Raw genomic sequence first — 57,671 nt, 5'->3', positions numbered from 1 at the left:
CGAGGGCGACGGCGAGGGCCTGACGCACGGTCGGCCACGGAGCCGGGCGCCCTGGCCTGAGGTCTGCACGTCCTCAGCCCAGCAGCCCCAGCCTGACGAGCTCGAGACGCAGTGCCTCGGCCGAGGTGAAGTGCACGGCGTGCAGCCCGACGCTCCGAGCGGCCTCGACGTTGCGAGGTGAGTCGTCGACGAACACCGTGCGTGCCGGGTCGAGCGCGAACCTGTCGATCGTCAGCCGGAAGATCTCAGGGTCCGGCTTGGCCAGCCCGACCTCGCCGGACACGACGATCCCCTCGAGCCGGCCGATCGACGGAGCCGCGGGGACGGCGTGGTGGAAGAGCTCGGCCGACCAGTTGGTGAGGCCGTAGAGCCTGGTCCCCGCCGCGAGGAGCTCGTCGACGATCTCGGCCGACCCTGGGACCGGACCGGTGAGGCTCGCCGCGAAGCCGTCCACGTACCTGTCGACGAGGTGGGCGTGCTGCGGCCAGCTCTCCTGGACGAGGGCCCTGAGCTCGGCCCACGGTCGACCAGCGTCCTGCTCGTGGTTGCGAGCCAAGAAGTCGGTCTCGGCGAAGAACGCGTCGACCTCGTCGTGGGAGAGCCCCTCGAAGGGACCGTAGGGGTCCCACCCGACCAGGACGTTGCCCAGGTCGTAGAGGACGGTGTCGACGACGGGGGTCAGGTCGACCACAGGCGTCTGGTCGGACTCCGTGGTGCTCTCGGCGGTGGTCACAGCATCTCCTTGGGGTCGAGGACGACAGTGATGAGCCCAGCCTCTCGGCGGGCGCTCGCGACGGCGAGTGCCGCCGCGAGGTGGCGGGCGAGATCACGCCCTCGGGCGACCGGGACACGCAGGATGGCACGGACCTCGGCCTCGAGGCCTCCCCCGGCGCGCGACCGCGCGGTCCCGCTGCCGGGCTGGACAGCACGGCTGACCGCGGGTCGACCGGTGCGGCCGACCGACGGCGCGCGCTCGGGCTGGGCGGCCACGACGGGCTCGGGGAGGTCGACGGGGCCGAGGACGGACCCACCCTCGGGGAGGGTCACCCTGGAGAGGAAGAGCGCCACGGCGTGCCGGTCCCCCGTGACCGACGCGATCCGGACGGCCGGGGGCATGCTCAGCTCAGCCCGCTCGTCGAGCTCGCGACCGGCCAGGCCCGCGGGGTCCCAGCGGACCAGGGCGTTGGTGGGGGTCGGGGCTGCGTCGCCGACGAGCAGCAGCCGCCCGCCGAGCCTGCTCGGTCGCACGAGCGCCCCGGCGGTGATCCAGCGGTGCAGAGCCTCTTGGTCGGTGTAGAGACCGACGTGGCTGGTCGAGACCGCTGCGTCGAGCAGCACCCCGACGGAGTAGCCCGAGGGGGCGACAGGTTCGGCGCCGGGCGTCGAGACCACGAGTGCCGGCTTGTCGGGCACCTCGGAGAGGATCCCGGAGGCGGACCGGGCGCCCGAGACCCGCACGGTGGCCCCCGGGAAGGCCTTGCCGAGCTCTTCAGCGGTGCGGTCGCTGCCGACCCGGACCGACCGGAGGCCTGTCGCGGAGCACTCGGGGCACCGCCAGCCGCCCGCGAGAGCGCCGCACCACGAGCACTGCGGGACCGCGTGCGCTCCGTGGAGGGCGAGCGGGCCGTTGCAGGCCGTGCAACGGGCAGCTGTCCTGCAGCGGACGCAGGCGACGACGGGCAGGTACCCAGCGCGCGGGACCTGGACCAGGACCGGGCCGTCGAGCAACCCCTTGGTGATGGCCTGCCACGCGGCTCCAGGCAGGCGTGCAGCCCCGGCTGGTCCCTCGCGGGCGACCTCGACCGAGGTGAGCGCCTCGACGCGAGGGGTCTCGGTGCGCACGGTCTGGCGGTCGGCGACGATCTCGCGCGCCCACCCGCTGCGGACGAGGGCCTCGGCGTGGATCGACCGGCTGAGTCCGCCGACGAGCACAGCGCAGCCTGTCTGCTCGGCCCGCAGCGCGAGGACCTCTCGCACGTGCGGGTACGGCGCGCGACGCTCCTGGTGCATGGCGTCGACGTCGTCCCAGCACACGGCGAGCCCGAGGTCGGCCACGGGGGCGAAGGCTGCGGCCCGGGTGCCGATGACGATCTGCGCCTCGCCACGCAGCGCGGCGAGGAAGTTGCGGTAGCGCGGCGTCGGGCCGAGGTCGGCGGTCAGCGGGACGAAGCAGGGTGCCTCCGGCTGCTCGGCAGCGTGCTGGGGCGACCATCCGGGCACGCCAGCCTCCACGAGGGCCTGGGCGAGCCTGTCGACGTCGTGGGCGTCCGGGAGGACGACGACGGTGCCCCGGCCGCCGGACGCTGTCGCGAGAGCCGCCTGGGCCAGCGCCGCGGGCCACCCGGCCGTCCGGCCCTGGCCGGGGAGCGCGGTCCAGACGGCGCGCGGAGAGTCCCCTGCCCGCAGGCGCCCGAGGAAGGCGTCACCGCCGCGGTAGACGGACCATGCCGTCACACTGCTGGCGGTCGTAGCGGTCGGGACCGGGGCGGTCAGGTCCGGGGCGGTCAGGTCCGGCTCCGCGCCAGCCGCTCCGGTCTCACCTATCTCCCCAGACGCGGCCCGCGTCTCGAGGGCTGTCGGCTCTTTCTCGACACGGGCGAGCCGCGGCGGCACAGCCAGCCGCAGGACGTCGCTCAGCGAGCCCGCGTAGTAGTCCGCGACCCGGCGCGCGAGGTCGGCGACCTCAGGGGTGAGCACAGGCTGCGGCGAGACGACCTTGCGGATCGCGACCAGGTTGCCGGTGTGCGTGGTGCTCGCGGCGCGCTCCATGACGTAGCCGTCGACGTCTTGAGCGCCGAAGCGCACCTTGACCCGGACCCCGGGCTGGGCGTCGTCCGACAGCGCCGCCGGGACCGTGTAGTCGAAGAGCCTGTCCAGGTGGGCAGGTGCGACGTCGACGCACAGCCGGGCGATCGGCAGGTCGGTGGCGAGCGCGAGACCGGTCTCCGACCTCGACGGGACCGGCCTGGGCGCAGAGAGGCCCGGCAGCATCTGCTGCTCGCTCTCGGGCTGCGCGGTCACCCGTCTCCTTCGTCTCGTCTACGGCTTCCCGGGCACGTCGTGACGACGGCCTCGAGAACCAGGTCTCTTCCTACCCTAGGAGACCGGACCGACAGCCTCGTCCAGCGCGTGGGGCCTGTGCACGGAGACCGCCGAGACCGCGCTGTGGACGAGCAGGTGTCCTGCTGCGCCCCTGGAGACGAGTGTCAGACCGCGGACTGGAGGTCGGCGACCCTGTCGGTCCGCTCCCAGGTGAAGTCGGGCAGCTCACGGCCGAAGTGACCGTAGGCGGCGGTCTGCGCGTAGATGGGGCGCAAGAGGTCGAGGTCGCGGACGATCGCGCCGGGACGCAGGTCGAAGACCTCCTTGATCGCCGCTTCGAGCCGTGCGCTCGGGACGGTCTCGGTGCCGAAGGTCTCGACGTAGAGGCCCACGGGGTGTGCCTTGCCGATCGCGTAGGCCACCTGGACCTCGCAGCGTCGGGCGAGCCCTGCGGCCACGACGTTCTTCGCGACCCAGCGCGTGGCGTAGGCGGCGGAACGGTCGACCTTCGACGGGTCCTTGCCGGAGAACGCACCGCCGCCGTGGCGTGCCATGCCGCCGTAGGTGTCGACGATGATCTTGCGGCCGGTCAGGCCGGCGTCACCCTTGGGTCCGCCGACGACGAAGGTCCCGGTGGGGTTGACGATCAGCCGGTGGTCGGCGGAAGAGAGGTCGAGCTCGGCCAGGACCGGGGCGACGACGAGCTCAGCGACAGCTGCGCGCAGCTCGTCCTGCCGGACGTCGGGGTCGTGCTGGGTCGACAGGACGACGGTGTCGATCGCGACAGCCCGCTGACCGTCGTAGGCGACGGTCACCTGGGTCTTGCCGTCGGGGCGCAGACCGGCGAGCGTGCCGTCCTTGCGCACCTGCGCGAGGCGCTCGGCGAGACGGTGGGCGGCGAAGATCGGCAGCGGGAGCAGCGTGGCGGTCTCGTCGGTCGCATAGCCGAACATGAGGCCCTGGTCACCGGCACCCTGGGCGTCGAGGGGGTCGACCTCACCGCTGTCGACACGCATCTCGAGAGCCTTGTCGACACCCTGCGCGATGTCCGGCGACTGCTGGCCGATCGACACAGACACACCGCAGGAGTCCCCGTCGAAGCCGATCGAGGACGACGTGTAGCCGATCTGCTTGACGACCTGACGGACGATCTGCGGGATCTCGACGTAGGCCTCGGTGGTCACCTCTCCGGCGACGTGCACGAGGCCCGTGGTCACGAGGGTCTCGACCGCGACACGGGAGGACGGGTCCTGCTCAAGGAGGGCGTCCAGGATGGAGTCGGAGATCTGATCGCACACCTTGTCCGGGTGTCCTTCGGTCACGGACTCGGACGTGAACAGGCGCAGAGACTCAGTCATGCCGAACAGGATACGGGGAAGCTGGCCGGGCTCGTGAAGCAGGTCAGTCGTGTGAGACAGAAGTGCCTGCGGTACCGCGCACCGTGACCACCTGGTCGAGGACCGCAGCCGCGACCTCGCGCTTGCTGCCCTCGGCGGACCCGAGGGTCTCCCCGTCGGCCGTGAGGATCGTCACCGCGTTCGTCGGGGCGCCGAAGCCGAGGTCGTGACCGACCTCGTTGAGCACGAGCAGGTCTGCCTTCTTGCGACGCGCCTTGGCGCGCCCGTGGAACAGCACGTCCCCGTCGGCGTCGCCCGTCTCGGCGGCGAACCCGACGATCGTCTGGTGCGGCGCACGCCTCTCGACCAGCCCCGCGAGGATGTCGGGGTTGACGACCAGCTGGATGGGGGCCACCACGCCGTCGGACGTCTTCTTGGTCTTGTGGTCGCCCACGCTCGCCGGACGGAAGTCGGCGACAGCCGCGCTCATGACGATCACGTCTGCCGTGAGCCTGTGCTCGTCCACGGCCTCGGCGAGCTGGGCCGTGGTCTCGACGTGGACGACGCTCACTCCCTCAGGGTCGGGGAGGATCACGTTGGCGGCGACGAGGACGACCTCGGCCCCGCGGTCGCGGGCTTCTGCGGCGAGGGCGTAGCCCTGCATCCCGGTGCTGCGGTTCCCGAGGAACCTCACGGGGTCGATGGGCTCGCGCGTCCCGCCGGCGGTCACGACGACCCGGGTGCCCGCGAGGTCGCCGTTCTCCCCCGCTGTGGCGGGCGTCGGCTGGCCGTCAGCGGCGCCGCTCTCGGCGGCCTCCAGGCGCGACGACGTGCTGCTGGTCGGTGTCTCGACGAGAGCGAGTGCGGCCTCGGCGATCACCTGAGGTTCGGGAAGGCGGCCCGGTCCGGTGTCGGCGCCGGTCAGGCGCCCCGACGCAGGCTCCAGCACGTGCACGCCACGCTCGCGCAGCGTGGCGACGTTGGCGACGGTCGCCGGGTGCAGCCACATCTCGGTGTGCATCGCCGGGGCGACCAGCACCGGGCAGCGTGCTGTGAGGAGGGTGGCGGTGAGGAGGTCGTCAGACCGGCCTGTCGCCATCCTGGAGAGCAGGTCCGCGGTCGCCGGTGCCACGACGACGAGGTCGGCCTGCTGCCCGAGCGAGACGTGCGGCACGTGCGGGACGTCCGCGAAGACCTCGGTCGAGACAGCGCGGCCTGAGAGTGCCTCCCAGGTGGGAGCCCCCACGAAGCGGAGAGCCGCGGCTGTCGGCACGACGGTGACGTCGTGCCCAGCCTCGGTGAAGGTGCGGAGCAGCAGGACGGCCTTGTAGGCCGCGACCCCGCCGCTCACGCCGAGGACGATACGCATGCGCTCGGGCACCCTCTCAGCTCTTCGCGAGTGTCTAGCGGTCCGTCAGGACGCGTCCGCGTCGGCGGCCGGCTGCTCGATCGGGTTGATCGTGAGGAGGCCGGCGTTGATCTCGCGCATGGCGATGGAGAGCGGCTTCTCCTGGTTGCGGGTCTCGACGAGCGGGCCGACGAACTCGAGGAGCCCCTCGTGCAGCTGCGAGTAGTACGCGTTGATCTGACGGGCGCGCTTGGCCGAGTAGATCACCAGGGCGTACTTGGAGTCAGCGCGGTCGAGCAGGTCGTCGATGGGCGGGTCGGTGATGCCCACAGGGGCGGCAACGGTTCCAGACACGGGTCAACTCCGAGGGTGGTGAGGATGGATCAATGGACCAGTCTACTCGGTCGCGGGCGCGCCGAGGCCTGCCGCGTGGCCGCACCGTCGTGTGACGTGCGACCCCGCGGCGGGACGGCGCTCAGCGCCCGACGACCGGGTGCGGGGTGAGCCCCATGACCGAGACGAGCTCGTCGGCCGCGCGCTGGACGTCGTCGTTGACGATCACGTGGTCGAACTCGGAGGCTGCGGCCATCTCGACCTTGGCCGTCGCCAGGCGGCGCTCCCGCTCTTCGGGTCCCTCGGTGCCACGCCCGACCAGGCGGCGCTCGAGCTCTTCCCAGCTGGGCGGGGCGAGGAACACGAAGCGGGCCTCGGGCATGGAGGCACGGACCTGACGAGCCCCCTGGAGGTCGATCTCCAGGAGGGTCGCCACGCCCGCGTCGAGCTTGTCCTGCACGGGCCCCCGCGGGGTCCCGTAGCTGTTGCGACCGTGCACCACGGCCCACTCGAGGAGGTCGCCGTGAGCCACCATGTCGGCGAACTTGTCAGGTCCGACGAAGAGGTAGTGGACGCCGTCGACCTCGCCGGGGCGAGGCTGGCGTGTCGTCGCGGAGACAGACAGCCAGATGTCGGGGTAGCGCGCGCGGATGTCAGCAGAGACCGTGCCCTTGCCGACAGCCGTGGGTCCGGCGAGGACCGTCAGGCGCGACGACGTGGGTGCGGGGGGCGTTGCAGGAATGATCAGCCGAACCTTTCGACGAGCGCCGCTGCCTGGTGCGGTCCGAGCCCACGGACACGTCGGGACTCGGCGATGCCGACCTCCGACATGATGGCGCGGGCCTTGACCTTGCCGACTCCCGGCAGGGACTCGAGCAGCGACACGACTTTCAACTTCCCGATGACGTCATCGGTGCGTCCTTGCTCGATGACTTCGGAGAGGACCCCTGAAGAGTACTTCAGACGGTTCTTCACCTCAGCACGCGCCCGCCGGGCGGCGGCCGCCTTGTCGAGCGCAGCGGCGCGCTGCTCTGGGGTCAGTTCAGGTAATGGCACTCCGGTCACCTTCTTCGGACGAGCGGAAACGTACTTGCGAAACTAGCCACGTTTGGGCTGGTCGGCAACGGGAACGTGGCCTGGGCCACACTCGACGTGCCGGTAGGTCGCGATTGAGGCGAAACGTGACGACGCCGGGGCCTCGTGCGTGAGGTCCCGGCGTCGTCGTCTGTGCTGGGTGCGGTCCCGTTCAGCGGGTCGCGAGGGCTCCACGAGCCTCGTCGGCCGCGGTCTTGGCCGCGGTGCGCAGGGCTGCGACATCAGGTCCGGCGGCGAGGACGCCGCGCGAGGACGAGGCGAGGACCTGCGACCTCGCGTCGCCGAACACCGCGGCGAGCTCGTCGGCACCGGCGCCCTGGGCACCGACACCGGGTGCCAGCAGAGGACCGCGCACGGCTGCCAGGTCGACTCCGGCACTGCGGGGAGCGTCGCCGATCGTCGCACCGACGACCAGGCCGATCGACCCGAGGCCACCGCTCCCCCGGTCGGCTGCGCTCTCTGACGCCGATGAGCCGGGCGCCCCGAGGTCGACTGTGCCGAGCTCGACGGCGCCGAGCTCAGCAGCGTTGAGCTCGGCGGCGAACCGCGCCACCTGCGCGGCCACGCTCTCCCCACCCGCGGAACGCGCGTGCTGCACCTCGTGCCCCTCGGGGTTGGAGGTGAGGCACAGGACGAACAGCCCACGTCCTGTCGCCAGGGCGAGCTCGACGGCAGGCGTGAGCGACCCGGCTCCGAGGAAGGGCGAGACGGTGAGGGCGTCACCTGCGAGGGGCGACCCGTCGGCGAGGTACGCCTGGGCGTACCCGGCCATCGTCGAGCCGATGTCACCGCGCTTGGCATCGACGACGGTCAGTGTCCCGACCTCGCGCGCCGCGGCGATCACCTCTTCGAGGACCGCGACACCCTTCGACCCGTGCCGCTCGAAGAGTGCCGACTGCGGCTTGAGCGCAGCGACCCGTCCGCCGAGGGCATCGACGACGGTCAGTGCGAAGGTCCGCAGGCCTGCTGCGTCGTCGGTCAGACCCCAGGCGTCGAGCAGGCCGGGGTGCGGGTCGATCCCTGCGCAGAGCGGGCCGTGCTCGGCCATGGCCGCGGCGAGCCGCGCCCCGAAGGGGGCGCGGCTGCCGGCTGGTCCTGCGGTCGGGGTGCCCGTCACCGGGCGCCCTGCACGGTGACGTACTCCTGGAGGCTGCGGACCGTGAAGGGCCCGGCCAGGACGGCCTCGATGCCCTGGACGGCTGCTGCCAGCTGGGAGACCGTCGTGATGATCGGCTTGTCGGCGGCTGTCGTCGCTGCGCGGATCTCGTAGCCGTCGGCGCGTGCGCCCTGGCCCGAGGGGGTGTTGACGACCATGTCGACCTCGCCGTCGGTGATGAGGTCGACGATGGTGGGCTCGCCGTTCTCGCCGCGTCCGGCTGAGTGCTTGCGCACGACTGTCGAGGCGATGCCGTTGCGGCGCAGGACCGTCGCGGTGCCCTCGGTCGCGAGGATCTCGAAGCCGAGCTCCGCGAGGCGCTTGACCGGGAAGACGATCGAGCGCTTGTCGCGGTCGGCGACCGACACGAAGACCGACCCGCTGGTCGGCAGGCCGCCGAAGGCCGCCGCCTGGGACTTCGCGAAGGCTGTCGGGAAGTCGTCGTCGAAGCCCATGACCTCACCCGTCGAGCGCATCTCCGGGCCGAGCACGGTGTCGACGGCCACGCCGTCGGCGGTGCGGAAGCGCTTGAAGGGCAGCACGGCCTCCTTGACGGCGATGGGCGCGTCGAGGTCGAGCGTGGCCCCGTCGCCCTCGGCGGGCAGGACGCCCGAGGCGCGCATGTCGGCGATCGAGTGGCCGACCATGAGCAGCGCCGCGGCCTTGGCGAGCGGGACGCCGGTGGCCTTGGACACGAAGGGCACCGTGCGCGAGGCGCGCGGGTTGGCCTCGAGGACGTAGAGCACGTCGGAGACGAGGGCGAACTGCACGTTGAGCAGACCGCGCACGCCGACGCCCTTGGCGATGGCCTCGGTCGAGCGGCGGATGCGCGCGATCTCGGCCTCGCTGAGCGAGACGGGGGGCAGCACGCAGGCGGAGTCGCCCGAGTGGATGCCGGCCTCTTCGATGTGCTCCATGACCCCGCCGAGGAACATCTCCTCGCCGTCGTAGAGGGCGTCGACGTCGATCTCCATCGCGTCGTCGAGGAAGCGGTCGATGAGGATCGGCGCGAGGTGTCCCCCGGCCTTGGCGACCTCGCCGAGGGCGCGCTCGACGTAGCCTGTGAGCTGCTCCTCGGAGTAGACGATCTCCATGCCGCGTCCGCCGAGCACGTAGGACGGGCGCACGAGGACCGGGTAGCCGATGCCGTCGGCGATCTCGCAGGCCTGCGCGAGCGTCGTCGCGGTGCCGAAGGCGGGGGCCGGCAGGCCGGCCTCACCGAGGACCCGGCCGAAGACCTCGCGGTCCTCCGCGGAGTCGATGGCCTCGGGCGAGGTGCCGAGGATCGGCAGGCCGGCGTCGGCGAGGCGCTGGGCGAGGCTCAGCGGCGTCTGGCCGCCGAGCTGCACGATGATCCCCTTGATGGGGCCGGCGGCGAGCTCGGCCTCGTAGACCTCGAGGACGTCTTCGAAGGTCAGCGGCTCGAAGTAGAGGCGGTCGGCCGTGTCGTAGTCGGTCGAGACTGTCTCGGGGTTGCAGTTGACCATGACGGTCTCGTAGTCGCCCTTGAGGGCGAGGGCTGCGTGCACGCAGGAGTAGTCGAACTCGATGCCCTGGCCGATGCGGTTCGGGCCCGAACCGAGGATGATCACGGCCTCGCGCTCGCGCGGCTTGACCTCGGTCTCGGCGTCGTAGGACGAGTAGTAGTACGGGGTCTCGGCCTTGAACTCCGCGGCGCAGGTGTCGACGGTCTTGAAGACCGGGCGCACCCCGAGGGCCTTGCGGACCTCGCGGACCGTCGCCTCGCCTGCGGAGCGGCTGCCGCCGATGCCGCGCAGCGACGCGATCTGCGCGTCGGAGAGCCCGTGGCGCTTGGCACGGTCGAGGACCACGCGGGTGAGCGCGGGTGCGGCGGCCACCTCGGCGGCGATCTCGTTGACGAGCTGGATCTGGTCGAGGTACCACGGGTCGATCTTCGTGGCGTCGAAGACCTGCTCGATGCTCGCACCGGCACGCAGGGCCTGCTGGGTCTGCACGAGGCGGGACTCGGTCGGCCGGGCGATCTCGACGAGCAGCGCGTCGAGGTCGGCGCCCGTGGGCACCTCCCCGTCCCAGTGGAAGGTCGCGCCGGACTTGTCGATCGAGCGCAGCGCCTTGCCGAGGGCCTCGGTGAAGTTGCGGCCCATGGCCATCGCCTCGCCGACGGACTTCATGGTCGTGGTGAGGGTGTCGTCGGCCGCCGGGAACTTCTCGAAGGCGAAGCGCGGCACCTTGACGACCACGTAGTCGAGCGAAGGCTCGAAGGACGCCGGGGTCGACCCGGTGATGTCGTTGGGGATCTCGTCGAGGGTGTACCCGACGGCGAGCTTCGCGGCGATCTTCGCGATCGGGAAGCCCGTGGCCTTCGACGCGAGGGCCGAGGAGCGCGAGACGCGCGGGTTCATCTCGATGACGACCACGCGGCCGGTCTCGGGGTGCACGGCGTACTGGATGTTGCAGCCACCGGTGTCGACGCCGACCTCGCGGATCACGGCGATGCCGATGTCGCGCAGGTTCTGGTACTCGCGGTCGGTGAGGGTGAGCGCCGGGGCGACCGTCACCGAGTCACCGGTGTGCACGCCGACGGGGTCGACGTTCTCGATCGAGCAGATGACGACGACGTTGTCCGCCTTGTCGCGCATGAGCTCGAGCTCGTACTCCTTCCAGCCGAGGATCGACTCCTCGAGGAGCACCTCGGTGGTCGGCGAGTAGTGCAGGCCCTGGCCGACGATGCGGCGCAGGTCCTTCTCGTCGTAGGCGATGCCCGAGCCCAGGCCACCCATCGTGAAGGACGGGCGCACGACCATCGGGTATCCCAGGTCGTCGGCGGCCGCGAGGGCCTCCTCGACGGCGTGGATGATGACCGAGCGGGCGGACTCGCCGCCGCACTTCTCGACGACCTCCTTGAACTGCAGGCGGTCTTCGCCCTTCTGGATCGCGGCGATGTTCGCGCCGATGAGCTCGACGTCGTACTTCGCGAGCACACCTGCCTCGTCGAGGGCGATCGCGGCGTTGAGAGCCGTCTGCCCGCCGAGGGTCGCCAGGACCGCGTCAGGACGCTCCTTGGCGATGATCGAGGTGAGGACCTCGGTCGTGATCGGCTCGATGTACGTGGCGTCGGCGAACTCGGGGTCCGTCATGATCGTCGCCGGGTTGGAGTTCACCAGGACGACACGGATGCCCTCCTCCTTGAGCACCCGGCACGCCTGGGTGCCCGAGTAGTCGAACTCGCACGCCTGGCCGATGACGATCGGCCCGGAGCCGATGACCAGGACGGAGTTGATGTCTGTTCTGCGAGGCACTGGTCAGTTCTCCTTCTGCGACGTGGCGGTCTGGGTCCCCGCGGCCGAGAGGCCTGCGGCGGACGACGCACCGGACGTCATGAGGTCGAGGAAGCGGTCGAAGAGGTACGAGGCGTCGTGCGGGCCTGCGGCTGCCTCCGGGTGGTACTGGACGGAGAAGGCCGGGATGTCGAGGCACTCGAGACCTTCGACCACCTGGTCGTTGAGGCCGATGTGCGACACGATCACGCGCCCGTAGCGGTCGGTGTGCGGCGCGACGGTCTCGGCACCCACCGGGGCGTCGACGGCGAAGCCGTGGTTCTGCGACGTGATCTCGACCTTGCGGGTCGCGAGGTCCATGACCGGCTGGTTGATGCCTCGGTGGCCGTAGGCCAGCTTGTAGGTGCCGAAGCCGAGGGCCCGCCCGAGGATCTGGTTGCCGAAGCAGATGCCGAAGTACGGCAGACCGGCGTCGAGGACCTCACGGAGCAGCTCGACCTCGTGGGTCGCCGCACCCGGGTCGCCGGGGCCGTTCGAGAAGAACACGCCGTCGGGCGAGAGCGCCACGACGTCCTCGATCGTCGAGGACGAGGGCAGCACGTGCACGCGGATGCCGCGCTCGGCGAGGCGCTGGGGCGTCATGGCCTTGATGCCGAGGTCGATCGCGACCACGGTCTTCAGCGGAGCCTTCCCGGCGAAGTCGCCGAGGGGTTCGATGACGTAGGCCTCGTCGGTGCTGACCTCGCCGGCCAGGTCGGCGCCCTTCATCGACGGGGCCGCGAGGACCTCCGCGACGAGGTCGTCGATCGACCGCGGGTAGCCGCCGACGAGCAGAGCGTCGCCGGAGAACACGGCACCGCGCATCACACCGCGCTCGCGCAGGTGACGGGTCAGCGCGCGGGTGTCGATGTCGGAGATGCCGACGACACCCTGACGGACCAGCTCGTCCTCGAGGGTGCCCACGGCACGCCAGTTCGACGGACGTCGGGCGGGGTCGCGCACCACGTAGCCGCTCACCCAGATCTTGCCGGACTCCGGGTCGTCGTCGTTCACACCCGTGTTGCCGATGTGCGGCGCCGTCATCACGACGATCTGCCGGTGGTACGAGGGGTCGGTCAGCGTCTCCTGGTAGCCGGTCATGCCGGTGTTGAAGACGATCTCGCCGACGGTGGTGCCGTGCGCGCCGTAGGCACGGCCGGAGAAGGTGCGACCGTCTTCCAGGACGAGGAGCGCTGCGTCGGAGACGTCGGTCTCGGGGGTCTTGGTCGCGTGGAGCTGCGTAGTCACTCGGACTCCTTGATGTCGGTACGAGAGTCGGGGGAAGAAGGAGACGACGACGCGAGCGCGCTCACGGCGTCGAGGAGGAGGGGGCGGTCGGCCTTGCGCTGGGTCCGCACGCCGGTCTCGAGGGCCGTGCGCTCACCCGTCGGCGACAGCGTCGACCAGGCGATGACCACGAGGCCCTCGCCGCCGACGTACTTGCCGGCCATGCCCGAGGTGCGCGATGCGCCCGTGAGGTCGGCGACAGGCACGAAGAGGTCCGTGGCACCCGCACGGGCGACCACGACACCCGCGTCGAAGACCTGCACGACGGCCTTGGCCCTGTACCCGAGATCGCGCGCAGCGACCCTGTCGAGCCAGTCGCCAGCCGTCGTCGTCGACACGTACGTGCCGTCGATCGGCGCCGTGCGTGCGGCACCGAGCTCTGCCTCGGCAGGGATCTCGGCGAGCGTCGACACCTTGGTCGCGCTGCGCGCCTGGAGCGAGCGCCAGCCGCGCCACATGATCACCAGCAGCAGGGCACCGACAGAGAGCATGATCGCCACGGCGACAGGGAGGGGCAGGTTCATCGAGCCACCTCGGCCCGCTCGACCGGACGGCCCTCGAAGACCGTCGCCCGGCCCCGCAAGAAGGTCGCCACGACAGCGCCAGGCAGCTCGTGACCGCCGAAGGGCGAGTTCGCGCTCGCGGTCGCCTGCTCGGCGGGCACGACGACGCGGGTCGCGGACGGGTCGACCAGGACGACGTTGGCGGGCTCGCCGACCTCGAGGGGACGACCCTGCGGGCGGGCGCCCTCGTCGATGCGGCCGATGCGCGCCGGAGCCGTCGAGAGCACACGGGCCACGTCGGCCCAGGTCATGCGACCGGTGTCGACCATGGTCTGCTGGACGACGCTGAGCGCCGTCTCGAGACCGGTCATGCCGAAGGCAGCCGCAGCCCACTCGCAGTCCTTGTCCTCACGGGTGTGCGGGGCGTGGTCCGTCGCGACGATGTCGATCGTCCCGTCGGCAAGCCCCTCGCGGACGGCCTCGACGTCCGCGGCCGTGCGCAGCGGAGGGTTGACCTTGAAGAGCGGGTCGTACCCGCGGGCGAGCTCGTCGGTGAGGATCAGGTGGTGCGGGGTGACCTCGGCGGTCACGTTGATGCCCCGGGCCTTGGCCCAGCGGATGAGGTCGACCGACCCGGCTGTCGACAGGTGGCACACGTGCAGGCGCGAGCCGACGTGCTCGGCGAGCAGCACGTCGCGGGCGATGATCGCCTCTTCGGCGACAGCTGGCCAGCCGGCCAGCCCGATCTCGGCCGAGACGACACCCTCGTTCATCTGGGCGCCCTCGGTGAGGCGAGGCTCCTGGGCGTGCTGGGCGATGACACCGTCGAAGGACTTCACGTACTCGAGCGCGCGGCGCATGAGGACCGGGTCCCACACGCACCTGCCGTCGTCCGAGAACACCCGGACCTGGGCGGCCGACGAGGCCATCGAGCCGAGCTCGGCGAGGTGCTCCCCCGCCAGCCCGACCGTCACGGCACCGACGGGGTGGACGTCCGCCCAGCCCGCCTCCGTGCCGATGCGCCAGACCTGCTCGACCACGCCGGCCGTGTCCTGGACGGGGGTCGTGTTGGCCATCGCGTGGACGGCCGTGAACCCGCCGACGGCTGCGGCGCGCGTCCCGGAGGAGATCGTCTCGGAGTCTTCCCGGCCCGGCTCCCGCAGGTGGGTGTGGAGGTCCACGAGACCCGGGAGGGCGACCAGGCCGGAGCAGTCGACGACCACGGTCTCGTCGGAGCCGTCCGCGCTGAGCGTGCCTGCCGGGGCGACAGCCTCGATCACACCGTCGGCGAGGACCATGTCGACACTGTCGCCACCGAGTGGCGACGCGTGGGAGAGGAGATACCTGGTGCTCATGACTGTCCTGCTTCCTTCGGGGAGACACCGTTCTTGTCAGAGGCACCGTGCTTGTCGGACGCCTCGTGCGTCACGTCTCCTGCGAGCAGGAGGTAGAGGACGGCCATGCGGACCGCGACACCGTTGGCGACCTGCTCGACGATCACCGCGCGCGGCGAGTCGGCTGCCTCCGCCGAGATCTCGAGCCCGCGGTTCATCGGGCCGGGGTGCATGACGATCGTGTGGTCCTCGAGCAGCCGCAGGCGGCGCGCGTCGAGACCGTAGTTGCGGGTGTACTCGAGCGGGCTCGGGAAGAACCCGCCACCCGAGCTGCTCATGCGCTCGCGCTGCACGCGCAGCATCATCACCGCGTCAGGCTTGCCGTCACCGAGGACGCCGTCGAGGTCGTACGAGACGTCGCAGGGCCACGCCTCGACACCGACAGGCACGAGGGTGGGCGGCGCGACGAGCGTGACACGGGCCCCGAGGGTGGTGAGCAGCTGGACGTTCGAGCGTGCCACGCGCGAGTGCAGGACGTCGCCCACGACCGCGACGTGCAGACCGGAGAGGTCCTGACCTGTCCCGGCACCGAGCAGCGGTGCGTTCGCGGGGTCCCGTGCGTCGCGGCGCTCCCCTGTGAGGTGGCGGCGGATCGTGTACGCGTCGAGCAGCGCCTGCGTGGGGTGCTGGTGCATGCCGTCGCCCGCGTTGATGACGGCTGAGTCCACCCAGCCAGCGTTCGCGAGGGTGTGCGGGGCACCCGAGGCCTGGTGGCGGATCACCACGGCGTCGGCGCCCATCGCCTGGAGGGTGAGCGCGGTGTCCTTGAGGGACTCGCCCTTGGAGACGCTCGAGCCCTTGGCGGAGAAGTTGATGACGTCGGCCGAGAGGCGCTTGGCGGCGGTCTCGAAGGAGATGCGGGTGCGGGTCGAGTCTTCGAAGAAGAGGTTGACCACGGTGCGCCCGCGCAGCGTCGGGAGCTTCTTGATCTCCCGCGACTGCGTGGCGGCCATCTGGCCGGCGGTGTCGAGGATGCGGATCGCCTCGGCGCGCGAGAGGTCCGCCGTGGTGAGGAGGTGCTTCACAGCCCTGCCTCCTCTGCCTGCGTCCCGGCTGCCGCCGGGGCCTGGCTGATGAGGACGGCGTCGTCTCCGTCGATCTCGGCGACCCGCACGTGGACGCGCTCGGACACCGAGGTCGGCAGGTTCTTGCCGACGTAGTCCGGGCGGATCGGCAGCTCGCGGTGACCGCGGTCGACCAGCGCGGCGAGCTGGACGGCGCGCGGGCGTCCGATGTCGCTGATCGCGTCGAGGGCCGCGCGGATGGTGCGGCCGGAGTACAGGACGTCGTCGACGAGGACGACCACCTTTCCGTCGGTCCCGCCTGCGGGCAGCGTGGTCGTGCCGATCGCCCGCGGGGGCTGACGGTGCAGGTCGTCGCGGTGCATGGTCACGTCGAGGGTGCCGACGAGGCTCGAGGCGTCGAGGCCGGGCTCGACCTCCGCGAGGCGCAGCGCGAGCCGCTCGGCGAGCGGGACACCCCGGGTCGGGATGCCGAGCAGGACCACGTCGGCGCCGCCCTTGTTGCGCTCGAGGATCTCGTGCGCGATGCGGGTCAGCGCCCGGGCGATCTCGGGGGCTCCGAGGACCTCCGTCGGCGCTGGGGGCACGACGGGTGAGGACTCGAGGGGGGACGACGCAGGAGCGTCGTGGGGCACAGCAGGGCCAGATGTCATCTGGCGACCTCCTTCTCCGCCTCTCTGGACGGCTCTTAAAGGATGTCTTGCAGGACGTCACCCACCTTACAGCGACCCCGGGCTCGGCCCGCGCGGGATGGCGCATCGTGAGACGACCTGTCCCTGCTGCGGGTCGTCAGGCTGCGGCCGGGCGCTCTGGCGCCGTGATCGGCGGGCGTCCCGGGGGTACCGTCACGCGGCTGCTGAGCGTTGTGTCCCAGCTGTCCTCGGGGCGTCCCGGACGCCGAGCCAGCTCACCACGCCGCCGAGAGCGAGCAGCACGGCTGTGAGCACCAGGGCCCTGTGGAATCCTGCGAGGTCGAGGGTCGGGCCCAGGACCACCCCGGCGCAGGCGATGACCACCAGCCCGGCCACCCGCGAGACAGCGTTGTTGACCGCGGACCCGATGCCGGCGTCCGCGGGCGGGACCGCCGCGAGGATCGACGCCGTCAGGGGCGCGACCGTCGCGCTCAGGCCGAGACCGAAGAGCAGCACCCCCGGGAGCAGCTGGGTGAGGTAGTCCGCGTCCTGCGTGGTCGTCAGCATGAGCAGGTACCCGGCGGCGGCGAGCAGCGGGCCTGCGGTCATGAAGACGCGGGCGCCGTACCGACCTGCCAGTGCCCCGGCGCGGGACGACAGCACGAGCATGAGGAGCGTGACGGGCAGCATCGCCAGACCGGCCGCCGTCGCGCTGTAGCCGGCGACCTGCTGCAGGAACAGGACGACGACGAAGCCGCCGAAGGCGAGCGCCCCGTAGACGAAGGCCGTCGTGAGGTTGCCGGCCGAGAAGTTGCGCACGGCGAAGAGCCGCAGCGGCAGCACAGGGTCGGCCACCCGTCGTTCCCAGAGCACGAAGACGACGAGCGCCGCGACGCCGACGACCAGCGGTCCCCAGACCAGCGGGTCGCCCCAGCCGAGCCGTCCTTGCTCGATGAGCGCGAAGACCGCGCCGGCCAGACCCAGCGCGACGAGGGCCGCGCCTGCGACGTCGACACGTCGCGACCTGTCCCGCTCACCTCTGTCGGTGCCCCGCAGCAGCCAGGCTGTCACCGCGACGGGGAGCACGTTGACCGCGAAGACCCAGCGCCACGACGACGTGTCGACGAGGATCCCGCCGAGCAGCGGCCCGGCGATCATCGCCGTCCCCGTCCACGCCGTCCAGGTGCCGATGGCTCGCCCCTGCGCCTCGCCGCGGAAGGTCGCCACGATCATCGCGAGGGAGCTGGGGACCAAGAGCGCCCCGGCAGCCCCTTGGACGGCACGCGCGACCACGAGGACGACGCCCGTCGGGGCGACTGCGCAGGCGAGCGACGCGAGACCAAAACCGACCAGCCCCCACGAGAGGACGCGCCGTCGGCCGAGGACGTCGGAGAGCGATCCGGCCACGAGGATCAGCGCACCGAGGGTCACGAGATAGGCGTCGACGACCCACTGCTGGAGGGCGAGCCCGTCGAGCACTCCCCCGTCGAGGTCCCCTGCGATCGCGGGGAGGGCGACGTTGACGACCGACCCGTCGAGGAACACGACGAAGGACGCAAGGATCGCGACCACGAGGACACGGCGTTCGGCAGGCTTCACAGGCTCACGCTAGACCCCGGGGGCTGTGCATGCGGCTCCTCGCCGCTGCCGCCTGGCGACGGCGTCCGTCAGGTCCCCGAGATCACCCTGTCACGCACGACCCTGCGCAGGACCTTGCCGATCTGCGACCTGGGCAGGTCCTTCATGATGACCAGCTGCTTGGGCAGCGCGTAGCGGGCGACGTTCTTCTCGCACCAGGCCCGGACGGCCTCGAGGTCGACACCCGTGGCGTCGCGTGCCAGCACGAGGGCCGCGACGACCTTCTCCCCCAGGTCACCGCCCGGCAGACCGACCACCGCGACGTCCTCGACACCAGGCATGGTCCGCAGGCAGTCTTCGACCTGCGACGGGAAGACCTTGAACCCTCCGGTGATGATCATCTCCTTGATGCGGTCCACGGCCTGGACGAACCCGCCGTCGTGCATGACGACTACGTCACCGGTCCGCACCCAGATCTTGCCCTGGAGCTCGACGAGCGACTCGGCAGTGTCCTCCGGGCGCTCCCAGTAGCCCGCGAAGACCTGCGGTCCGCTGATGAGCAGCTCGCCGCGCTCCCCGGACCCGAGGATCTTCGTCGGGTCGTCCTGGTCGACCACGAGGATGTCGGTCGAGGGGAAGGGCAGACCGAGCATGCCCGGCCGACGCTGGTCGGAGAGGGGGCTGCCGAGGGCGACCGGGGAGGTCTCGGTCATGCCGTACCCCTCGATCGCGAGGCCGCCGGTCACCTCTTCCCAGGCCTCCGCCGTCGCGAGCGGGATCGGCATCGCACCGCAGATGGCGTACCGGAAGCTCGTGAGGTCGGCGCCGGACTCCTTCGCCGCAGCCGACAGCCTGTCGAGCATCGGGGGCACCGCGGGCAAGAACGACCCGGGCAGCCGCTTCTGGGTCGCCAGGACGGACGCCACGTTGAACTTGGGGAACAGCACGAGCGTCGCGCCGATCCGCATCGCGTAGGTGAGGCAGAGCATGAGGCCGAAGGCGTGGAAGAACGGGAGCACGCCGTAGACGACCTCGTGGCCGTCCTCCTCGACAGACTCACGCTCAGCCCCGGTCCACTCGGTGCCCTGCACGACGTTGGCCACGAGGTTGCGGTGGGTGAGCATCGCACCCTTCGGGGTCCCGGTCGTGCCCCCTGTGTACTGCAGGAGAGCGAGGTCTTCGGGCTCCGGGTACGGGTGGTCGGCGGGCAGCGGCGACGCCTTCGAGACCAGCTCGTGCCAGTAGGTCGTGCCCGAGGGCAGGGCGGCACGCATCGTCGCCCGGAGGGCCTTGGCCTTGCTGATCGGGAGGGAGAGCGCCAGGCGCTTGAGCGTGGGCAGGTCGCGAGACATGTCGACGGCGATCACCGTCCGGACCGGCGTCTGCGCCTGGACCTCGAGGACCCGGACCGCTGTGTGCTCCCAGCAGATCGCGACCACGGCGCCAGAGTCCGTGAGCTGGTGCGCGAGCTCGCCTGCGGTGTACGTCGGGTTGTGCTCGACGACGACAGCACCGATCCGCAACGTCGCGTAGAAGGCGACCACGTGCGAGGCGAGGTTCGGGAGCGCGATCGCGACCCTGTCACCCGGGCCGACACCGAGGTCGAGCAGGGCGCTCGCAGCGCGGCGGACCTGGTCGAGAAGCTCGGCGTAGGTGGTCGTCGAGCCCATGAAGTCGAGGGCAGGTCTGTCGGGGAAACGCTCGGCGGCGCGCTCGAGCGAGGCTGTCAGCGGTTCGTCGGGCACGGTGATGTCGTGCGCGACTCCGGGCGCGTAGGAGGACAGCCACGGGCGGTGTTCGATCGACGAGGTCACCCGTCGAGAATAACTTACGGACCCGTAACCTACGGGGCCGTAGGTCCCGAGAGGCCCGACGGTCGCAGAACCTCCCCACCTGCTACGACTCCTCGCCACACGACGCACGCAGGCCCGGACCGTGGGCGGTCCGGGCCTGCGTGCGGTGGCGTCTCCCTCGAGGACGAGGGGTCAGGCCAGGATGGTCGGCTTCAGCTCGAGGATGCGGCCGAGGAGCCCGTTGACGAAGACTGGCGAGTCGTCGGTCGAGAGCGACCTGGACAGCTCGACGGCCTCGTCGATCGCGACGGCGTCGGGGACGTCGTCGTTGAAGAGGATCTCCCAGGTGCCGATGCGCAGCAGCGCACGGTCCACGGCGGGCATGCGGTCGAGCGACCACTCGTGCGAATAGGTCTCGAGGAGCTCGTCGATCCGGTCGAGGCGGTCGATGACCCCTTCGACGATGTCGGCGGAGTACTGCGGCAGGGCTGCCTCGGTCCCCGGCTCGGCCACCCGGTCCGCGAGGAGGGTGATCGGGTCGAGGTGACGCTGCTCGGCCTCGAAGAGCACGTCGAGCGCGCGCTTGCGGGCCTTGGTCCTGGCTCCCACGTCAGTCGTTCACTCGGCCGAGGTAGCTCGAGTCGCGGGTGTCGACCTTGACCTTGGTGCCCTGCTCGAGGAACAGCGGGACCTGGATCACGTGACCGGTCTCGAGGGTGGCCGGCTTGGTGCCACCGGTCGAGCGGTCGCCCTGCAGGCCCGGCTCGCTGTAGGTGATCTCGAGGACGACCGACGGCGGCAGCTCGATGTAGAGAACTGTGCCCTCGTTGGTCGCGACGTTGACGACCTGGCTCTCGAGGAGGAAGTTGGCGGCGTCGCCGACGACCACCTCGGGAATGTTGATCTGGTCGTACGTGGTCTGGTCCATGAACACGTAGTCCGTGCCGTCCTTGTAGAGATACTGCATGTCGCTCTTGTCGACGGTCGCAGTCTCGATCTTCAGGCCGGCGTTGAAGGTCTTGTCGACCGTCTTGCCCGAGGTCACGTTCTTCATCTTGGTGCGGACGAACGCGCCACCCTTGCCGGGCTTGACGTGCTGGAAGTCGATGACGGTCCAGAGCTGGCCGTCGAGCTTGAGCACAGTGCCGTTCTTGATGTCGTTGGTGGTAGCCACGGTGGTCTTCCTGTCGAGTGTTCAAGGATCAGGCACCCGACGACCGGACGACGAGCCCCGGCACCGGCGAGGTGCAGGGCTGATCAGGGAGCGGACCGCACGAGAGCGTGGGCCAGTCTACCTCAGCCGATCCACCACAGACCGAGGACCCCGAGACCAGCAGCCCAGACGATCGAGGCGAGCGTCCCGACGACGAAACGCTCCGAGGCACCCGGGTTGTCCTTGAGCTCGGGGTACCTGCCCAGCCCCTTGATCGCCACGAGGATCGCGATGCCACCCGGATAGCCGACGAGGATCAGACCCGTCACCGCGAGACGCTCGAGGATGCCGATCCAGGTGCCGCCGCGCAGGGCGGCGACGGCGGTGGGGCCGGTCGGGCCGGGATCGGCGGGGCCCGGGGCGGCACCCGCCTGCTGTCCGGAGCCGGTCGGGTCTGCGGCACCGGGAGCAGAGGTGCCCGTCGGCGGACCGGCGGTCGAGGTGGCTGGGCTCGCGGGATCACTGGCGGCACCTCCCCCGGCTCCGCTGGCCGACTCGGCAGCACCTGTGCGCGCGGCCAGGTGCAGCACGCCACGTGTGACGTAGTAACCACCGACGATGCTCAGCACGATCAGCCCGGCGGCGATCGCCAGGGCGATCCCGGTGCTCGTCTGGCCGTGGACCGGTGGGTGCCCGTCGGGCAGGTAGGGCTGGACCTCTGCGACGAGGGTGGCGAGGTTCCCGGTGCCGAGCACCGCGCCGTTCATCAGACCCATCAAGACATCTCCCCTGCAGTCGACTGAGCCGCACGCTACACGCAGGGTCCGTCACAGGGAACGCTGCGACGGGTGGGACTGCGCGTCGCGCTCAGATGGTGTCGAGCTCGCCGAGGAGCCTTGCGGCAACGGGCAGGGCGGCTCGCTCTTCGGCCCAGAGTGCGGCGCGCACGCGCTGGCTCACGGCCTGCTCGCTCACCCCGAGCCTCCGCGCGACCTCGCGCTGGGTCGCGTCAGCACCAGACCTCTCGAGGTCGACCAGGAGGTCGACGACCTCCCAGCCAGCAGTAGACCGGCGCTCGACCACCGCGCCGAGCAGGTGGACGACCGCCTCGACGTCGGCTGACGCCGGGCCGTCCGCACCCTGGATCGCGACGGGGACAGCCGAGGAGCGCCGCTTGGCACGGTCGATCGCGGCGCGGGCCCTGACGAAGGCGGGTCCGGAAGCCTCGCGGCTGTGCTCCGGGAGCGGGTCCTGCACCTCCCCCACGCCGACGCCGGCCCGCCATCCGCCGAGACGGACGATCTCCAGCACGAGTGCGAGAGCCGTCGAGGGCGACGCCACGACAGCCTGGACCTCGTCCCCGACGGTCCGCTCGAAGGGCAGCTCGATGCCGTCGAGGCGCGCGCCCCAGACCTCCGCGCGGGCCAAGAAGTCGGGGACCTTGTCCCCGCGGGTCGTGCTGCGCTGCTGGTCTACCGTGAGGACGATCATGGCTCAAGGCTAAGCGCTTGATCCCTGGTGTTCAAGGATGTGTTCCCGACTGTGGGTGCTCTCCTCGAGCTGCTACAGGCGCGCGCACGCGCTTGGCACACTATTTTTGAGAGATGTCAGAGGCGGTCTCTCAGGTCGACTCCGGACCTCAGCCCAGCGGTTCAGCCGGCGAGAGCGAGCAGCGCCAGCCTGTACGAGTCGAAGCCGAACCCCGCGACGGTCCCCGTGGCGACAGGCCCGACGACCGAGAGGTGACGGAACTCCTCCCGGGCGTACGGGTTGGAGATGTGCACCTCGACCAGGCGCAGTCCCCCCTTGGTCACCTGCGCGGCCGCGTCGCGGAGCGCGTAGGAGTAGTGCGTGAACGCAGCCGGGTTGAGCACCACGTCGCTGCGCGTGTCGACAGCCTCGTGGAGCCAGTGCACCAGCTCGGACTCGTCGTCGGTCTGGCGGACCTCGACCTCGAGGCCGAGCTCGCTCCCCCACCGGGCGCCGGACTCGACGAGGTCGGCGAAGGACAGAGAGCCGTAGACCTCAGGCTCTCGTACGCCGAGTCGTCCGAGGTTGGGGCCGTTGAGGAGAAGCACACGTGTCATGCCCGGGAGCCTAGTACGCGGGTCCCCCGACAGGAGACCTGTGCCCACGGACACCGGGTGTGCGGCGGCGCGTCAGGTCGCCGCAGTCTGAGCCTCGACGATCGGAGGGCGACGCTCGGCCGACTCGACGGCGTTGCCCGCCCACCACTCGCGGCGCCCGTCGCTCGACCGGACCCGCACCGGGCCGCCGATGCCACGGCCGCGGCCCGTGCGGCGGAAGATCTCCACGGTCACCGGACCGGTGATGTCCCCGTGCTCAGCACCACCCGGGAGCGTGAGGTGCAGGTACGGCAGACCCTGCGCATCGCGGTCGTCCCAGGCGACCACCTGGCGTCCCTGGCTGTTCCCGCTGCCGAGGCCGCGGGCGCTGCGCACCTCGACGGGGATGCCGCGGGCAGCGACCGCCCAGCTCCGGCGGTCCGAGACCGCCATGAGCAGCACCCCGACGGCGAAGGCCGCCAGGAGCAGCACGAAGAAGGCGCACGCCCACCCCGCAGTCTCGCCCCACAACGTCACGGCGCCCACGACGACTCCCGCGGTCGCGGCCCAGAGCAGTGCCACCCCGATCCACAGGCTCGAGGAGAGCGAGGAGCGTGCGGCCCGGAACGAGGCGTCCGCGGTGAGTGGAGAGGTCATGCCGTCATGCTGCACGGCCGGACGCCCGAGCGCACCCTGCCGCGGTGGGGAGTCCTGCCCTGCGCCCAGAGCACGGACCTCTTCACCCCGACTCTCTCGACGAGCCGCCGGGCACAGCGCGCTCGTCTGCGACGACGACCGTGGCTGGCCGACGGCACACCGCTCTTCGACTAGAGCGGCAGCACGTCAGCGGCGGCGGGTCGGCTAGAGCGAGATGGCCCTGCTGGTCGGGGCGTCCGCGCTGATCTCGGCGTAGGCGGCGGCGAGCAGCGTCGGGTCGGGGCCTTCGAGGCGGGTCGGCTTGCCGATGCCGTCGAGCACGACGAAGCGCAGCAGGTCGCCACGGGACTTCTTGTCGCGGCGCATCACGGCGAGCAGCTGCTCCCAGCGGTCGCCGCGGTACGTCAGCGGGAGACCGACCGACGCGAGGATCGACCTGTGGCGGTCGACGACCTCGTCGTCGAGGCGACCAGCAAGACGCGCGAGCTCGGCCGCGAAGACCATGCCCACGGACACGGCAGCGCCGTGACGCCAGGCGTAGCGCTCGACCTGCTCGATCGCGTGGGCGAGGGTGTGGCCGTAGTTGAGGATCTCGCGGAGCGAGGCCTCCTTGAGGTCTTCGCTGACGACGCGCGCCTTGACGGCCACGCTGCGCTCGACGAGCTCACGGACGACGTCCCAGAGATGGTCGTCGATGCTCGCGGGCCAGGTGCCGAGGGCCTCGGCGTTGGCCTCGACGAGGTCGAGGATCACCGGGTCGGCGATGAACCCTGTCTTGATGATCTCGCCGAGCCCTGCCACGAAGTCCCAGCGCGGCAGCGTCTCGAGCGCGACGAGGTCGCACAGCACGCCGACGGGTGAGTGGAAGGCACCCACGAGGTTCTTGCCCTCGGCCGTGTTGATACCCGTCTTGCCGCCGACAGCCGCGTCGACCATCGCGAGCAGGGTCGTCGGGATGTGCACCACGGAGATGCCGCGCAGCCATGTGGCGGCGATGAAGCCGGCGACGTCGGTCGTCGCTCCCCCGCCGAGCGAGACGATCGCGTCGCTGCGCGTGAAGTCCGACTGGCCGAGCACCTGCCAGCAGAAGGCCACGACATCGACAGACTTCGCTCCCTCGGCGTCGGGGATGACGGCGAGGAGCGCCTCGTAGCCCTGCGCGAGGAGGTCTTCGCGGACGACCGCAGCCGAGGCCTCCATCGCCTCGGTGTGCACGACGAGGACCTTCTTGACGCCGGTGCCGAGCAGGCGGGGCAGCTCGCCGAGCAGCTGCTTGCCGATGAGCACGTCGTAGGAGTGCTCTGCGTCGACGCGCACGACGGAAGGGGACGGCACAGTGGCGGTCTCGGGCGTGGCAGTCGTCTCGTCGGTCACGACGGGTCCTCCGGTGGGGTGGGACGGACCAGGGCCTCGTGGATCTCACGGGCGACCTGGGCGGCGGTCTTGGCGTCGGTGTCGACGCGGTGGGTGGCGATCCGCTCGTACACGGGGCGACGCGCCTCCATGAGGCTCGCCCACTTCGCACGAGGGTTGCCGAGCAGCAGAGGGCGCGCCTGGTTGAAGCCGACACGGGGCGCGACGTGGGTGAGGCTCACGTCGAGGAACACGACGGCGCCGCCGTCGTGCGTGTACGCCTCGAGGGCGGCCTGGCTCAGCGGGTCGAGGACGGCCCCGCCCCCGAGGGCGAGCACTCCCTCGTGGACGGCCAGGGCTGTCGTCACGGCTTCACGCTCGAGAGCGCGGAAGTGCGGCTCGCCGTCGTCGACGAAGATCTCGGCGATGGCCTTTCCGGTCGTCACCTCGATGTCGGTGTCGGTGTCGCGCAGGTCGACGCCGAGCAGCCCGGCGAGCAGCCGGGCAGTGGTCGACTTGCCGGACCCGGGCGGGCCGACGAGCACCACACGCGGGCTCTGCGCCCCTGCGCCTGTCGGTGACACGATCAGCGCAGCAGCTCGGGGATGGCGGCCAGGTACGCCTCGGCGTTGCGACGCACCTCGCCGACGGAGTCGCCGCCGAACTTCTCGAGGACCACGTCGACGAGGGTCAGCGCGACCATCGCCTCGGCGACCACGGCTGCCGGCGGGACGGCGCAGACGTCGCTGCGCTGGTGCTGGGCAGTCGCCGGCTCCCCCGTCGCGACGTCGACCGTCGCGAGGGCGCGCGGAACCGTCGAGATGGGCTTCATCGCGGCGCGGACCCTCAGGACCTCGCCGTTGCTCATGCCGCCCTCGATGCCACCGGCACGGTTGGTGCGGCGGCGCAGACGGCCGTCCTCGTCGCGGTCGATCTCGTCATGAGCCTGCGAACCTCGGCGGGCGGCCGTGCGGAAACCGTCACCGACCTCGACACCCTTGATGGCCTGGATGCCCATGAGGGCCGCGGCGAGCTTCGCGTCGAGGCGACGGTCGCCGTGCGTGTACGAGCCGAGACCCGTCGGCACACCGTAGGCGAGGACCTCGACGACACCACCGAGGGTGTCGGCGTCCTTGTGGCACGCGTCGATCTCGGCGACCATCGCGTCCGAGGTGGTCTTGTCGAAACAACGAACCGGGTCGGCGTCGAGGTACGCGACGTCCTCGGGCGACGGGAGCACGGCGTCCTCAGGGGTGAAGACCGGGCCGATGCTCGTCACGTGCGACACGAGACGGATGCCGAGAGCCTGCTCGAGGAACTTCGCGGCGACGGCGCCGAGGGCGACACGCGTCGCGGTCTCCCGGGCGGAGGCGCGCTCGAGGACCGGGCGGGCGTCGTCGAAGGCGTACTTGCGCATGCCGACGAGGTCGGCGTGGCCCGGACGCGGACGGGTGAGCGGCGCGTTGCGCGCACGGTTGAGCAGCTCGGGCGCAACCGGGTCGGAGGCCATGACGTCGACCCACTTGGGCCACTCCGTGTTGCCGATCTCGATCGCGAGCGGACCACCCTGGGTGATGCCATGCCGCAGACCGGCGAGGATGCGCACCTCGTCCTGCTCGAACTTCATCCGGGCGCCGCGGCCGTAGCCGAGACGACGGCGCGCGAGCGCGTCCTGGATGTCCGAGGTCAGCACCTCCACACCTGCGGGGACACCCTCGACGATGCCCACGAGTGCAGGGCCGTGCGATTCACCTGAAGTCAGCCAACGAAGCATGCGGACATCTTCCCACGGACCAGGGACGACGACGCCGGGCGCCCGAGTGTCGGACGCCCGGCGTGGGCGGGTGGGGCTGGGTGGGTCAGCCGACGGTCTCCACGGGAGCAGCATCAGCCGCAGCCGGGTCCACCGGCACCTCGACGGTGACAGCAGCGTCGGGCGACAGCACGTAGACGTACCCGGTGATGGTCTGCTCGGCGTCCCCCTGCGCGGTCGCCGGGCGGCCACCCGAGGCCTCGGCCTCGTCCTGGCCCTCGATCGTGAGCCCGTTGACCGAGAGCAACCGTGGGTTGGCCTGCTGGAGGTCGTCGAGGAAGAGGGTGGTGTTCTCGTAGGTCCCGAGCACCCCGATCGTCAGCGGGATCGCGTAGAGACCACCGACCCCGTCACCGGAGGTCGCAGCGACGTCAGTGGGTGCGGCACCGTCGACAGGCGCGACAGGCATGACCTCGACCGCGGGTCCGGTCTCGACATTGAGGACCGTGACGCCGCGAGCGGCTGCAGTCGTCCCGACGACCAGGTTGTACTCCGTCAGGAGCGGGCTCGCTGGCACGTTCTGCTGGATCGTGGCCAGCTCGGCCTCGAGCTCAGGGAGCCGCTCGAACTCCTTCTTGAGCGCTGCGTTCTGGACCCGGAGCTGGCCGTTGCGCAGCTCCGCGGCCTCTGCGTCGGTGTGCGCGACGGAAGCCTCGTCGAGCGTCGGGGACGCAAGCAAGAACCATGACAACGCGATGATGACGAGGGAGAGCACGGCTGCTCCGACGACCCACGTCGATGACTTGACCTGGCTCATCACTCGCCTCCTTCTTCAGACTCTGTGAAACGCCCGGTGTGGACGCTCGGGTCGACCTGCACGTGCGCGACCACCTCGTAGACGGGGACCTGGGCGTCGTCCTCGGTCAGCGACGACGTGTCGAGCGTCGCCCCGAGGAATCCGGGGACGGCGGACATGCTCGCCAACCAGCTGGAGGTGTCGATGACAGTCGGCGACTCGATCGCCACGACGATCCCTGCGAAGCCCTGGACCTGGAGCGCGTCGAGGGCGGCCGGAGCGCCGTTCATCGGTCCGGCCGACTCGACGACGATGTTCGTCACCTGAGCACCGAGCGGCAGCGTCGCGAGGATCGCGTCCGTCTGCGGCTTCCACAGGGTCTCGTTCGAGGTGATGAGCGCGCGGGCCGCCTCGCTGTCGGTGATGCGCGCCTTGATCGCCGGGACCTCGGCATAGGTCGTCTGCTCACGGAGCAACGTCGACGTCTGCATCTGTGCGGTGTCGCGTGCCTCGACCGCCGAGCTGAGCTCGGAGGTGGAGTAGTACCAGAGCCCACCGGCGACGACCACGCTGCCGGCGACGCCGCAGAGCAGGTAGAGCTTGAGACGCTGCAGCGCACGACGTTCGCGCACCGCTGGCGGGAGCAGGTTGACCTGCGGGAGCGCGGGGGCCCCCGAGACCATGGGTCTGTAGGGCTCGAGCGCGCTGCGCACCGGGGCCTCGGTCGTCTGGCTCATGCCACTGCTCCCATCGCGAGGCCCACGGAGACGGCGACCGACTGGTGCGCAGCTCCTGAAGGGTCGGTCGAGCGGAGCGCAGCCCCGCCCTTCATGGACCCGAGCGGGTCGGCCAACGAGACGCCGACCCGGGCTGCCGTCGAGAGGTACTGACCCAGACCGGGCAGACCCGCACCTCCACCTGTCAGGAGCACGGTGTCGACCCCGCCTGCCGGGTTCTTCATCGAGTAGAAGGACAGGGTGTTGCGCACGGCCTCGACGAGCACGTGACCGATCTGCGCGACTGCCTCGGCGGCCTGACGGTACTCAGGCGGGACAGGCATGCCGATCCCGACCGACCGCTTGACCGTCTCGGCGTCGGTCTCGGAGATCTGCATCGACGAGGCGATCGCCTCGGTGATGTCGTGACCGCCTGTCGGCAGCGTCCGGACGAACCGCGGTGCGCCGCGGTCGACGACCACGACGTCGGTGATACGAGCGCCGAGGTCCACGACGGCGACGGTGCGAGAGGCCCACGGGCCACGAGCCACCGAACGGGTCAGGGCGAAGGCGTTGATGTCCACCATCACCGGGTTCAGACCGGCCTCTTCGACAGCAGCGGTGTTGGCGAGGACGGTGTCCTTGGTCGCGGCGACGAGCAGACCTTCGACCACGGTGCCGTGCTGGCCCTCGTACGTCCCGGTCGGGAGGTAGTCGAGGAGGGCGTCTTCGACGGCGACCGGCAGGAACTCCTTGACCTGGTACGGCAACGATGCGCGCAGCTGTGCCATGGGCATGGAGGGGAGGTCGAGGTCACGGACCAGCACACGCTGGTTGCCGACCCCGATCACCACCTCCTTGGTGCTGAACTTGTTCTCCCGCCAGAGCTGCTTGATCGCTGTCGCGACAGCCCCCGGCTCGACGACCTCGCCGTCGCGCACAGCACCGACCGGGAGCCCGACCTGTGCGAAACGCAGCACCTCCGGCTCGACCGTCGTCCCGCGCTTCGTGTCGTACTTGATCTCGGCAGCACGCACGTACGTGCTGCCGATGTCGAGGCCTATCGCTCGTGACTTCGTCACCGAGGCTCTCCTTCGTCGATTCTTCGTGTCGTCCGCCCTGACCATCGGAACGGAGCAGCACCTACTTGAGCCGCGGCGCACGCTGTCTGCGGTTGAAAAAGTGGTGAGGCCTCAGAGCATCAGGTCGAGGTAGGCAGAGAAGATCTGCTCACCTGCGCCGATGCCGAGCGCGGCGCCGAGCATCATCCACGGGCCGAAGGGGATGCCAGAACCCCGGCCGGCCCGCCGGAGGACGACGAGCACGAGCGCGAAGGCTCCACCCAGGACGAAGGCTGAGAAGGCACCCACGGCCAACGCACCCCAGCCCACCCAGGCGAGCAGGGCTCCGAGGATGCCCGCCAGCTTGACGTCACCGAGCCCCATGCCTGCGGGGTAGGCGAAGACCATCAGGAAGTAGGCGACGAAGAGGATCGCTCCCCCGGCGGCTGCTCTGGCCAGAGCGCCCCAGTCTCCGGTGCCAGCCGCCGCGGTCACGAGCAGGACCGCGACGACGACGTAGGACGGGAGGACGATCGCGTCCGGGAGCCTGTGCAGCCGGATGTCGATGACCGTCAGCGCCACAGCGATCGCCGCACCGTAGAGGTACGCGGGGAGGTCCCACGCGAGGCCGAACCTCAGGAAGACGAGGACGAAGAGGACACCTGTCGCGAGCTCGACCGCGGGGTAGACGGCTGAGATCCGCTCTCCGCACCCGCGGCAGCGGGCCCGCAGGACGAGCCAGGACAGCACGGGGACGTTCTCGACGGCACGGATCTGCCGGCCGCACCCGGGGCATGCGCTCGGAGGACGGACGACAGACTCTCCTCGGGGGACGCGCCAGGCCACCACGTTGAGGAAGGAGCCGACGCACAGCCCGAGCACCGCGACCAGGGCGATCATCGGCGCCGTCGCGAGGTCGCGCTCATCGGTAGCCGCCCGACTCGTCGAAGACCTTGTCGACCTCGACCCACAGGCTCACGCCGTAGGTGGTGGTCACGGGAGAGAGGAACTTCGGGGGCGCCGTGTAGCGGAACCTGTCGTCGTAGATGTACGACTTCGCGTAGCCGTTGGAGCCTGAGCGCACGATCCCTCGGAACTTCTGGGCGATCGCGCCGTAGACGTTCAGCGTCCCTCGGTTGTCGCCCTTGTCGTAGTTCTGCACCTGGAACGTGTGGGCGACAGACAGGATCGCCGCCTTGATCGTGCGGTTGGACCCCAGGAGCGCCTTTTTACCGGAGTCCACAGGGTTCCATACCCAGACCGCGTTGTTGCCGATCAGCCCCAGGAGGTCGTTCTCGACGTCCTTGTACGTGATGTCGCCGACGGCATAGATGTAGTTCTCGGCAGCGACCGTGAGCTGGCCGGCGAGGGTTCCCGACACGAAGGCGTCGCCGTTGCGGCAGCCGTACGACGTGGTCGAGGGCGCGACCTCGTTGGCGGCCGGGTAGCCGATTCCGTTGCCGACACCTGACGTGCCGACTCCAGTGCACTTGAGGCCCGACGGGAGCGCAGCACTCGCCCAGTAGTTCGGGTCGGACGTCACTGTCGGCACGTTCTGCACATAGACGACATTGTACTCAGGGACTTTGAAGGTCGCTCCCCCGGCGCTGCCGAGGCCGTTCGACCCCGTGCCGACGGTGCCGCAGGCGGCAGGTGCTGTGCCGCTCGTGGCCGGAGACCCGGCGACATTCGTCGCCTTCGTCCACGGCGACCGCACGGTCATGTTCCCGTTGCTCGAGAAGGTGATGGTCGTCGGTCCCGTGTAGAGGCACCCAGGGCGCGGCACCTCGCCGGGAAGGTCGGACCGCACCTCACGCCTCAGCTCGGAGTTGGTCGCCGGCATGCCGATGACCGGGGAGTAGGCGGGACTGTTCGGGAGCGTGAACGTGGCTCCGGCGCACGATGTCCAGCTGGAGTTACGAGCGGCGAACTTGCGCCCTGATGCTGGGTTGTAGGCGGTCGTCACCGGCCCCTTGAAGGTCGCGTCACAGATTCTCATGACGTCGTTCGAGTGCGCGGGACCATCGACGACATCGTTGCTACCGAAGGCGATCTCGCTGCACTGGTTGCCCGACAAGCCTCCAGGCCGACCCGCCCAGGCGTACTTCGCACAGGTGGCCTCGCTCTTCCCGGAGTTCGCAGGGTCCTGGATCTCGTAGTCCGTGAAGTAGAGGAAGTCGATGAACCCGCTCTGCTTGAGGTCGGCGACGATCGACCGGGTGTCCCCGCCTGCCCGGCCGGTCGACCGCAGCTTGATGGTCCCGGAGGCGGCGTAGGCCGAGGTGTCGACCTCGTACCTGTACGAGGCCGCCCCTCCGCTGCCCGGGATGGTCGCCCAGGTCCCAGCGGTGCCGATGCCGAAGGCCGGGTTCGTCGATCCGCCGGACGGGAGCGCGACCTTCGAAGTCTTCGAGAACGTCGCGGCCGGGTTGCCGTACTGGAAATAGCTCGTGTCGTTGGCGAGCCGGCTCTGGTACTCCTCGATACCGGCATAGGCGGCCGCGATCGCACCACTCCAGTCCTGGTCCGCGCGCGACTTGCGCATCGAGCCGACCGCCAGCGCGATCCCGGCGACGATTGCGATGGTCAGGACCGAGCACACCCCGATGACGAGCACGAGGGCCATGCCGCTGTCGTCGCCGCGGCGGGCAGAGAGTCGTCGCATCATGGGGTGGCCTTGTCCTTGATCGTCTGGGAGAGGTTCGGCATGCCGATGGTGTTCTGCAGGCGGACGGGCGAGACGTCGCCGGTCTTGTCGGCCTGGACCTGGAAGGACACCTCGACCGAGCGCACCAGTCCGCAGCTCGTCGTGGTCGTGGCGTTGCACGATCCCGAGACCGGCTTGCCGTCCGCCCCGAGATACAGGAAGAGAGGGGTCGTCGCGGTCGGAGTCACGACGTCGCGGGCGATGACACGACTGGTCGCCTGAGCCCCGAAGGTCCAGTACGGCGCGGAGCCGGCGACGGCCGACTGCCGGGTCTCGGTGAGCACACCGGCAGCGCTGAGCACGAAGCTCACCTTGATCGGGGCGAGCGTCGAGGACTTGGCATCGACGAAGGAGGTGATGGTCATCGAGGTCGGCGTGGCGATCGAGAAGGCCGACAGAGGCTGCTTCCCCGACTGCCGGATCTCCGCTCCCCCGCGTACGACGCGAGACATCTCGTTCATCGCGATCGCGGCGGCGCTCGAGCTCGAGTGCGCAAGCTTGTCGTCGGACAGGGACCGCGACATCGTCACGAAAAGAGTGGTGACCAGCAGGCTCATCAGCGCGATGAGCATCATTGTCACGAGGAGCTCGGGGAGGCCGAGCCCTCGGTCGTCGTGGCGGGCCCGAGACATCAGGCCGCCAGGTGCGTCGTCTGCGCCCGGGGCGTGTTCCACGCGGCTCACGGGACGACCTCGACCCGCGGGTCGAGCAGGACGGTGCCGGGCGCTGGCACCGACCCGCGGGTCTTCAGTGCCATCTGGGTCGCGGGGACGACACCCGTCGGAGCCAGGTTGGGACCGCGGGTGATGGTCCAGGTCCCCGGGGGCAGCGCGATCGTCGGGGCCGAGGCAGCACTCGCCGCCGTCGTCCCGAGGTCGAAGGTATAGGTCATCGGCTCAGAGCACCCGGGGGTGCCAGGCTGCGGCGCAGCGGTCTTGGCCTGGATGTAGCGGCCGTTCCCACCGACCTGCAGCACGCCCATCCAGACGTCGGCCGTCACCGACCCGCCGGGAGTCGTCGTGACGGGGGTCGCCGGAGGCGGCCCGAAGGTCACGGCTCCCTCGACGACAGGTTGCCAGCGCGACGGATCGACAGCGACGCAGCCCGCGCTGGACTCGCTCTCCTCGACGAACGTGCCGGCGACGACCGAGTACCCCGAGGCGAAGGGGAAGACCTTCGAGGACGCCGTCCCGGTGGGCGGGCGATAGGTGCCGTAGGACGAGACGTAGGAGAGGTCGAGGGCCGAAGGCGTCAGGACCTTCTCGCCCGGCAGGGGGATGTAATTCGCCGCGAGCCTCGGCGTGACCGTCGCCGCCTGGTCGTACTGGAAACCGGCCGAAGCCGACGTCCCTGGGCCCACGCCGATCGTCAGCGTGCCCACGGAGTTCTGCTTGTGGTCGACGTACCCGGCCCGGCTCACCTTGACGTCGTAGTTGCCGGGGACGACCTTGAGGATGTACGAGCAACCCTGGGCGTCGGTCGCGGCAGGCGTCACGGCGAGGCCCTTCGCGCCGTTCGCCGGGTTGCCGACAGTGGCCGAGACGCCGACGCCGGGGCGTCCTGTGCCGTCACCGGAGAGGACGGAGACGAGGATCGTGCCCAGGGTCGGGTCGTTGAGGTGCGTGTCCGGGCTCACGACGGTGTCGGAGCGCACGGGCTGGGTCTGGCTGCGCATGTTGTCCCACGTCACCTCGACGTTGACGCGCTTGTAGCGGAGCGTCGATCCTGCGGCCGAGCCGCTCGTGCCGCACTGGAGGTCCTGCCCGGGATCGGTGACCCAGCGTGTGGTGCGCTTGACGTGGTACGTCGTGTCGTTGACCTGGACGGCACGCTCGCCGTCGAGCAGCTCGAAGAGGTCACCGGAAGTCCGGGCGTCGTCGACCTCTTCCGAGGCGAGATTGAGCGCCACCTGGCGGGCCCGGGAGTCGCGCGTCACAGAGAGCATCGACAGCATCGTGAAGATGATGCCTGTCGAGATCACCGCGAAGATCATCATCGCGACGAGGACCTCGACGAGAGACATGCCCTCGTCGTCGGGCCGGTCGGGAGGGGTGCGACGCATCGACGATGCTCCTCTGGAATCAGGGATTGGTTGAATAGGCAGGACAGCTCTGGTGCCACAGAGAACGAGCCTTGCGACGCCGCTGCTGGGCGTCGCAAGGCTCGTCGGTCAGGCAAGTATCACGGCGCCTTCGGGGGCGTGATCTTGCCTGTCGTGCTGTCGTACGTCCATGTGCCGGTCAGGTTGTTGTGGCCAGCAGTGATCGTGTAGGCGGTGCCCTTGTCCTTCGCGGTGACGACGGGCAACGTAACACCGTCGGTCTGGTTGTAGCCGTTTGCCGTGAGGTCCGCCGCGGTGAACTTGTCGAACGAACCGTTGTGCTCTGTCGCGTACGACTCGACCGAGATCGACGCGTTCTTCAGGTCAGACGTGACAGCCGAAGCCCACGCCTTCTCGCGCTGCTTGAGGAATGCCGGGATGGCGATCGCGGCGAGGATACCGATGATGATGATGACGACAAGGAGCTCGATGAGCGTGAAACCCTTGTCCTTCTTGGCCACTGCCTGGTGGAAGCGAATGAGCACCGAAGGCTCCGTTCTGTGTCGTGTGAAAGGGATAAGTACCGGTCGCGTGGAGCCCCCGGTGGCCGTACGCTCATTCATCGGTCCATGCTGAGAGGAACCTGAGCCCTGAAGGAGAGAATCTTCGACTTCACCCGCTCGCCCGGTCGCGGGCTCCGGCCGACAGGCGTACGACGTCAGCCGATGAGCTCGAAGATGGAGAAGATCGGCATGTAGAGGGCCACGATCATGCCGCCGATGAGGATGCCGAGCACGAGGATCATGAGCGGCTCGATGAGGCTCGTCAGCTGTTCGGTCGTCGCCTCGACCTCTTGGTCGTAGAACTGCGCGATCTTCTCGAGCATGCTGTCGAGGGCGCCGGTGTCTTCACCGACGGCCATCATCTGGGTCACCATCGGCGGGAACACCGAGTGCTGGGCCAGCGGTGCGGTGAGCGCCTGACCAGACCGGACGGACGTCTGGACGTCCTTGACCGCATTGGCGATGACCATGTTGCCACTGGTCTCCCCGACGATCTCGAGCGCCTGGAGGATCGGTACGCCTGCGCTGAGCATCGTGCCGAAGTTCCGCGTGAAGCGCGCGACGGCCACCTTCTTGAAGAGGTTTCCGAACACCGGCAGCTTGAGCTTGAAGGGGTCGACCGCAGACCGGACAGCATCGTCGTTCTTGTGCTTTCCCCACCACACCGCGAAGACGAGCAGCCCGACGACGAGCGGTGGCAGCACGAACTTCATCGAGCCTGACAAGAACACGAGGAACTGTGTCGGCGCAGGCAGCGCACCGCCGAGGTCTGTGAACATCTTCTCGAACACCGGCACGATGAACAGCAGCATGCCGATGACCGCGAGGATCGCGATGCAGAACACCACGACGGGATAGGTCATCGCCGACTTGATCTTCGACCTGAGCTTGACCTCGGCCTCGAAGTTCTCTGCGACAGAGACCAGCACCTGGTCGAGGAATCCCCCCACCTCGCCCGCTCGGATCATGTTGAGCATGAGCGGGGGGAACACGGCCGGGTGACGGGCGAGCGAGTCAGACAACGACGACCCCGTCTCGATGTCGGTACGCACGGTCGAGAGAATCTTCTGCAGCGCCGAGTTCTCGGTCTGCTCCGCGAGGATGGACAGCGCGCGGAGCAGGCTGAGCCCTGACGTGATCATCGTCGCGAGCTGGCGCGACATGATCGACAGGTCTTTCATCTTGATCGACGAGCCCATCCCGGGGATGGTGATCTCGCGCTGCAGCCCGGTGTTCTGCACCTCGCTGATCGACAGCGGCGCGACACCCATCGTCTTGAGCCGCGTCGCGACGGCGCCCTCGTTGTTCGCCTCGATGCGCCCCTTGGTGATCTTCCCCTTGGGGTCGCGCAGCGTGTACTCGTAGGTGCGTGCCGCCATGGTCAGAATCCTCCGATGTTGGTCGCGGCCTGCTGGAGCGCCGCACCACCCTGGTTCATCCGGGCCTGGCGCCCGGTGAGCTTGTTGTAGTCCTCGACGTGATGGCACTTCTCGAGACCGGTCTCGTAGGAGATCTGACCTGTGCGGACGAGGTCGGCGAGGTGCTGGTCGAGGGTGTGCATGCCGAGCTGCTGACCGGCCTGCATCGCCGAGTAGATCTGGTGCGTCTTGCCCTCGCGGACGAGGTTGCGGATCGCGGGTGTGGCGACCAGCACCTCGGTCGCGACGATGCGGCCCGGCCGACCGGTCCGCTTGCAGAGGGTCTGGCAGACCACACCCTGCAGCGCGCCAGCGAGCTGCACCCGCACCTGCTCCTGCTGCTCGGCGGGGAACACGTCGATGATGCGGTCGACAGTCTGCGCGGCGTCCTGGGTGTGCAGGGTCGCGAAGACGAGGTGACCGGTCTCGGCCGCGGTGAGCGCGACCGAGATGGTCTCGAGGTCGCGCATCTCTCCGACGAGGATGATGTCGGGGTCCTGACGCAGCACGTGCTTGAGCGCGTTGGCGAAGCTGTGGGTGTCCGCCCCGACCTCGCGCTGGTTGATGATCGACTTCTTGTGGTCGTGCAGGAACTCGATCGGGTCCTCGACCGTCATGATGTGGTCGGAGCGCGTGCGGTTCGCGAGGTCCACGAGAGCCGCGAGAGTTGTCGACTTGCCCGAGCCCGTCGGACCCGTGACGAGGACGAGACCGCGCGGCAGGCCCGCGAAGTTCGCGACGACCCCGGGAACACCGAGGTCTTCGAGCGGTTTGATCTCGTACGGGATGAGGCGCATCGCCGCACCGATCGAGTCCCGCTGCTGGAAGTAGTTGACGCGGAAGCGCGCGAGCCCGCGGACCGAGTACGAGAAGTCCAGCTCGAGGTTGGTCTCGAACTTCTCGCGCTGACGCTGCGTGAGGATGCCGTAGAGGGAACGACGGAGCCCGTCACCGTCGAGCACACTCTGTCCCTCGAGCGGGACGAGCGACCCGTTGCGGCGCATCATCGGGACCGACCCGACGGTGAGGTGCAGGTCAGAGGCACCCGCCTGGACCATCTCGCGCAGGACGGCGTCGAGCTCGACGTCGTTCGCCTCGCGCTCCTGGTTCATCCCGAGGCGACCGGGGGCGGACGCCGCGCGGCCTCCGGCGCGCGCCGGAGGAGCAGCCGGCCCCGCAGGGTTCGAGGACTGCGCGACCTGCGCCTCAGGCGCCCGGTCCGTCGACTGACCCTGCGGAGGAGTGCCGAGCCCCTGTGCGGCAGGGTCGTCGATCACCCGGACGCGGGGCGCCGGGGCTGGTTCCTGGCGCGGGCCACCCCAGCGCAGGCCACCGCTCGACGGATGAGGCGTCTGGGCCGTGGGGGCTGGAGCAGTCCACTGCTGCGCAGGTCCGGGGGCGGGCGCGGAGTGGACGGGACCCGACCCGGCGACAGGAGCAGGGCCCGTGTACATGGTCCCCGCGAGCGGTGCCGGCGCGGAGATCGGTGCCGAGGCCTGCGGGGCGGGCGCGTAGGCCGACCCTGCTGCTGGTACACCCGCGAACGCCGCTGGTGCCTGCAGTGGTGCTGGTGCCGGTGACGGCACCGCCACGGTGCCGAGCGTCCCCATCTGCTCGGCGAGCGACCGCCGGGTGGGCGGAGCGGCGACTGTCTGGCCCTGAGGCGCCGGCGCCGAGAGGTGGTCAGCCGTCAAGACCCTCCGTCGAAGGTCCGGAGCGTGCTCGCCGTGTTCGCTCACTTGTCAGCCTCTCACCTGGTCTGTCGTGCGGTCTGCGCGACGACTGTCTATCGGCGGGAAGTCCGACCGACTTAAGCCACGACGCGGAGGATCTCCTCGATCGACGTCTGCCCTGCGGCGACCTTCATCCATCCGTCGTCGCGAAGGCTGTGCATGCCCTGTGAGATGGCGGTCTTCGCGATCTCTGCTGCCGATGACCGCGCGACGGCGTGACGTTCGATCTCCTCCGTGACACGCATGACCTCGTGGAGCGCGAGCCGCCCTCGGTATCCCGTCCCCGAGCACGACGTGCACCCTAGCGGCCTGTGCAGCACAGGCTTCGCCTCCCCCTCCGCCCACGGGAACCGCGCCGCGACGAGCTCCACGTCGCTCGGCTCGTAGGGCTCCTTGCACTTCCCGCACAGCCGCCGCGCGAGCCTCTGAGCCACGATGCAGTCGATCGCCGACCCGACGAGGAACGGCTCGATCCCCATCTCGACGAGGCGCGTGATCGCCGACGGTGCGTCGTTGGTGTGCAGGGTCGAGAGCACGAGGTGACCTGTGAGCGCGGCCTCGATGGCGATCTGCGCCGTCTCGTGGTCGCGGATCTCACCGAGCAGCACGACGTCGGGGTCGGAGCGCAGGATGGACCGCAGCGCCCCGGCGAAGGTCAGACCGGCCTTGGGGTTCACCTGCACCTGGTTGATGCCAGGCAGGCGGTACTCGACGGGGTCTTCGACGGTGATGACGTTGATCTCCGGCTTGGACACGGCGTTGAGCGTCGCGTACAGGGTGGTCGACTTGCCCGACCCTGTCGGCCCGGTCACGAGGATCATGCCGTAGGGCTTGTTGTACGCCTCGGAGTAGACCTCGTAGTTCTCGTCGCCGAAGGACAGGTCGCGCAGGTCCAGGCTGGCGGTCGAGTTGTCGAGGATACGCATGACGATCTTCTCGCCCCACACCGTCGGCAGGGTCGCGACACGGAGGTCGATCTTGCGGCCGTTGTGCGTGACGGACATGCGGCCGTCTTGAGGCTTGCGGCGTTCTGCGATGTCGATGTCGGAGAGGATCTTCACCCGGGAGACCACTCCCCCGGTGATGTTCTTGGGCGACCGCTGCATCTCGTGGAGCACACCGTCGATCCTGTACCGCACCCGCAGGTCGTGCTCGCTCGGCTCGATGTGGATGTCGGAGGCCCGGTCGGTGATGGCCTGCGTGACGATGAGGTTCACGTACCGCACGATCGGTGCGTCGTCGTCGACCGAGTCGCCGATCTTGGTGAGGTCGACGTCGTCGGTGCGCATCTCCTCGGTGAAGGCGCTCGTGAGGTTGTCCATCTCGTCGTCGGCGCGGACGAACCTGTCGATCGCGCGCGAGAGGTCTTCGTGCGTGGCGACGACGGGCAGCACCTGCATGCCGGTCGAGGAGCGGACGTCGTCGACCGCGAGGACGTTGCCGGGGTCGGCCATGGCGAGCACGATCGCGTCGCCCTCGAAGGCGATCGGCAGCACCGTGTACCGACGGCAGACCGCTCCGGTGAGCCGGCCGACAGCCGCGCGGTCGACGGGGAAGGTGTCGAGGTCGACGAACTGCATGCCGACCTGCGCGGCCAGCGCCGAGACGAGCTGCCCCTCGGACAGCACACCGAGCTCGACGAGGACACGACCGAGGCTGGTGCCGCGGACCACCTGCTCGTCGAGGGCTGCCATCAGCTGGGCCTCGCTGACGAGTCCTTCCTCGAGCAGGATCTCTCCGAGCTGCTTCATGACCACTCCTCACCTCGCTGCCGCAGGAGGTCCCGCGGCAGTCTTGACGTGAAAGGTGTCTCGGCACGACGAGGACCGACCTTGAGCAGGAGTAGCGCACGTCACCCTGACGATGAGACACGGTCGAGGGCCGACAGCCGGCAATCAGTGTGCGAGGGCCGCCTCGAGCGCGTCGTCCATCGCCTGGACCGGCGCGACGTGCCCGGTCATGAGCCGCACCTGCTCGGCCGCCTGGTGCAGCAGCATGCGCTGCCCGGGGACGGCCGTACCACCGGCGTCGCGCCAGGCTGCAGAGAGCGCCGTGACGCGCGGGTCGTACGCGACGTCCAGCAGGACGCCGTGCACAGGCTGACCCAGTGCGAGGATCTCCTCCGCGACGGCGTCTGCCCCGTGCGCGGGGAGCGTCGAGACGACGACGTCGGCTCGCACGGCCGCAGCCGCGGCCTCGGTGATCGGGTGGAAGCGGGGCACGAGGCCCATGCGGTGCGCTGCGCGCTGCAGGTCGCCGGTGCGCCCGAGCGAGCGGACGTACACGTCGGCTGTCGGGATGCCGAGCTCAGCGAGAGCCGCGAGGGTCGAGGCCGCCGTCGCACCGGCACCGAGGACGACAGCACTCCGCGGACCGAGGTCCTGCGTGCCACCAGTGCTCGCGGCTGCGCTGGACGAGGCTGCGGAGCTGGCCCCGGCGACCGGGTGCCCGTGCCCGTCGTCGCCTCCGCGCGAGCCCGTCTGCGAACCGCCCTCACGCAGAGCAGCGACGAGGCCGTAGACGTCGGTGTTCGCGCCCACCAGCGTCCGCGAGGCACCAGCCCCCTGGAAGACGACGGTGTTGACGGCACCCGTCACGACGGCGAGAGCATCGACGTGGTCGAGCATCCCCATCACGGTCTGCTTGAGGGGCATCGTCAGGCTGAGCCCCTTCCACGAGTCGTCGAGACCTGCGAGGAAGGACTCCAGCGTGTCCTCGGTGACGTCGACGGCCTCATAGCCCCAGTCGTCGAGCCCCAGCGACTCGTACGCCGCCCGGTGGAGGACAGGCGAGAGCGAGTGCCCGATCGGGTGCCCGAGGACTGCGGCGCGAGATCTTACTGGCGGGCGTCCAGCCATGCCTGGTACTCCCTGCGGTTCACGTTGTGCTCGTCGTTCGTCTCAGCGAACTTCGTCTCGCCCGTGTCGGGGTTCACCGTGACGAAGTAGAGGTAGTCCGTCTCCGGTGCGTTCAGCACGGCCTCGATCGACGTGCGGCTGGGCGCCGCGATCGCCGTCGGCGGCAGGCCGGTGTTGAGGTACGTGTTGTACGGAGAGTCGATCGCGCGCTGGTCTGACGTGGTCGTCGCGTCCGCCGAGGTACCCACGAGGTAGTGGATCGTCGAGTCCATCTGCAGGCGCATGCCGTCTTCGATGCGGTTGTTGATGACCCCGGCGACGAGCGCCTGGTCTTCTGCGCTGATGTTGCCCGACTCCTGCTGGACGATCGAGGCCTCGGTGAGCACCTGCTGGCGGTCTGCCGCAGGGACGCCGAGCTCGTCGAGGGTCGCCACGGTCCCGGCGACCATCTCGGCGACCATCTCGGTCGGCGCAGTGTCTTCACCGAACTGGTACTGCTTGGGCGCGAGCCAGCCCTCGTAGCTGCCGCCGGCCTCGGCAGGCAGACCGGTCGCAGCGACGTCAGCCATCGCCGTCTCGAAGTCGGCCTCAGGGATCCCGGTGACCTCAGACAGCTTGGTGACCGTCGTGGCGACGCTGTACCCGGGGCGCTGGTCGACGAGGAAGTCCGAGCGGTTCCCGGTGTCGAGCAAGAACTCGACAGCACGCGCAGCGGGCATCTCCTCGCGCAGCGTGTAGGTACCCGGCTGGATCGAGCCTGCAGCAGGGTTGGCGGTGTACGCGGAGACGAAGGCCGGCACCGAGGCCACGACGTTGGCGTCGAGCAGAGCCTGACCGATCGCGGTCCCCGTCGCGCCCTGCGCCACAGTCACCTGGACAGAGCCTGTGCCGGGCCCGGGGAAGTCCTGGGCTGCCTCGTCGCGGCTCAGCGGGTTGAGCCCGGAGAAGAAGTCTCCTCCGCGGTCCCACACGACGTAGCCGATGCCACCGAGCACGGCGAGGGAGAGGACCACGGCGACCAGGGCGCGCCGACGGCGCTTCGCGGCACGGCGACGTGCTTCGCGCAGCGCCCGCTTCTGAGCCCTGGAGAGCTGTCGCTCGTCCTCCGGCTGCTCAGAGACGGCGGGTCCTTCGAAGAGATCGTTCACCGGATGGAGCCTCCACTGTCATGACGAATGTCCTGCGCCCCCACAGACAATCTGACAACCTACTGCACCACGCCACAGATTGACATCTGACGTCAACCCGTCGGCGGGCCGCGCCCGCACCCTCAGGATACGTCCTGCGCGCTCCGGCCAGGCTGGGCTCAGGCGTTCGCGTCCCGCCACGCCTGCAACGCCTTGAGGCTGTCCTGGTACTCGGTGTACGTGTCGGAGAACTCCACGACCTTCGCGACGGGGTCGACGACGACGAAGTACCGGGCCGTGGTCTCGGCCGGCGCGACGGCCGCCTGGAGGGCCTCCGGGCTCACGGTCGAGATGGGCGAGGGCGGCAGACCGACGTGCAGGTACGTGTTGTACGGGAGGTCGGTCTCGCGGTCTTCCTGGGTCACCGGGTCGTCGTCGGCGAGGCCGAGCGCGTAGCGGACCGTCGAGTCCCGCTGCAGCACCGTGTCGCTCTCGACCCGGTTGGAGAGCACCCCGGCGACGGCCGCCTGGTCCGTGGGGAGCACCTGCTCCTCCTCGACCAGGGAGCCGAGGGTCAAGACCGCGAGGCGGTCCTCAGGGGCGACGCCCGCAGCGTCCAGGGTCGAGACGGTCGAGGCGATCATCGCCCGGATCATCTCGACCGGCGTCGTGCCGAGGGTGAAGTGGTAGGTCCCCGGGGCGATCCAGCCTTCGTAGACCCCTCCGGCCTCGGCAGGCAGACCCGTGCCGGCGACGTCGGCGAAGGCCTCGTCGAGCTGCGCCACGGAGACACCGGTGATGCGGGCGAGCTCGGTCTTGATCTCGGGCACGGTCAGCCCCGCCGTCACCTCGACGGTGAGGTCGGCGAGGTTCTCCGGGTCCAGGAGCGCCGTGATCGCGTCGGCGGCGCGCATCTGCCGGAAGACGTTGTAGGTCCCCGGGGCGATGCTCGCCGCGTCGGGGTTCTCCCCGTAGGCAGCGACGAAGACCTCGACCGAGCTGACGACCCCGGCATCCACCAGCGACGCACCGAGCACCTCGGGCGTGACGTCTGCGGCGACCGTCACCTGGACAGGTTCCCCGCCAGGCCCCGGGAAGTCCTCGACAGGCGCCTGCGTCGTCGCGACCAGCGTCGGCTGCTCGTCGGCGGAGAACATGTCGGCCCCACGGGTCCACATGACGTAGAAGACCGCGCCGACCACGAGGATGCCGACCAGGACCGAGAGGAGCACGCGCTGACGGTGCCGGGCCGCAGCAGCACGCTCGGCCCGCTGGGCGTCGCGCCGAGAGGGCACCGCACCGTCGCCGGTCGCCGTGCCTGGCCCCTCCGTGCCCCGCTCGTCCACGCTGGTCGCTCTCTCTTCTCTCGTGTCGTGCTCGTCGTCGCGCCGTCGTCGCACAGCCTGCACAGTCGCTGTGCCGTCACTGCGTCGTGCTGCCGTCGTCCTGGCCGTGCCTGGTCTCCGCCGCACCGAGGTCACCGCGGTCGCCCGCGTCGTGACTCCTGCTCGGTCCGCCCGTCGGATCGACCTCAGGGCCGCGGTACGCGGTCACCGCCTCTCAGCGGTCACCACCCGGTCAGGCTCAGACCTCGACGAGCTCACCCGGACGACGCTGCGACCCGCGCTCGAAGTCGAGCGCGGACTGCAAGATCACCACGGCAGCCACCTGGTCGACCACGGCCCGGTGCTTGCGGCCGGCCCGACCAGAGGCGTGCAGCGCCTGGTGCGCCGACACCGTGCTCATCCGCTCGTCGACCAGACGCACCGGGACCGGTGCGACGAGACGAGCGACCTGGACAGCGTACGCACGTGCCGAGGCCGACGCTGCACCCTCGGCGCCCGAAAGGTGCCGTGGGAGCCCGACGTACACAACCTTCACACCGCGCTCGACCACCTGCTCCGCGAGGACCGCAAGATCTGTCGGCACGGCAGCAGGGTTCTTGGTCACCGTGACGAGGTCGCGCGGGAGCGTCTCGACGGGGGTCGCGATGAGCCCGTCGGGGTCGCTCACGGCGACCCCGACGCGCACGCTCCCCACGTCGACGCACAGGCGTGCGCCGCGCTCGAGCGCCTCCTCGTCGCTCACGCCAGCTGCGCCGCGACGCCGTCGCGCAGACCGGCCAGCGCGGCTGGCACGGCGGTGACGTCCTGGCCACCACCCTGCGCCATGTCGTCCTTGCCGCCGCCGCCACCACCGAGGACACCCGAGGCTGCCTTGACGAAGGCACCAGCCTTGAGGCCACGCTCACGTGCGGTGGCGTTCGTCACGACGACGACCAGCGGACGGTCCTTGCTCACACCGGCGACCGCGACGACAGTCGGCGCAGCCTCGCCGAGGCGACCGCGGACGTCGAGGGCGAGGGCGCGCAGGTCGTCGGCCGAGGCCACCTCCCCGGCGTCGTGGGTCACGACGCGGGCGTCACCGACCACCTCGGCCGAGGCGGCGAGCTGACCCGCAGCAGCGAGCAGCTGCCCCTGACGGACCGCGGCAAGCTCCTTCTCGGCCTCCTTGAGGCGCGTGATGAGACCGCCGACGCGGTCCGGGAGCTCCTCCGTGCGGACGTTGAGCATGCCCGTGAGCTGCCCGACGAGAGCGTGCTCCTTGGCCTGGAAGCCGTAGGCACCGTCACCGACGAGGGCGTCCACGCGGCGGACGCCCGAGCCGATCGACGCCTCGCCGAGCAGGGTCACCAGGCCGAGCTGCCCGGAGCGCTTCACGTGCGTGCCCGCGCAGAGCTCGCGCGACCAGTCGCCGCCGATCGAGACCACACGGACCCTGTCGCCGTACTTCTCGCCGAAGAGGGCCATCGCGCCGAGCGCACGGGCCTCGTCGATGTTCATGATCTGCTCGGTGACCTCGAGGTCCTCCGCGAGCTGGGTGTTGACCCGCTCCTCGATCTCGGCCAGCGCGCCCTGGGGCACAGCCTGGCTCGACCTGAAGTCGAAGCGGATACGGCTCGGGGCGTTCTCCGACCCGGCCTGGGTCGCGTCCTTGCCGAGCGACTCCTGGAGCGCCTTGTGGATCATGTGCGTCGCGGAGTGCGCACGGCTGATCGCCTTGCGGCGCGCGGTGTCGATCGTCGCGGTGCCCGACTCCCCCATCGTCACCGTGCCGTCGACCACGCGGCCGCGGTGCACCGACAGGCCCTTGATGGGCGCCTGGACGTCGTCGACCTCGATGGTCGCGCCACCGTCGAGCACGATGGTGCCCTGGTCGGCGAGCTGGCCACCGGCCTCCGCGTAGAAGGGTGTGCGGTCGAGGATGACCTCGACCGAGGCCGGGGCCGTCGCGACGGGCCCGGGGACGCCGTCGACGATGAGACCGACGACGGAGGCACGAGCCGTTGTGTCGGTGTAGCCGAGGAACTCGACAGGAGCACCCAGACCGCTCTGGAGCGTCTCGTAGGCCGCCTTGTCGGCGCCACCCGTCCGCTTGGCGAGAGCGTCGGCACGGGCACGCGAACGCTGCGCCTGCATGAGCGACCTGAACGCGGTCTCGTCGACGGCGACCCCGTGCTCCGAGGCCATCTCGAGGGTCAGGTCGATCGGGAAGCCGTAGGTGTCGTGCAGCTGGAAGGCCTCGGCACCGCCGAGGACCGCCTTGCCCGGACCCGCCGAGGAGAGCGCCGAGCCGACAGCGTTCTCGAGGATGGTCGTGCCCGCCGTGAGGGTGCGGCGGAAGGCCTCTTCCTCGGCGTAGGCGATCGAGGTGATGCGGTCGAAGTTCTCACCGAGCTCGGGGTACGAGGCCTTCATGACCTCGATGCTGGCTGGCACGAGGGCGGGCAGAGCGGGCTCGTCCACGCCGAGCAGGCGCATGGCGCGCACCGAGCGACGGATCAGGCGGCGCAGCACGTAGCCGCGGCCCTCGTTCGAGGGGCGGATGCCGTCGCCGATGAGCATCACGGCAGAACGGATGTGGTCGGCGACGACACGCATGCGCACGTCGTCGTCCTCGACAGCCCCGTAGGCCTTGCCCGAGAGCTCCTGGGCCACCTGGATGACCGGGAAGACCTCGTCGATCTCGTACATGTTGTCGACGCCCTGGAGCAGGAACGCGACGCGCTCGAGGCCCATGCCGGTGTCGATGTTGCGCGAGGCGAGCGGGCCGATGATCGGGAAGTCGTCCTTGGTGCCGCCGTCGGCACGCTCGAACTGCATGAAGACGAGGTTCCAGATCTCGATGTAGCGGTCTTCGTCGACGACGGGGCCACCCTCGGCGCCGTACTCGGGTCCGCGGTCGATGTAGATCTCCGAGCAGGGCCCGGCCGGTCCACGGGCGCCCGTGGACCAGAAGTTGTCACGCATGCCGCGGGACTGGATGCGCTCGTCCGGCAGACCTGCCACGCGCTTCCAGATCTCCCGGGCCTCGTCGTCCTCGTGGAAGACCGTCACCCACACGAGCTCGGGGTCGAAGCCGAGCTTGCCGTCGTCGACCGAGCCCGTGATGAAGTCCCAGGCGTAGGCGATGGCCTCTTCCTTGAAGTAGTCCCCGAAGGAGAAGTTGCCGTTCATCTGGAAGAACGTGCCGTGCCGGGTCGTCTTGCCGACCTCTTCGATGTCGAGGGTGCGCACGCACTTCTGCACGCTCGTCGCCCGCTTCCACGGAGCCGTCTGCTGCCCGGTCATGTACGGGATGAACGGCACCATGCCGGCGATCGTGAAGAGCGTCGACGGGTCCGGCGAGATCAGGGACGCCGACGGGACCACGGTGTGCCCGCGGTCGGCGAAGTAGGTGAGCCAACGCTGGCGAATCTCGGCGGTGCGCATGAAGTCCTCTGGCTGGGCGATGGGGCGGCGGACGGCACGACGAGGTCGTGCCGCAGACGGGCGTCGATCAATCTTAGTCTCCGTGCGTGCTCTGACGAGGCAGGGCGCTGGAGGGCAGAGCAGGGTGGGGCGCCACAGGGCGCCGGAGGGTCGTGCAGCGGACCGCACGACAGCGGCGTCCTCGGTGCCATCGGTGCCATCGAGGACGGCAGCTGCGCGAAGAGACCTGCGTGGGTCCTCAGAGCGTCAGAACGAGTAGCCGAGCTCGTCGTCCTCGGGGTCGTCCAGGTCGCGGTGGCGACCCGGTGCGCGGTGCCCGGGAGCAGGACGTGAGGCGTCGCGACGGGCGCGGAGGTCGTCGACCGAGCCCTGCGTGCGGGCCAGCAGCGAGTCGCTCAGCTGCTCGGCACGCTCGTCGCGCGCAGCGCGGAAGTCGTCGAGGAACGCCGAGGCTGCCTCGGACAGCCTGACGCCCGTCGCCTGGGCTGTCGCGGTCGCCTGGTCGACCAGGGTCGCCGGTGCGTAGCGGCGGACCACCTGGCGGCCCTTGACGACCACGACCACGGTGAGCGCGACCCCGGTCCCGAGCCAGAACAGCCGCGACATCAGCTGTCCTTCCCGGCGCCGCGGACCTTCGAGGCGGCCTGGCCGAAGGCCTTGCGCACCCCGTAGGAGAAGGCGGCGACCTTGACGACAGGCGCCCCGAAGGCTGCCGCGTACAGGCCCGTGAGCGCTGAGACGTTCTGGCTGACCTCGGCCGCAGACGTCGTGATGGTGTCGACCTTGACCAGCTGGGAGTTGGCGCTCGCGACGGTCTGCGCAGACTCGTCGAGGATCGGGACCGAGTGCGCGGTCAGGTCCTTGATGCTCTCGGTCGTGGTGTCGAAGACCTTGCCGAGCTTGACGAGCGGGACGGCGAGCAGCCCGACGAGAGCGACGAACGCGACGGCCGCGATGAGTCCTGCGATGTCACCGATCACTGAGTACTCCTGCACTGTTCTCCGGGCCGCTCCGGACCCGGGACGAAGACGACCAGGGGCCTTGCCCCCACCCGCCTGTTGGCTGGTGCGACCTTACCCGCCCACGGCGGTCCGATCCATGCGAGCACCTGTGCGCGAGGCAGGCTGCCCGGCGCCATGCTGCCCCGGCGGCACCAGGGCAGACCAGGAGCAGGCACGTGGGCCGGCGCAGCTCCCCCACCTGCGCCTGGATGCACGACGCCCCGCCCGCAGAGTCTGCGGACGGGGCGTCGTGGATGGAGCAGGTGCGGGTCAGCGCGAGTAGTGCTCGACGACCAGCTGGACCTCGCAGGTCACGGGGACCTCGACACGCTTCGGTGCACGCGAGAGCACGAAGGAGAGCTTCTCGAGGGAGACCGTGAGGTACGGCGGGACGGCCGGGAGGACGTCGCGGTGGGCACCGGCAGCGGCGACCTGGAACGGCGTCATGGCCTGGCTCTTCGGCTTGACCTGGACCGTCTGGCCCGGCTTCACCTTGAACGAGGGGCGGTCGACGATCTTGCCGTCGACGAGGATGTGGCGGTGGACCACGGCCTGGCGGGCCTGGAGCGTCGTACGGGCGAAGCCCGAACGGAGCACGAGGGCGTCGAGGCGGGTCTCGAGGATCTCGACGAGAGCCTCACCGGTCAGACCCGGAGCCTTGCGAGCGTCCTCGAACGCACGGGCCATCTGCTTCTCGCGGAGGCCGTACTGGGCGCGCAGACGCTGCTTCTCACGAAGACGGACCGCGTAGTCCGACTCGGTGCGGCGGCGGGCACGGCCGTGCTCGCCGGGCGGGTAGGGGCGCTTCTCGAAGTGCTTGACGGCCTTCGGGGTGAGCGCGATGCCCAGCGCGCGGCTCAGGCGGACCTGGCGGCGCGAACGGGTCACTGAAGACATAGAGAGTTTTTCCGTTCCTGTCGTGGATGTCGATCACACGCCGCTGCGGTGCAGCAGCGTGCGGGACCAGCCGACGGAGACCCACGATCGTGCTCGAGCGGGTCTCACCGGGCCGAGGTCCCAGGCGGTCGCCCCAGAGGGCAACCTGAGAAGTCTAGCACCGGGGACGGGCAGCTCCGGCCGGAGTGGTCGGAGAGGTCGGAGGGACGAGACGACCTCCTCAGCCCGGTTCGCCGCGCAAGATCTTCTTGACCCGCTCCATGCGCTCCGACACCGACCGCTCGAAGCCACGGTCGCTCGGCCTGTAGTACGTCGTACCGACGAGGTCGTCCGGGAGGTACTGCTGGGTGGCGACGGCGTGCGGGGCGTCGTGGGCGTACCTGTAGCTCTGCCCGTGCCCGAGAGCCTTGGCCCCCGAGTAGTGGGCGTCCCGCAGGTGCGGCGGGACCGTGCCCACCTTGCCGGCCCTGACGTCGGCGAGGGCAGCGTCGATCGCCGTGTAGGCCGCGTTGGACTTCGGGGCCGACGCGATGTGCACGACAGCCTCGGCGAGGATGATCCGCGCCTCGGGCATGCCGATGAGCGCGACAGCGTTCGCCGCGGCCGTCGCGGTCTGCAAGGCGCTCGGGTCTGCCATGCCGACCTCTTCGGCCGCGGCGATGACGATGCGCCGCGCGATGAACCGCGGGTCCTCCCCCGCAGCGATCATCCGGGCGAGATAGTGCAGCGAGGCGTCGACGTCGGAGCCGCGCATGGACTTGATGAACGCGCTGATGACGTCGTAGTGCTGGTCGCCGTCCCGGTCGTAGCGGACGGCGGCCACGTCGATCGCGCGTTCCATCGTCGCGAGGTCGACGGTCACGGGCGGGTCGGCGACGACGTCCGGGCTGGTGTCAGCGTCCTGACCACCCTCCGCCGGCTCTGCCGAATGCCCGGCGCGGAGGTCTGCGGCGTCGAGGCTCTCGGCCTCGGTGCCGAGGCCCTCGTCCGCCCCGGCCTGCTCGGAGGCCTCACCAGCGACGACCGCGTCGGTCCTGTCGTGGTCGGAGAGCGCAGCCCCGGCGGCCGCCTCGAGGATCGTCAGCGCCTTGCGAGCGTCTCCCCCGGCGAGCCGCAGCAGGTGGTCCTCGGCGTCGTCGTCGAGGGTGACGGTCCCGCCGAGCCCCCGCTCGTCGGCGACAGCCCGCCGGACGAGCACCCGCACGTCGTCGGTCGTCAACGGCTGGAGGGTCAGCAGCAGGGAGCGGGAGAGCAGCGGGGAGTTGACCGAGAAGCTCGGGTTCTCGGTCGTGGCCGCCACGAGCGTGACCCAGCGGTTCTCGACGCTCGGCAGCAGCGCGTCCTGCTGCGACTTCGAGAACCTGTGCACCTCGTCGATGAACAGGACCGTCTCAGACCCCCCGGTCGCGAGCCGCCGTCGGGCGTCCTCGATCACCGAGCGGACGTCCTTGACACCCGCGGTCACAGCCGAGAGCTCGACGAAGCGCCGCCCAGAGCTGGTCGCGATGAGGTACGCGAGCGTCGTCTTGCCGGTGCCGGGCGGACCCCAGAGGATCACCGAGCCCGGTGCGGCACGTCGGGAGGAGTCGTCGGCGGGCTCGACGAGCCTGCGCAGCGGCGACCCCTGGACGAGCAGGTGCTTCTGCCCGGCGACCTCGGCGAGGGAGGCCGGGCGCATGCGGACGGCGAGCGGAGACCCGGAACCGACCCTCGGGACACCGCTCACGTCCTGCGTCGTCGAGTCGAACAGGTCCATGGCTCCAGCCTAGGCGCTCCCACCGACGCCGGCGGTCGACCCCGCACGCCGCAGACCTCTCGCGTAGCCCTCGACCCCTCCGGGATGGGATGCTGGCCAGCGTGTTCGAGAACCTAGGACGTCGCGTGAGCGACCACCCCCGCACCACCATCTCCGTCTGGGCCGTGCTGACGGTCCTGGGCATCGCGCTCGCGCTCTTCGGGGTGCACGGCGAGAGCCTGTTCTCCAGGCTCACGACGGGCGACCCGACGGTCGCCGGGTCGGAGAGCTCGCAGGGTCAGGAGATCCTCGCGGCGATCGGCGACGACGGCGAAGACGTGACGCTCATCGTCGACGGTCTGCCTCCGACGACCGACGGTGTGGCGGAGGCACTGCAGCCCGCCCTCGCCGCCGTGCTCGCGGTCGACGGGGTCGAGACCGTCCTCGACCCGGTCTCGCTGCCTGACGGCCCGACGAGCGACGCCGGGAAGCTGCTGACCGCAGCCGACGGCGACGGCTTCGTGGTGATCGTCTCGCTCGACCCGACCCTGAGCGAGGACGAGGCCTCCGCGTCCGTCACCGCGGTGGTCACCGCCCTGGACGCGACGACCGCGGCCCTCCAGGGGCTCGAGCCCGCCGCGACAGGTCTTGTCGGGTCCACATCGCTCGTCATCGATGCGATCACCCACCAGGTCGAGCAAGACCTCGCGACGGGCGAGGCCGTCGCGCTCCCGGTGGCGCTGCTCATCATGGTCCTCGTCTTCGGCGGGTTCCTCGCCGCGGCCATGCCCATGGCTGGTGCACTCGCCTCGATCGGCACCGGGCTCGGTGTGCTGCTCGGGCTCTCGTACCTCATGGAGGTCGACGCCTCGATCGTCAACGTCGTCACGGTCCTCGGGCTCGGGCTGTCGATCGACTACGGCCTCCTGATCGTCTCGCGGTTCCGTGAAGAGCTCACCCGCCTCGACAGCCTCGAGGGCACCGAGGCCGCGGACGCACCACGACGTCGCAGCCGCAAAGACACCCGGGTCGCCGACGCGCTGGTCCGCACGATGGCCACAGCAGGACGCACTGTCGCCTTCTCGGCGCTGACCGTCGCCATCTCGATCGCCGGGCTCATGGTCTTCCGCCCCGACATCCTGCGGGCCATCGGTGCTGGCGGGCTCTCGATCATCCTCGTGGCTGTCGCGACAGCCCTCACCCTCGTGCCGGCGCTGCTCAGGCTCGCCGGTCGTCGTCTGGTCCGGCCCGGGCTGCTCACCAAGGTCCCGGGCGCAGACCGCGTGCTGCGGCACACCGCCGCTGTCGACACCGACGAGGGAGTGTTCTCCAGGCTCGCGGCGCGCGTCCAGCGGCGACCAGCCTGGGTGGCTGCCGGGTGTGTCGTGGTGCTGCTCGGGCTCGCCTCGCCGGTCCTCGGGCTGCAGATGCGCAACTCCGGCATCGAGATGCTACCCACGTCCTCCGACCAGCGGCAGTTCGTCACGCGGCTCGCCGAGCAGTTCCCCTCGACCACCTCCCCCGAGATCGTGGTCGTCGCCCAGGCGCCCGCCGCCGACGTCGCGGGCTGGGCCGCCGACGTCGCAGAGATCGAGGGTGTCGACACCGTGAGCGCACCCACGACCGAGGGTGACTACTCCGTCGTCGGGGTGACCCTCGAGTCGGGCGACGCCGGCGGCGAGCAGGCTGTCGACGTCGTCACGAGCATCCGTGACCTCGACCCCGCCTTCGACACGTGGGTCACCGGCCAGGCCGCCGCGCAGGTGGACTTCGTCTCGGCGCTCGGCGACAGGGTCTGGTGGGCCGTGGGGATCGTCGTCCTGGCCACCTTCGTGCTGCTGTTCCTCATGACGGGTTCTGTGGTGATCCCCCTCAAGGCGCTGCTCACCAACGCGATCTCGATCTCCGCGTCGATGGGGATCCTCGTCTGGGTGTTCCAGGAGGGGCACCTGTCAGGTCTGCTCGGCTTCACGTCGACGGGCGGGATCGAGACCTTCGTCGTCGCGCTCGTGGTGGCCTTCGCCTTCGGGCTCGCGATGGACTACGAGGTGTTCCTGCTCTCGCGGATCAAAGAGCTCTACGACGACGGGGTCGACCCGGAGACCTCGGTGCGCCTGGGGCTCCAGCGCTCGGGCCGGATCATCACCTCGGCCGCGGCGATCATCATCGTGGTCTTCGCAGGGTTCGTGCTCGGCGACCTGCTGATCATCAAGCAGGTGGGCTTCGCGCTGGCCGTCGCCGTCTTCATCGACGCGACCCTCGTCCGGATGCTGCTGGTCCCGGCGACCATGACCCTCCTGGGCCGGTGGAACTGGTGGGCTCCGGCTCCGCTGCGGCGGGTCCACGAGCGGCTGGCGATCATCCACTGAGCGGGAGCCTGTGAGCTGGTGGGGCCTCGCACGGAGGCCCCACCAGCATCACCTGCTCGCCCTGAGACGCCCGCCAGGCCGGCTCAGCCTGGAGCGCGCCGCACCGACATGAACTGGTGGTCGAGGCTGAACCCGAGCCGCTGGTACACACGCCGGGCGCGGTCGTTCGCCGCGTAGAGCCCGAGGTGGACCATCGGACCGCCGACACGAGGCGTCCGCCGCAGACCGTCGTCGACGGCTGCTGCGAGCACGAGACCGGCCAGTCCCCGTCCGCGGTGCGCAGGGTCGACGCCGAGCGAGACGAGGTGCGCGGGCGCGCCGGGGTAGATGTCGAGAGCACCGACGGTCGCGACGAGGGCCCCGTCCTCGCTCTCGCGCACACCCCACCAGCCGGTGAGCCTGGGGTCGCCGGGCAGGGTCGACGCGATCGGGTGCGCCCTGTCGAGGCAGTCGGTCACGAGCGCGTCGGTCTCCGGCCCCGGGGTGAACCTCTCGACCATCACCTCACGCGACGCCCCGGCCCCGTCGGGCAGGACGACCGGTCCGTCGGGCAGGACGACCGGTGCGTCGGGCTGGACCAGCGGTGTCCGGGTCGACATCCAGTCCCACTCCGACGTCGTCGTCGACGGCCCGGCCAGCTGGTCGCGGACCTCGCCGTCGACGAGCTCCCACGCCCCCCGGGCGAGGGTGAGCGTCTGCGGCGCGAGCGCGGCGAAGGCCGCCGCCGACTGCGTGAGCAGCCGGGCGACGGCCTCCGGGCGTCCGATGCCGACGAGCGACCGACCCGGGTGGCCGTCGAGGACCAGCACGCACGCCTCGTCGTCGCAGGCGTGCGTGTGGAGCTCGTCGTCAGCGCGTTCCCCCACCAGGTAGGGGTCCGCGTCCCACGGGGTCGGCAGCGAGCCGACGGTCCTCACTCGACAGGGGCCTTCGGGACGCTGTCGACACCTGCTTCCTTGCGCTGCTGGGCCGTGATCGGCGCAGGAGCCTGGGTGAGCGGGTCGAAGCCGCCACCGGACTTCGGGAAGGCGATGACGTCGCGGATCGACTCCGAGCCCGTGAGCAGCGCGAGGATGCGGTCCCAGCCGAAGGCGATGCCGCCGTGGGGCGGTGCGCCGAAGGCGAAGGCGTCGAGCAGGAAGCCGAACTTCTCCTGCGCCTCCTCCTCGCCGATCCCCATGACCGCGAAGACGCGCTCCTGGACGTCGCGGCGGTGGATACGGATCGACCCACCACCGATCTCGTTGCCGTTGCAGACGATGTCGTAGGCGTAGGCGAGAGCCTCGCCCGGGTTCTCCTCGAAGGTGTCGATCCACTCGGGGGTGGGCGACGTGAAGGCGTGGTGGACCGCGGTCCACGCGCCCTCGCCGACAGCGACGTCGTCGTCCTCGCCCGTGGGCTTGAACAGCGGGGCGTCGACGACCCACACGAAGGCCCAGGCGCTCTCGTCGATGAGCTCGGCCTTCTTGCCGATCTCCAGACGAGCCGCACCGAGGAGGGCACGCGCGTCGGTCGGCTTGCCGGCGGCGAAGAACACGGCGTCACCGGGCTTGGCGCCCGTCGCAGCCGCGAGGCCCTCGCGCTCGGAGTCCGACAGGTTCTTGGCGACGGGGCCGCCGAGCTCGCCGTCCTCGGTGAAGGTGACGTACGCGAGCCCCTTGGCGCCGCGCTGCTTGGCCCACTCCTGCCAGGCGTCGAAGCCACGGCGGGGCGTCGAGGCACCGCCGGGGAACACGACGGCACCCACGTACGGAGCCTGGAACACGCGGAAGGGGGTCTCGCTGAAGTACTCGGTGAGCTCGACGAGCTCGAGACCGAAACGCAGGTCCGGCTTGTCGGAGCCGTAGCGCTCCATCGCGTCCTTGAAGGTCATCCGCGGGATCGGCGTCGGGATCGTGACCCCGATGAGGTCCCAGAGGGCGACGACCAGCTGCTCGCCGAGGGCGATGACGTCGTCCTGCTCGACAAAGCTCATCTCGACGTCGAGCTGGGTGAACTCCGGCTGACGGTCCGCACGGAAATCCTCGTCGCGGTAGCAGCGGGCGATCTGGTAGTAGCGCTCCATACCGGCGACCATGAGCAGCTGCTTGAACAGCTGCGGGGACTGCGGCAGCGCGTACCAGGACCCGGGAGCCAGGCGCGCGGGCACGACGAAGTCGCGGGCACCCTCGGGGGTCGACCGGGTGAGGGTCGGCGTCTCGATCTCGACGAACTCCTGCGCGTCGAGCACGCGGCGCGCGGCAGCGTTGGCCTTGGCGCGCAGACGCAGGGCCCGGGCGGGTGCCGGGCGGCGCAGGTCGAGGTAGCGGTGCTTGAGGCGGGCCTCTTCTCCGATGGTCTCCGTGCCGTCGAGGGCCGTGGACACCTGGAAGGGCAGCGGCGCGGACTCGTTGAGCACGACGACCTCGGCCGCGACGACCTCGATCTGGCCTGTCGCGAGGTTCGTGTTCTCGTTGCCGTCGGGACGGCGCGAGACCTCTCCGGTCACCTGCAGGACGAACTCGGCGCGCAGCGGGTGCGCCACGGCCTCGTCACGGATGACGACCTGGGCCACACCGCTCGCATCACGCAGATCGATGAAGGCGACGCCTCCGTGGTCACGACGACGGTCGACCCACCCGGTCAGGGTGACGGTCGTGCCGATGTCCTCGGCGCGCAGCGATCCGGCGGTGTGGGTGCGTAGCACGAAGAAGCCTCTCAGACGTAGGGTTCCCGTCCGGTCGGACCGGACGGTCGGGGTCGAGTCTAGTGCTAGCCGACGGGCAGGACCCGCGGCCACCAGTCGTCGGCCGAGGGCTCCCACGTCGCGGGGTCGGCCTCGACCTGCTCCCCCGAGCGGATGTCCTTGACCTGGTGCGCGACAGGTTCGCCGTCGTGCCCGAGCCCGGCCGGGAACCAGACGAAGGGCACCCCGCGGCGGTCCGCGTACTTGATCTGCTTGCCGAACTTCGCCGCAGCCGGGGCCACCTCGACCGGGATGCCGCGGGCACGCAGTGCTGTCGCGACGGCCTCGGAGGCTGGGCGCGTCTCGTCGGAGGTCACGGCGACCACGACGGCGCTCGGCACCGAGCGTGACGCCTGGACGAGGCCCGCGCCCAGCAGCCGCGAGACGAGCCTGGAGATGCCGATCGACAGACCGACCCCCGGGTAGGTGTTCGCCCCGTCGGAGGCGAGGGTGTCGTAGCGTCCGCCCGAGCAGATCGAGCCGAGCTCTTCGTGGCCGACCAGGACCGTCTCGTAGACCGACCCCGTGTAGTAGTCGAGGCCACGGGCGATCTTGAGGTCCGCGACGACGACGCCCGGGGCGCGCACAGCAGCCGCCTCGATGAGCGCACCGAGCTCGACGAGGCCCTCGTCGAGGAGCTCGGACTCGACGCCGTGCGTCTGGGCCAGCGCTCGCACGCGGTCGACGACCGTGAGGTCCTCACCCGAGATCGACGCGAGCTCGAGGCACGCCTGAGCCTGCTCGTCGCTCGCCCCGAGGTCGGCGACGAGAGCCGCCGCGACCTTCTGCGGTCCGATCTTGTCGAGCTTGTCGATGATCTGCAGGACACCGTCGACAGCCTCGAGCCCGAGCCCGCGGTAGAAGCCCTCGGCGACCTTGCGGTTGTTGACGAGGATGCGGACCGGCGGCACGCCCACGGCGCGCAGCGCCCCGAGCGCCTCGGCCATGACCAGGGGGACCTCGACCTCGAAGTGGTAGGGCAGCGCACCGGCTCCGACGACGTCGATGTCGGCCTGCACGAACTCGCGGAACCGGCCGTCCTGGGGGCGCTCGCCGCGCCACACCTTCTGGATCTGGTAGCGCTTGAACGGGAAGGCGAGGTGGCCGGCGTTCTCGAGCACGTACCGCGCGAAGGGCACGGTGAGGTCGAAGTGCAGACCGAGCCCCTGCTTGTCGGCCGCCGAGAGGTTCGCCTCGGCCTGCTCGTCCTCCGTCGCCTGCAGACGCTTGAGCACGTAGACCTCCTTGGAGGTCTCACCCTTGCGCAAGAGCTGGTCGAGGGGCTCGACGGCGCGGGTCTCGATGCCCACGAAGCCGTGGAGCTCGAAGGTGCGACGCACCGAGTCCAGGACGTGCTGCTCGACGATGCGAGCCGCGGGGAGCCATTCGGGGAAGCCGGAGAGGGGTGTGGGGCGTGCCATGAGACGACATTCTTCCAGAACTCCCGGTCCCCTCCGAGCACGGCGACCGGGCCCCGCCGCACCCTGGGCGACCCTCGCGAGCCCTCAGGCGCGCGACGACTGAGAAATACGTCAGCACATCGGCGCATACTTCCCTAGACTGTGGGCAGTCCGTGGTGCGGGCGCGGCCTGCGCGCGCTCACGGACGGATCGCACACATCGGCCTGGGGCACCCCAGGCAGTCGCTGGCCCCGCGGGAGCTCGTCTTGCGCGCAGGAGCCATCATCCAAGGAGTTGAGCCCCAATGAGCGAGAGCACCGACAGCACGACGGATGCCGTCCCGGACGCTGCAGCGACAGCAGACGACGCTCAGGGAGCGTCGACCACGCAGCAGCCCCAGGCTGACGAGGCTCCTGCCGAGGCAGCAGTCGTCGCCGAGAAGGTCGAGGACGCACCGGCGGACGACGCGCCGGCCGCAGAGCCCTCGGCCGCAGAGCCGGCCGCAGCCGAGCCGTCCGCGCCTGAGGGGGACGCACCCGCGGAGGACGCGACCACCGCAGACAACGCCGCACCTGAGGCGCCCGAGGCAGCGACCGCCGCCGCAGAGCCGGCAGCGGCTCCCGAGGCACCCGCTGCCTCGTCCCGCCCGACTCCTCGTCCCGTCCCGCGCCCGGTCCCACGTCCCGCGGCGCGTCCGCAGGCCGTCGCGACGCCGAGCGCCGCCACGGAGCAGCCCTCCGCACCGGCCCCTGACGAGAGCGCCCAGACCCAGGCCGCCCTCGCCTTCGGTCGTGTGGAGGAGGACGGCACGGTCTACGTGACCGAGGCCGCCGGAGAGCGCACCGTGGGCCAGTTCCCCGGCGTCTCCACCGAGGAGGCCATCGGCCTGTACGTGCGACGCTTCCTCGACCTCCAGGCGAAGGTCGCGCTCTTCGAGGCTCGCCTCGGCAC

The 57,671-nt window shown here is 70.3% G+C and carries 50 protein-coding genes (1 of these 50 running past the window's edge); 2 read left to right on the top strand and 48 right to left on the bottom strand.

Features of this window, described 5'->3' with window-relative positions; all coding sequences use genetic code 11:
* Positions 1-73 precede the first annotated feature (73 nt).
* From SANBI_RS08755 to SANBI_RS08535, 45 genes are all read right to left on the bottom strand, one after another.
* Positions 74-733, bottom strand: coding sequence for an HAD family hydrolase (locus SANBI_RS08755; protein WP_319160880.1), 660 nt, complete (start codon positions 731-733; stop codon positions 74-76).
* Entirely contained in the window at positions 730-3,021 is a 2,292-nt protein-coding gene (locus SANBI_RS08750; RefSeq protein ID WP_319160878.1) for a primosomal protein N', read from the bottom strand. Before SANBI_RS08750 ends, SANBI_RS08755 begins: the two co-directional genes overlap by 4 nt.
* Before the next feature lie 185 nt (positions 3,022-3,206).
* Positions 3,207-4,400, bottom strand: coding sequence for a methionine adenosyltransferase (gene metK / locus SANBI_RS08745; RefSeq protein WP_319160876.1), 1,194 nt, complete (start codon positions 4,398-4,400; stop codon positions 3,207-3,209).
* 43 nt (positions 4,401-4,443) lie between these two features.
* Entirely contained in the window at positions 4,444-5,748 is a 1,305-nt protein-coding gene (locus tag SANBI_RS08740; protein ID WP_319160874.1) for a bifunctional phosphopantothenoylcysteine decarboxylase/phosphopantothenate synthase, read from the bottom strand.
* Positions 5,749-5,793: 45 nt separating this feature from the next.
* Positions 5,794-6,081: a DNA-directed RNA polymerase subunit omega gene (gene rpoZ / locus SANBI_RS08735; RefSeq protein ID WP_056132679.1), complete on the bottom strand. Its 288-nt coding sequence runs from the start codon at positions 6,079-6,081 to the stop codon at positions 5,794-5,796.
* Between the two features lie 121 nt (positions 6,082-6,202).
* Positions 6,203-6,802, bottom strand: a complete 600-nt coding sequence (gene gmk / locus SANBI_RS08730) for a guanylate kinase (RefSeq protein ID WP_179912467.1) — start codon at positions 6,800-6,802, stop codon at positions 6,203-6,205.
* Positions 6,803-6,804: 2 nt separating this feature from the next.
* Complete coding sequence (gene mihF / locus SANBI_RS08725; RefSeq protein ID WP_056132673.1) at positions 6,805-7,116, bottom strand: integration host factor, actinobacterial type; 312 nt, start codon at positions 7,114-7,116, stop codon at positions 6,805-6,807.
* Positions 7,117-7,306: 190 nt separating this feature from the next.
* Positions 7,307-8,203 carry an orotidine-5'-phosphate decarboxylase gene (pyrF, locus tag SANBI_RS08720; RefSeq protein ID WP_461786667.1) on the bottom strand — a complete coding sequence of 299 codons (897 nt, stop codon included), beginning with the start codon at positions 8,201-8,203 and terminating at the stop codon, positions 7,307-7,309.
* Between the two features lie 65 nt (positions 8,204-8,268).
* Complete coding sequence (gene carB, locus SANBI_RS08715) at positions 8,269-11,592, bottom strand: carbamoyl-phosphate synthase large subunit (RefSeq protein ID WP_319160868.1); 3,324 nt, start codon at positions 11,590-11,592, stop codon at positions 8,269-8,271.
* 3 nt (positions 11,593-11,595) lie between these two features.
* Positions 11,596-12,858 carry a glutamine-hydrolyzing carbamoyl-phosphate synthase small subunit gene (gene carA / locus SANBI_RS08710; protein ID WP_319160864.1) on the bottom strand — a complete coding sequence of 421 codons (1,263 nt, stop codon included), beginning with the start codon at positions 12,856-12,858 and terminating at the stop codon, positions 11,596-11,598.
* Positions 12,855-13,421 carry a PH-like domain-containing protein gene (locus tag SANBI_RS08705; RefSeq protein ID WP_319160862.1) on the bottom strand — a complete coding sequence of 189 codons (567 nt, stop codon included), beginning with the start codon at positions 13,419-13,421 and terminating at the stop codon, positions 12,855-12,857. Before SANBI_RS08705 ends, carA begins: the two co-directional genes overlap by 4 nt.
* On the bottom strand, positions 13,418-14,755 hold the full coding sequence (locus SANBI_RS08700; RefSeq protein ID WP_319160860.1) for a dihydroorotase: 1,338 nt from the start codon (positions 14,753-14,755) through the stop codon (positions 13,418-13,420). The genes SANBI_RS08705 and SANBI_RS08700 overlap by 4 nt, the downstream gene beginning before the upstream one ends.
* Positions 14,752-15,819, bottom strand: coding sequence for an aspartate carbamoyltransferase catalytic subunit (locus SANBI_RS08695; protein WP_319160858.1), 1,068 nt, complete (start codon positions 15,817-15,819; stop codon positions 14,752-14,754). The genes SANBI_RS08700 and SANBI_RS08695 overlap by 4 nt, the downstream gene beginning before the upstream one ends.
* Complete coding sequence (pyrR, locus tag SANBI_RS08690) at positions 15,816-16,469, bottom strand: bifunctional pyr operon transcriptional regulator/uracil phosphoribosyltransferase PyrR (RefSeq protein ID WP_319160856.1); 654 nt, start codon at positions 16,467-16,469, stop codon at positions 15,816-15,818. The genes SANBI_RS08695 and pyrR overlap by 4 nt, the downstream gene beginning before the upstream one ends.
* Before the next feature lie 192 nt (positions 16,470-16,661).
* Positions 16,662-18,047 carry an MFS transporter gene (locus tag SANBI_RS08685; RefSeq protein ID WP_319160854.1) on the bottom strand — a complete coding sequence of 462 codons (1,386 nt, stop codon included), beginning with the start codon at positions 18,045-18,047 and terminating at the stop codon, positions 16,662-16,664.
* A 68-nt stretch (positions 18,048-18,115) separates the two neighbouring features.
* Positions 18,116-19,840 (bottom strand): AMP-binding protein, encoded by a 1,725-nt coding sequence (locus SANBI_RS08680; RefSeq protein ID WP_319160852.1) that lies wholly within the window; start codon positions 19,838-19,840, stop codon positions 18,116-18,118.
* Positions 19,841-20,011: 171 nt separating this feature from the next.
* Positions 20,012-20,428, bottom strand: coding sequence for a transcription antitermination factor NusB (nusB, locus tag SANBI_RS08675; protein ID WP_056132643.1), 417 nt, complete (start codon positions 20,426-20,428; stop codon positions 20,012-20,014).
* A 1-nt stretch (position 20,429) separates the two neighbouring features.
* The gene (gene efp, locus SANBI_RS08670) at positions 20,430-20,993 is read right to left on the bottom strand and encodes an elongation factor P (protein WP_179912415.1); all 564 of its coding nucleotides are present in this window, start codon (positions 20,991-20,993) and stop codon (positions 20,430-20,432) included.
* A gap of 122 nt (positions 20,994-21,115) precedes the next feature.
* On the bottom strand, positions 21,116-21,748 hold the full coding sequence (locus SANBI_RS08665; RefSeq protein WP_319160849.1) for a hypothetical protein: 633 nt from the start codon (positions 21,746-21,748) through the stop codon (positions 21,116-21,118).
* A 91-nt stretch (positions 21,749-21,839) separates the two neighbouring features.
* Positions 21,840-22,463 (bottom strand): SatD family protein, encoded by a 624-nt coding sequence (locus SANBI_RS08660; RefSeq protein ID WP_319160847.1) that lies wholly within the window; start codon positions 22,461-22,463, stop codon positions 21,840-21,842.
* A 161-nt stretch (positions 22,464-22,624) separates the two neighbouring features.
* Positions 22,625-23,059, bottom strand: a complete 435-nt coding sequence (locus SANBI_RS08655; RefSeq protein ID WP_056132634.1) for a type II 3-dehydroquinate dehydratase — start codon at positions 23,057-23,059, stop codon at positions 22,625-22,627.
* A 72-nt stretch (positions 23,060-23,131) separates the two neighbouring features.
* On the bottom strand, positions 23,132-23,695 hold the full coding sequence (locus SANBI_RS08650) for a hypothetical protein (RefSeq protein WP_319160844.1): 564 nt from the start codon (positions 23,693-23,695) through the stop codon (positions 23,132-23,134).
* A gap of 204 nt (positions 23,696-23,899) precedes the next feature.
* Positions 23,900-25,069, bottom strand: a complete 1,170-nt coding sequence (gene aroB, locus SANBI_RS08645; RefSeq protein WP_408669745.1) for a 3-dehydroquinate synthase — start codon at positions 25,067-25,069, stop codon at positions 23,900-23,902.
* Positions 25,066-25,638, bottom strand: a complete 573-nt coding sequence (locus SANBI_RS08640; RefSeq protein WP_408669756.1) for a shikimate kinase — start codon at positions 25,636-25,638, stop codon at positions 25,066-25,068. The genes aroB and SANBI_RS08640 overlap by 4 nt, the downstream gene beginning before the upstream one ends.
* A complete protein-coding gene (gene aroC / locus SANBI_RS08635; RefSeq protein ID WP_319160840.1) occupies positions 25,635-26,822 on the bottom strand; it encodes a chorismate synthase in 1,188 nt (395 codons plus the stop codon). The genes SANBI_RS08640 and aroC overlap by 4 nt, the downstream gene beginning before the upstream one ends.
* Before the next feature lie 85 nt (positions 26,823-26,907).
* Positions 26,908-27,618, bottom strand: a complete 711-nt coding sequence (locus SANBI_RS08630) for a hypothetical protein (RefSeq protein WP_319160838.1) — start codon at positions 27,616-27,618, stop codon at positions 26,908-26,910.
* Positions 27,618-28,334, bottom strand: coding sequence for a PilN domain-containing protein (locus tag SANBI_RS08625; protein ID WP_319160836.1), 717 nt, complete (start codon positions 28,332-28,334; stop codon positions 27,618-27,620). The genes SANBI_RS08630 and SANBI_RS08625 overlap by 1 nt, the downstream gene beginning before the upstream one ends.
* Positions 28,331-29,395, bottom strand: coding sequence for a type IV pilus assembly protein PilM (gene pilM, locus SANBI_RS08620; RefSeq protein ID WP_319160834.1), 1,065 nt, complete (start codon positions 29,393-29,395; stop codon positions 28,331-28,333). Before pilM ends, SANBI_RS08625 begins: the two co-directional genes overlap by 4 nt.
* A gap of 111 nt (positions 29,396-29,506) precedes the next feature.
* On the bottom strand, positions 29,507-30,274 hold the full coding sequence (locus SANBI_RS08615) for a prepilin peptidase (protein WP_319160832.1): 768 nt from the start codon (positions 30,272-30,274) through the stop codon (positions 29,507-29,509).
* Between the two features lie 22 nt (positions 30,275-30,296).
* Positions 30,297-32,042, bottom strand: a complete 1,746-nt coding sequence (locus SANBI_RS08610) for a hypothetical protein (protein ID WP_319160830.1) — start codon at positions 32,040-32,042, stop codon at positions 30,297-30,299.
* Positions 32,039-32,764, bottom strand: coding sequence for a PulJ/GspJ family protein (locus SANBI_RS08605; RefSeq protein ID WP_319160827.1), 726 nt, complete (start codon positions 32,762-32,764; stop codon positions 32,039-32,041). Before SANBI_RS08605 ends, SANBI_RS08610 begins: the two co-directional genes overlap by 4 nt.
* On the bottom strand, positions 32,761-34,143 hold the full coding sequence (locus SANBI_RS08600) for a prepilin-type N-terminal cleavage/methylation domain-containing protein (protein WP_319160825.1): 1,383 nt from the start codon (positions 34,141-34,143) through the stop codon (positions 32,761-32,763). The genes SANBI_RS08605 and SANBI_RS08600 overlap by 4 nt, the downstream gene beginning before the upstream one ends.
* 119 nt (positions 34,144-34,262) lie before the next feature.
* A complete protein-coding gene (locus SANBI_RS08595) occupies positions 34,263-34,667 on the bottom strand; it encodes a prepilin-type N-terminal cleavage/methylation domain-containing protein (RefSeq protein WP_319160823.1) in 405 nt (134 codons plus the stop codon).
* Positions 34,668-34,840: 173 nt separating this feature from the next.
* The gene (locus SANBI_RS08590; RefSeq protein ID WP_319160820.1) at positions 34,841-36,064 is read right to left on the bottom strand and encodes a type II secretion system F family protein; all 1,224 of its coding nucleotides are present in this window, start codon (positions 36,062-36,064) and stop codon (positions 34,841-34,843) included.
* Between the two features lie 2 nt (positions 36,065-36,066).
* Positions 36,067-37,797 carry a PilT/PilU family type 4a pilus ATPase gene (locus tag SANBI_RS08585; RefSeq protein WP_319160818.1) on the bottom strand — a complete coding sequence of 577 codons (1,731 nt, stop codon included), beginning with the start codon at positions 37,795-37,797 and terminating at the stop codon, positions 36,067-36,069.
* A gap of 116 nt (positions 37,798-37,913) precedes the next feature.
* Complete coding sequence (locus tag SANBI_RS08580; RefSeq protein WP_319160816.1) at positions 37,914-39,587, bottom strand: GspE/PulE family protein; 1,674 nt, start codon at positions 39,585-39,587, stop codon at positions 37,914-37,916.
* Between the two features lie 144 nt (positions 39,588-39,731).
* On the bottom strand, positions 39,732-40,694 hold the full coding sequence (locus tag SANBI_RS08575; RefSeq protein ID WP_319160814.1) for a shikimate dehydrogenase: 963 nt from the start codon (positions 40,692-40,694) through the stop codon (positions 39,732-39,734).
* Entirely contained in the window at positions 40,673-41,842 is a 1,170-nt protein-coding gene (gene mltG / locus SANBI_RS08570; RefSeq protein ID WP_319160812.1) for an endolytic transglycosylase MltG, read from the bottom strand. The genes SANBI_RS08575 and mltG (SANBI_RS08570) overlap by 22 nt, the downstream gene beginning before the upstream one ends.
* Positions 41,843-42,000: 158 nt before the next feature.
* The gene (gene mltG, locus SANBI_RS08565) at positions 42,001-43,167 is read right to left on the bottom strand and encodes an endolytic transglycosylase MltG (protein WP_319160810.1); all 1,167 of its coding nucleotides are present in this window, start codon (positions 43,165-43,167) and stop codon (positions 42,001-42,003) included.
* A gap of 238 nt (positions 43,168-43,405) precedes the next feature.
* On the bottom strand, positions 43,406-43,909 hold the full coding sequence (ruvX, locus tag SANBI_RS08560; RefSeq protein ID WP_319160808.1) for a Holliday junction resolvase RuvX: 504 nt from the start codon (positions 43,907-43,909) through the stop codon (positions 43,406-43,408).
* A complete protein-coding gene (gene alaS / locus SANBI_RS08555) occupies positions 43,906-46,593 on the bottom strand; it encodes an alanine--tRNA ligase (RefSeq protein ID WP_319160806.1) in 2,688 nt (895 codons plus the stop codon). The genes ruvX and alaS overlap by 4 nt, the downstream gene beginning before the upstream one ends.
* A gap of 246 nt (positions 46,594-46,839) precedes the next feature.
* On the bottom strand, positions 46,840-47,199 hold the full coding sequence (locus SANBI_RS08550) for a hypothetical protein (RefSeq protein WP_056132574.1): 360 nt from the start codon (positions 47,197-47,199) through the stop codon (positions 46,840-46,842).
* Positions 47,199-47,573 carry a DUF948 domain-containing protein gene (locus tag SANBI_RS08545; protein ID WP_319160801.1) on the bottom strand — a complete coding sequence of 125 codons (375 nt, stop codon included), beginning with the start codon at positions 47,571-47,573 and terminating at the stop codon, positions 47,199-47,201. Before SANBI_RS08545 ends, SANBI_RS08550 begins: the two co-directional genes overlap by 1 nt.
* Positions 47,574-47,864: 291 nt before the next feature.
* The gene (gene rpsD, locus SANBI_RS08540; RefSeq protein ID WP_319160798.1) at positions 47,865-48,491 is read right to left on the bottom strand and encodes a 30S ribosomal protein S4; all 627 of its coding nucleotides are present in this window, start codon (positions 48,489-48,491) and stop codon (positions 47,865-47,867) included.
* Positions 48,492-48,711: 220 nt separating this feature from the next.
* Positions 48,712-50,247 carry a replication-associated recombination protein A gene (locus SANBI_RS08535; RefSeq protein ID WP_319160796.1) on the bottom strand — a complete coding sequence of 512 codons (1,536 nt, stop codon included), beginning with the start codon at positions 50,245-50,247 and terminating at the stop codon, positions 48,712-48,714.
* A 125-nt stretch (positions 50,248-50,372) separates the two neighbouring features.
* Between SANBI_RS08535 and SANBI_RS08530 the strand changes: the two genes are divergently transcribed.
* Positions 50,373-52,595, top strand: a complete 2,223-nt coding sequence (locus SANBI_RS08530; RefSeq protein ID WP_319160794.1) for an MMPL family transporter — start codon at positions 50,373-50,375, stop codon at positions 52,593-52,595.
* 83 nt (positions 52,596-52,678) lie between these two features.
* On the opposite strand, the gene SANBI_RS08525 is transcribed toward SANBI_RS08530, so the two are convergent.
* The 3 genes from SANBI_RS08525 to hisS form a co-directional block, all read right to left on the bottom strand.
* Positions 52,679-53,512 carry a GNAT family N-acetyltransferase gene (locus tag SANBI_RS08525; RefSeq protein WP_319160792.1) on the bottom strand — a complete coding sequence of 278 codons (834 nt, stop codon included), beginning with the start codon at positions 53,510-53,512 and terminating at the stop codon, positions 52,679-52,681.
* Positions 53,509-55,281 (bottom strand): aspartate--tRNA ligase, encoded by a 1,773-nt coding sequence (gene aspS / locus SANBI_RS08520; RefSeq protein WP_056134110.1) that lies wholly within the window; start codon positions 55,279-55,281, stop codon positions 53,509-53,511. Before aspS ends, SANBI_RS08525 begins: the two co-directional genes overlap by 4 nt.
* Before the next feature lie 65 nt (positions 55,282-55,346).
* Positions 55,347-56,741 carry a histidine--tRNA ligase gene (hisS, locus tag SANBI_RS08515; RefSeq protein ID WP_319160789.1) on the bottom strand — a complete coding sequence of 465 codons (1,395 nt, stop codon included), beginning with the start codon at positions 56,739-56,741 and terminating at the stop codon, positions 55,347-55,349.
* A 283-nt stretch (positions 56,742-57,024) separates the two neighbouring features.
* On the opposite strand from hisS, the gene SANBI_RS08510 reads away from it, so the two are divergent.
* Positions 57,025-57,671, top strand: partial view of a DUF349 domain-containing protein gene (locus SANBI_RS08510; protein WP_319160786.1) — the beginning only. The gene runs 1,072 nt beyond the window's last position; the window shows 647 of its 1,719 coding nt (coding positions 1-647); its start codon is at positions 57,025-57,027; its stop codon lies off the right edge, out of view.

It is taken from the genome of Sanguibacter biliveldensis, from assembly GCF_033798665.1.
In the GTDB taxonomy this organism is placed as follows: Bacteria; Actinomycetota; Actinomycetes; order Actinomycetales; family Cellulomonadaceae; genus Sanguibacter; species Sanguibacter inulinus.
This window is presented reverse-complemented; position numbering and strand designations above follow the sequence as displayed.

Coding starts and splice junctions, on each gene's coding strand:
- metK (WP_319160876.1), bottom strand. CDS start 4,400: ATGACTGAGTCTCTGCGCCTGTTCACGTCCGAGTCCGTGACCGAAGGA.
- SANBI_RS08740 (WP_319160874.1), bottom strand. CDS start 5,748: ATGCGTATCGTCCTCGGCGTGAGCGGCGGGGTCGCGGCCTACAAGGCC.
- pyrF (WP_461786667.1), bottom strand. CDS start 8,203: ATGGCCGAGCACGGCCCGCTCTGCGCAGGGATCGACCCGCACCCCGGC.
- SANBI_RS08705 (WP_319160862.1), bottom strand. CDS start 13,421: ATGAACCTGCCCCTCCCTGTCGCCGTGGCGATCATGCTCTCTGTCGGT.
- SANBI_RS08700 (WP_319160860.1), bottom strand. CDS start 14,755: ATGAGCACCAGGTATCTCCTCTCCCACGCGTCGCCACTCGGTGGCGAC.
- pyrR (WP_319160856.1), bottom strand. CDS start 16,469: ATGACATCTGGCCCTGCTGTGCCCCACGACGCTCCTGCGTCGTCCCCC.
- SANBI_RS08665 (WP_319160849.1), bottom strand. CDS start 21,748: ATGGGTCTGATGAACGGCGCGGTGCTCGGCACCGGGAACCTCGCCACC.
- SANBI_RS08660 (WP_319160847.1), bottom strand. CDS start 22,463: ATGATCGTCCTCACGGTAGACCAGCAGCGCAGCACGACCCGCGGGGAC.
- SANBI_RS08655 (WP_056132634.1), bottom strand. CDS start 23,059: ATGACACGTGTGCTTCTCCTCAACGGCCCCAACCTCGGACGACTCGGC.
- SANBI_RS08650 (WP_319160844.1), bottom strand. CDS start 23,695: ATGACCTCTCCACTCACCGCGGACGCCTCGTTCCGGGCCGCACGCTCC.
- aroC (WP_319160840.1), bottom strand. CDS start 26,822: ATGCTTCGTTGGCTGACTTCAGGTGAATCGCACGGCCCTGCACTCGTG.
- SANBI_RS08630 (WP_319160838.1), bottom strand. CDS start 27,618: ATGAGCCAGGTCAAGTCATCGACGTGGGTCGTCGGAGCAGCCGTGCTC.
- SANBI_RS08625 (WP_319160836.1), bottom strand. CDS start 28,334: ATGAGCCAGACGACCGAGGCCCCGGTGCGCAGCGCGCTCGAGCCCTAC.
- SANBI_RS08615 (WP_319160832.1), bottom strand. CDS start 30,274: ATGATCGCCCTGGTCGCGGTGCTCGGGCTGTGCGTCGGCTCCTTCCTC.
- SANBI_RS08610 (WP_319160830.1), bottom strand. CDS start 32,042: ATGATGCGACGACTCTCTGCCCGCCGCGGCGACGACAGCGGCATGGCC.
- SANBI_RS08600 (WP_319160825.1), bottom strand. CDS start 34,143: ATGCGTCGCACCCCTCCCGACCGGCCCGACGACGAGGGCATGTCTCTC.
- SANBI_RS08590 (WP_319160820.1), bottom strand. CDS start 36,064: ATGGCGGCACGCACCTACGAGTACACGCTGCGCGACCCCAAGGGGAAG.
- SANBI_RS08580 (WP_319160816.1), bottom strand. CDS start 39,587: ATGAAGCAGCTCGGAGAGATCCTGCTCGAGGAAGGACTCGTCAGCGAG.
- SANBI_RS08575 (WP_319160814.1), bottom strand. CDS start 40,694: ATGGCTGGACGCCCGCCAGTAAGATCTCGCGCCGCAGTCCTCGGGCAC.
- alaS (WP_319160806.1), bottom strand. CDS start 46,593: ATGCGCACCGCCGAGATTCGCCAGCGTTGGCTCACCTACTTCGCCGAC.
- SANBI_RS08550 (WP_056132574.1), bottom strand. CDS start 47,199: ATGTCGCGGCTGTTCTGGCTCGGGACCGGGGTCGCGCTCACCGTGGTC.
- rpsD (WP_319160798.1), bottom strand. CDS start 48,491: ATGTCTTCAGTGACCCGTTCGCGCCGCCAGGTCCGCCTGAGCCGCGCG.
- SANBI_RS08535 (WP_319160796.1), bottom strand. CDS start 50,247: ATGGACCTGTTCGACTCGACGACGCAGGACGTGAGCGGTGTCCCGAGG.
- hisS (WP_319160789.1), bottom strand. CDS start 56,741: ATGGCACGCCCCACACCCCTCTCCGGCTTCCCCGAATGGCTCCCCGCG.